Source organism: Nocardia sp. NPDC102475, assembly GCF_055584605.1.
Map to the genome: position 1 here is coordinate 55,755 of NZ_JBVJLS010000002.1, position 57,671 is coordinate 113,425.

Consider the following 57,671-nt stretch of genomic DNA (forward strand, 5'->3'; position numbering starts at 1 on the left):
GCTTCACGCGGCTCAACACCGTGTTGAGCGCCGGGGTGATAACCAGTCCACCACCGACGCTTTGCAGAATGAGAGTGGGGATCACGAGCAGCGGAGTGATTCGCGGGCCGGACACCAGCAAGAGGCCGGTCGCCAGGTAACCGCTCGCCAGGATGATCGCCCCGACCTCGAGGACACGTCGTCCATATTTCGGGATTATCCGGCTCGCTACCATGCTGAACACGAAGAATGCGGTGGCTGCCGGCGTGTAGACCAAGCCCGCGCCGAGCGCCGACATATCGAGCCCTTGCTGCAGCGTTACCGACAAGACCAGGTAATACGAGTAGATCAGCGCATACAGGGCGAGGACGAGAATGATCCCGAGCGAGAACGAGCGCTGCCTGAACAGCGTCAGCGGTACCAGCGGATCCTCGCCCCGCCGTTCCAGGCCCCGCTCGATCGCGACGAACAAACCGAATGCGACTGCGCTGCCTGCGAAGCAAGCCCAGACCCACCATGGCCAGCCAGCCTGCTGCCCCTGGATCAGCGGGAGCACCAGGAGAAAGAGTGCTGCGCTGAGCGCCAGAACGCCGGGCAGGTCCAGCTTGCGGGTGGCGGCTGAGCCTGTCTGCGGCACATATCGCACGGCGAGCAGGAACATGACAATTCCGATCGGCACGTTCACCCAGAACACCAGGCGCCAGCCGGAGTCGAACAGATTGGCGCCGATCAGCAGTCCGCCGACGACCTGTCCGCCGATGGTGGCCATACCCATGACGATGCCGACTACGCCGTATATGCTGTGCCGCTTCGCCTCCGGCACCAGCACCGTGACGTACGCGAACACCTGCGGAACCATCAGGGCGGCTCCTAGGCCCTGGATGACACGCGCGGCGATAAGGCTGCCCGCGTTCGGTGATAGCGCGCAAGCGACTGACGACAGAGTGAACAGGGCCACCCCGAGAACGAAAATCCGCTTGCGGCCGTACATGTCGGCCAGACGAGTAGCGGTAATGATGAAAACCGCGTAACTCAGCTGATAACCCGCCAGAACCCACTGGACATCGCTCGCGGAGGCATGCAGGTCCGCCACGATCGAGGGGTCGGCGACCACGACGATGAACGAGTCGAGGATCGCCATGAACATCGCGGACAAGACAATCGACATCGTCATCCACGGAATGCCGTCGGCCTCCGCGGCCACTACCGGCTGGCTAACTGCTTGCTGACTACTTGCCACGGTAAGAGCCCTCTTTGTCCGTGCGTCCCAGGGAGTTAGCCAGTTTCCTGACCACCTCGGCCGCCATGACAGCCTGACCCGAGGTCGAGAAGTGGATACGATCCGCACTGAGCAGGTTGTCGCGGTCGTTGACCGGGTGATCCCACATGTCCACCACGATGGCGTCGTATTCGGAAGCCAGCCCGCGCACGATCTCGTTGACCGCGGCGATCCGCTCCGGCCAGTCAGGGAAGACCGGGACGACGTACGCCCTGCCGAGCGTGAAAGTGGTCAGCAGGGCGCCGGTCCCCTTCGCCAGGTCGTACATCTGCCGAAGCGTTCGCTCTATCTCGCCGAAGTCCGGTTTCCGCCGCACGATGTCGTTGGCCCCGCATGGCACGTGGAGCAGGTCCGGCGAGAACTCGAGCATGCGGGCCGCCTGGTTCTCCAGCGTCTGGGCGGTTGTGGCCCCGATCTCGGAGACGTTGAGGTAGTCCAGCTCCGGCCGGACCGACCGCAAGACACCAGCAACCCGGTCTGACCAGCCCTGATCCTTGTAGCCCGGGGTGGGATCCCCGGTTCCGGCCGAAAGGCTGTCTCCCACAACGGCATACCGGCCCCACGGGGCTCCTGTCAGCAATGCCGCGGCATCCGCCTGGTCCAGGCAGAACGGGTCGGCCGCCTCGGTGAAGGTTTGTTGCTCCATGAAGGAGAGCATACGGTCGGTCGTATGTTTTTCTCAAGCGCTTTCACCGTCTACTGGCCGGCCCTGGTTCCCAACGTGGCTATTGGCGCTCCATCGGTCGCGGCACGAATCGGGTGCATTCGGCTGGTAGGCGTACGCCTGCGGTGCGGAGTTGGGCGATTCGGGTGAGATAGGCGGCGCCCAGCATCATTTGGTCGGCGATGTCGGCTGCGTGGCGGTTGTTGAGGGCGGCGAGGTAGGTTCCGGCAACCCAATTGTTGAAGCCGCCCATGGCGGGGCCGCACCAGATCTGGTAGTCGGCGGTGCGGTCGGCTTCGCCACGGATGCTCCAGCCGGAGGACAACCCGAGGTACCACCGGAATACCAAGGCCATCTTGCGTTTTGGATCTTCGTCCGCGCCGACCAACTGTCCGGGGTCACGTTCGGTGAAGTAGGTGACGCAGTCCTGCCAGACCGTCTCGAGGGGCCGCCGGAACAGGGTTGCCTCGAGATCGCGGCGTAGGTCGGCGGGGATATCGTTTAATCCGGCGTAGGCGCGGTAGGTGTCGTACAAGCGCTGGGCGCGGGCGGCGAACATGGTGCCGCGGCGCAAGACCTGGACCTGTACGCCGAGCTCGAACATGTCGGAGGACGGCGACATGGTGCAGTCGGCGAAATCCGCTTGGGCCAGTAGCTGTTTGGTTGTTTCGCATTGGGCCGCCTCACGGGTGGCCTGGTTGATCGAACCGGTCACTACATAGGCGGCACCCAGTGCGAAGGCGGCGGCCGCGGCGGCGGGTGTGCCGATACCGCCTGCCGCACCGATCCTTACTGCTGCCGCTGCGGGCACAGTGGTGGCAATCCGATCGCGCGCCGCGACCAGTTCCGGGAACAGCACGAGCAGTGGCCTGCGGTCGGTGTGGCCGCCGGAATCGGCTTCCGCGGTGATGTCGTCGGCCATCGGCACCTGCTCGGCCAGGCGGGCCTGTTCCGGTGTCAGATCACCGGATTCGACCAGTCGGCGGAGCAAAGCGACAGGTGCCGGTCGCAGGAAGGGTTCCGCGACCTCGACTCGGGACACCTTGGCGATCAGGCGATTGCGTACCTCGATCTGGCCGTGCCGGTCGATGCCGAGGCCCGCCGCCCGGTATCGCACGACCTCGGTGGTCAGGCCCATGAATGCCGAGGCCTCTACGCAGCGCACGCCGTGGCGCAGGCAGGAATCGACGATCGCGCGTTCCAGCGCCGGCTCGGACGGACTGTGAATCAGGTTGCAGGCGAAGGGCTTTCCCAGCGAACTGAGTTCGGCCAGCGCCGCATCCACGGCCGGGGGCGTCACCCCGGCCGCACCATACGAGGCCAGGTAGCCCGCACGCGCCATCGCCGCAACCAGGGCCGGAGCGGCGATGCCATTGGCCATCGCACCTGCCGCATAGGCCGCGCGCACGCCGTGCATCGCGTGGAACTGTTTGTCCCCGAGCGACTCCGGCGGCAGCGGCGCGACCGCGGTGAGCACCTGCGATCGTGCCGCGACCGCCGCATCCGAGGTCGCGCCCACCTGGCCGCCGTGCCGCACGATCCAGCACGGTTGCCGCACATCGAGTAGTACGGCCGTGATGTCGTCGGCGGTTTCCGCGACGACGATAGCTGACGATGCGGTCACGGCCGCTCCTCTCGCTCACCGAGTTCGATTGCCAGGTCGACCAATTCGTAGATGCGCAGACCCGGCTTCCACAGCGAACCGTCCGCGATGACGGTGACACCGTTTGCGCCCCTGCGGATTTCCTTGATGTGGGCCTCCAACTGCACCGTTCCGTCGGTCGGCAGGAACTGGCCGCGGTAGCGCCAGCTGAAGGCGATATCGCCGGGGATGCGGAAGACCGGATCGCCGAGGGTGTCGGCGAATCCGGCGTCGAGCATCCACTCCTGGATGGCGTGGATGACCGATTCCACTCCGAGCGATCCCGGGATCACCGGGTCCAGGTGGAAGTGGCGGGCGAAATACCAGTCCGACGGGTCGATTTCGCGCAATGAATGCAGATACCCCGCACCGTATTTTCCGCCGCCGTCGACCACGTCGATCCGGTCGATCAGTGCCAGGGTGCGGCGGGCACACAGCCGGGCATTCGGATCCGCTCGGCGAGCGGCGACATCGATGGTGCGGGTGGCTTGTGGATGCTCGTCCAGCCAGGTGGGGACGGACCGTCCGGCGTCGAGGCCGGTCTGGTTCGCCAGGGCTTCGTCGCTGAAGTACCCGAACATGGTCTCGCCGGTGTAGAAGGGTTCACCGTCAACGCTCAGCGTGTAGTCGAAATTCTGCAGTGACGAGCCGGGCAGGATCGTTGTCGACAACAGGCGCGAGGTCTGCTCGATCGTCTTGTCCCGCAGATCTACCTGGCGCAGGACGGTCGCGGTGCCGCCGAGGTTGCGCAGGCTCAGGGTGACGCCCGGCTGGGTGAGGGTGGGACCGGCGTAGTAGCCCATCAGCAGTGCCGCCTGCAGCGAGGTCTCCATGTACACGAAATGCGGCATGGATTCGTTGGCGGTATCGCCGTAGTACCAGGAATCGGCGGGTGAATCGTATTCGGACCGGTACGTCGCGCCATCCAATTTGCCACGGGCACCGTCGAATTCGATGACACGATCGACCAGGAGCAGCCCACCCGTCGGTAGGCGGGTCGCCCGGACGCCGGTGTATTCGGCGAATTCGGGTCCCATGGCGATGGCTTGATCGCCGCGGGCGAGGTGGGTCATGTGGAATTCGTTGAGCAGTAGGCCAGGTACCGCACCACCTGGGCCGACGCCCGCGCCCGCCGGTTCGGCCACTGTCACGGTGACCCGCAGCGGAGCGGTACCCGCGATGGTCGCGGTGCCGGTGACATGCGGCCGGGGTACCAGGTCGATTTCCGTGACGACGAATTCGACTGTGCCAGTTCTGCTTTCGGTTGCGCCCGGCTCGCTCACCAGCGTGCTCCGCGAGAGGCACAGCTGCATGCCGGTGAACAGTGCGAATACCTCCGCCGCCTGTACTGCGGCCGCTCGGGTATCGCCGTCGAAATGCGCGACCAAGCGGCCGTTTCCGGTGCCGCCGCGCAATTCGATGGCCACGACCTCGGTGAGCACCAGGGGGCCCGCCGCCGCGAGTCGCGCCATGGATTCGACGCCAGCGCGCCGATATCCGAATACGCCGGCGGCATCGCCCTCGGTGAGGCGCACCAGCGCTGCTCGATCGAGGCTGGCGCGGGTGGTGCGGGCCGGCGGCTTGAACGTCCACTCCGGTGCGGCGGCGATGCGTGCGCTCGAAATGGACTGGCCGCTGTGGCCGTGGTCCGTCGCCGGGACCTGCGGGTGCACCGTCCGCTGCCATATCGCCCGTTGCAGTGCGACCTGGGCGGTCAGCGCTGCGCGGTGGGCGGCGACAACGCCCGAACGGATCTCGGTGAGCGGGCCAGGGGTTTGCGGACGTGCCTGTGTTGTGGCCGTCGAGATTGCGACTTCCGGTACCGCGGGCAGTTGATGCACCCTTGGCGTTTCATGGCCCGCAGGCGCTTGGTGCGCGGCGGGGCCTTGGTGCGCGGCGGGGCCATGGTGCACCGCCAGGCTTTCGCGGACCATCGGGTTTTCGCGGACCGCAAAACCTTCGTGCACCTCCCGGCTCTCGCGGACCGCCGAGCTTTCGCGGACCGCAGAACTCTCGTGCACCTCCCGGCTCTCGTGCACCGCCGGGCTTTCGCGGACCCCAGAACTCTCGTGCACCTCCCGGCTCTCGTGCACCGCCGGGCTTTCGCGGACCCCAGAACTCTCGTGCACCTCCCGGCTCTCGTGCACCGCCGAGCTTTCGCGGACCCCAGAACTCTCGTGCACCTCCCGGCTCTCACGGACCGCCGGGCTCTCGCGGACCCCAGCCGACGTGCCCCGGACGGCAGCAGTGCCGACCGGATCGAACGGCACTCCGTCGAACTCGATAACCGTCATGCCGACCACCCCCGCACCGAAGCCTGGAATTTCGCGGTCAGATCTGGTGTCGTCACCACGGTGACATCCGAGAAGCGTTGCAGCACTGTCCCATCCGATGTTGTTGCGGTGGCGTCGATCCGGACATCGAAGCTGCCGGGCCGTGGGTTGTCCACGGTGAGCAGGAACGGCTCGTCCGTTGGCAACTGCCGGTAGTAGTCCACGCGGCCGACACCCAGTGGCAGACAGGCCGCACCGAGGAGTCGGTAGCCGAGCACCGGTGGGCCCTGCAGGATCAGGTCGGCGAGGACCGGGTCGTGCAGGCGACCGGCGTACGCGCCGTCGGCCACTCGCGCGGCGGGCAAGGCGCAATCGAATACGATCGCCTCGTCCGAGGCCGCCAGTACCGTGCGCAGGCCCTGCAGGGCGGGCGCGTGGAACTGGATGGCATCGCGGTAGATATTCGCGTCGCTGACCGATCCGGTCGGGATCGTCTTGGTCGGCGGCCGATCGGCTCCGGCAGCCAGCAGCAGCGTCGCCCGGAAGTGCAGCGCATCGTCGCTGCGGACAGTCGCCTCGACCAGCGCAAGGCCATCGACCGACTCGCCGGGGACGAGTTCGAGTTCGAGCTCATCCACCGGATGATCGAACACGATTCCCTTGAGGACCTGGAAATCCCTGGCTCCGATGACCATCCGGCCGGGCAAGCTGCGCTCGGCCAGGTTCACCATCGCACCGATGCCGAACGTGGCTGGTAGCACGATATGTTCGCCGATTCGGTGCGCTTGGATAATCGGATCGTCGGTGAGCCCGGTGATGATCCGCCGGGCCCGCATCGCGGGTGGATCGACTGTCGTATCGCCCGTGAGACTTTCGGCGGGACCGATCAGTACTACCGCGTCGTCGCGTCGGTCCGCAGTGAACTGTTCGGTGAAGGCCGCCGCACCCGTCTCGGGGTCCAGCAGGGCGATGCCGCGAGCGTGGAAATGCTCGCGCAGTTCGGGCGTCACCATGCCGCCGTCCCAGGCACCCCAGTCGATCGCGGTGACGTGGCAGTCGGGATGGCGGCGCCGATAGCTCACCGCGAATCGAGACAGTGCCTCGTTCGCGGTGGCGTAGTCGGCCTGACCCGCATTACCGAAAAGGCCGGCCACCGAGGTGAACAGCACCAGATGCCGTAGTTCGCCGAGTGCGGCAAGCACGGCGGCCAGCCCAGAGATCTTGGGATCCAGTACCCGCTCGATGGATTCGGCCGTTTTGTCGGTGAGCATGGAGTCCGCCAGCACACCCGCCCCGTGCACGACGCCGGTTATGGCGTCGCGCCACGGTGCGAGTGCGGTGCGCACGGCCGCTTCGTCGGTCGCGTCGACGGCCAGATACTCTGCCCGCGAACCCAATTCGGTCAGCGTTTGACTGATTTCGCGGGTGGCCCGTACCTGGGCGCACGCACGCTCGATATCGCGTGGCTTTGCTCCGGTACCAGCGAGTGCGCGCACCGCCGCAACCTTGAGCTCGGCATCGTAAACGCCTGCAGCCCAATCCGGTTCAGGTGTCAACTCGGAGCGACCGAGGAGCACGAAGCGTGACTCGCTCCGCTGCGCCAGCGCCCGGACGCATGTGGCGGTGACGCCACGCGCACCTCCCGTGACGAGCAGAACATCCTGTGCCGTAAGCACACTCGGCCCCTGCTCGTGACGCACGATGCTGACCGAACGGGCAGGCGCATGTGCACTGGGCACCAGCGTCCTGCGCTGCTCCGCCGCATCGATGCCGACCTCGAGCGTGTCACGCGCGGCATCGTGCAACTCTGCGGTGATCAGCTCGGCCAGTCGCGCCGGTGTGATTTCCGGGTCGAAATCAAGTGCCCGGCAGAACAGCGCGGGCTGTTCGGCCGCAAGGGTTTTCACGACACCGCCGACACCGCCGAGCAAGGCGGTGATCGGACCCGCCGTGCCGAGGAAGCCGAGGTGACCGTCGAGCCGGGTCACCGTGACGAACGCCGCCCGGCTATCGGTCTTCGCCAGGCGCGGCACCGCATGACCGGCGGTCAGCACGGCCGCGCCGAGCCACCGCTGCGTGGCCTCCCAATCGGCGAACTCACAGCTCAGCACCGCGAGGCAGACATCGACGGAATCGAGATCCGACAGGCCTGCCGAATCCGTCCGATGCACCGACCAGCCCTGCTCGGTGAGCACGGATTCGATGGCGGCGCAGTCGGCATCCGCCTGACCGGTGAGGTCGATCAATGCGACCGCACCGCCCTCGCGATACGGGGCGACGGCCCGGTCCAGCGACGGCAGGGTGATCAGTTCGACGGCATACCGCGGCGTTTCGGCCGCGGCCTCAGCTTTTGGGTGGACATCACCGCCCACCGACGTCGCGAGCTCGTCGACGATCTGATCCACTGTGCGTAGCGTGCCAAGCTGCTCCGGACCGAGGCTGGGTAAGTCCGGAAACCGTTCCTGGAGTGCGCCGATCACCTGGACTCGCTTGATCGAGTCGACGCCGAGATCGGCCTCCAGATCCATCGACGGATCCACCATTTCGACCGGATAACCGGTCTTCTCGGCGACGACCTCGCGCAACGCGATCCGCAGGTCGTCACCCGTGGGCGCGGTCGCCGAGGTGGCTCCGGCACCAGCCGTGGGTGCCGCCGCAGCAGCAGTTCCGGCAGCACCCGCAGGTCCAGCAGCTCCGGCACCAGTCGCAGTCGCCCCGGCAACCGCAGGTGCAGTCGCCCCAGCAGTTCCAGGAGCCGCGGCAGGCGCGCCCGTCCCCTCCGAGGCCGCCCCGTCACCCAGCAAACTCGCGATCTGATCGAGCGTGCGCAGCGTCCCCAACTGCTCCGGCCCGAGGTTCGGCAGCTGCGGGAACAGCTCCTGCAGCGCACCGATCACCTGAACCCGCTTTATCGAATCCACACCGAGATCGGCCTCCAGATCCATCGACGGATCAACCATCTCCACCGGATACCCGGTCTTCTCGGCCACGACCTCCCGCAACGCGCTCAGCAGCGCGTCGGTGGATGCCTGAGAACTGGATGCCTGAGAGCTGGATGCCGCGCCACCTCCGGACTCCGTAGCAGCCACGCCACCATTGGCCTGGAACTCGGGAGCAGCGGCAACGCCACCGTTGAACTGGGAAGCGGCGGAAGTGCCACCGTTGAACTCCGCAGTGACCGGTCCACCATTGGTGGAGATCCCCGAATGCGCCACATTGGTTTCGGCAGCTCCAGAGGTAGCGACGCCCCCAGAAGCCAACGGCCGACGCTCAGGCGCCGACTCGATCGCCGTCTGCCGAGTGGACTCCACCCGCCGCGTCACGGCCGTCCGCGCAACAGGCGCGAATCCACCCTCCAGCTCGGCCAACTGCGCGAGCACTTCACTTGCCCGCGAATGACTTTCACTGATCGCCACACCGTGATCCTTCACGGCTTCGATCGCCCGCACGGTCGCCTCGTCGAGCGATCCATTGCCGAGCGCCCCGGCCAGGTTGCGGGCCATATCCAGCTGCCCGTCGAGGAACTGACGGTGGGTCTGTAGGTGCTGCACGAGCGCACTGTCGAGTGCGTCCGAGCCCGAATCGTAGGGCTGATACACGGTCGTCTCCGTTGGTTCGGCGAAAGACGCTGCCACGGGCAGCGTTTCAGGCTGGGGATCGACGACGGTGTCGACAGGAGTTGGTGCGGCGACACTGACGCGATAGCCGTCGTCGAGTGCGGCCGCATACGCCGCACGCCGGCTCTCGGGCACGTACTCGGGCGCCGAGATCGTCACGGTCATCGCACGATTCGAGGTGCGCGAAGCGGGCAAGGGCGCGGCGTGCCGATTGATGCCGTGCAGGCCGAAGCCGAGCACGGCCAGCCGCACCGCCGCCCGTCCCAGCGCGAGATCGCTATTGCCGATGGGACCGGAATCGGTGGGGATGGCGATGACATCGTCGCCGAGGGTGCGCCGCACCAATGAGGTCAGCACCTGCTTCGGCCCGAATTCCACGAATACTGTGCAGCCGTCCGCACGCATCGCGGTCAGCGCGGCGACGAATTCGACCGGCTTACTGAGCTGTCCGGTGAGCAGCGCCCGATTCGCCGCGACATCATCGCCATAGCGGGCGTCGGGGGTATTCGCGTACACCGGTGCGTCGGGCGCACCGATCGTCACCGCCGCGGTCGCGTCAGCGAACGCGTCCACCGCGTGCGCCACATACGGTGTGTGGAACGCACCGGACACCGGCAGTGCCCGAGTGGCCACCCCACGCGCACCGGCCCGCTCGACCACGGCGGCGATCCCCTCCGGCCCGCCGCCGACTACGACCTGATCCGGCGCATTGTGGTTGCAGATCCATACGTCGTCGACACCGGTGAGCAGTTCCTCGGCGATCTCCCTCGACGCGCCGAGCGCCACCATGGTCCCGGCCTCGACACCGGCTGCCGGCGTCATCGCCGCACCGCGCGCCCGGGCCAGGGCGAAGAAGTCCTCGGTGCCGACCGCACCGGAGGCCCACAGCGCGGTGAGTTCACCGAAGCTGTGGCCCAGATATCCGTTCGCACGGAATCCACACTCCGCCAGCGCCCGGAACTGCCCCGACGACAGCGCGCCGATCGCGGGCTGTGCGAATTCGGTTCGGCGCAAAGACTTTTCCTGCTCCGACGATGTCTCTTCGTCGAAGGCGGGCGGCGGGAACACCACCGAAGACAGCCGCACCGGCGCTCCGGTGAATGCGATATTGGCCGCATCGAAGGCCGCGCCGACCGCCGGATTGCTCAGTGCCGCATCCGCTCCCATATCGACGTACTGACTGCCCTGCCCGGCGAAGAGCGCACCGATCTTGCGCTCCGGCAATGCCGCCGCCCGGAAGTACACGCCCTCCGGGTGATCCCACGCCACGGCTTCGGGATTGCGCACCAGTTCGTCCACCGCGAGCGCCCGCAGGTGCGCGGCATTCTCATCGTCGACCGAGACGAATCCGATGCGCGCGTGGTCCTCCGGAATATCGCCGCCGTCGACGCCATCCACGCTGCGGACCGCATCCACCAGCCCGGCCACATCGGGCGCATGCCACAGATGCGCCTGCGCGGTGCGATGCAGTACCGGCTCGGTGCGAGCCGAGTCGGCCTCCTCCAACACGACATGGAAGTTGGTGCCGCCGAACCCGAATGCCGAGGCCGCGGCCCGGCGCACCGGACGCTGCGGATCCAGGATCCACGGCCGCGTCCGGGTATTCACGTAATAGGGCGCGTCATCCGGCGCGATCTCCGCATTCGGTGCGTCCACATTGATGGTGCCCGGCAACACCTTCTGGTGCAGTGCGAGCGCCAGTTTCATGACCGAGGCGGTACCCGCCGCACCCTTGGTGTGCCCGATCTGCGACTTCACACTGCCCAGCGCCGCGAAGCGAGGCTCCGAAGTCGCGTCGGACAGCAGCGATTTCAGCGCGGTGAGCTCGGTCTTGTCGCCGACCGGCGTACCGGTCGCATGCGCCTCGATGAGCGCGACATCCGCCGGTGAGCAATCGGCGTCGGCATAGGCCCGATCGAGGGCGACCCGCTGCCCGCCCGCACGCGGCGCGTAGATGCTCTTCGCCCGGCCGTCGCTGGAGGAACCCAGGCCGCGGATGACGGCATAGATCCGATTGCCATCGCGACGTGCGTCTTCCAGCCGCCGCAGGGCGAGCATGGTGATGCCCTCACCGAGCAGCGTGCCGTTCGCTTCGGAGGAGAACGGGCTGATCTGTCCGTTCGCCGACAGCGCCCCCACCTTGCTGAAGCACATGTAGATGAAGATGGTGTTCTCGGTATCCACACCACCGGTGATCATCATGTCGGCCCGGCCGTCCTGCAGTTCGGCAATGGCGGTCCGCAGTGCGGCAAGCGATGCCGCACACGCCGCATCGACGGTGCAGTTGATCCCGCCGAGGCCGAGCCGGTTGGCGACCCGGCCCGCTGTGATGTTTGCCAGCAGGCCCGGGAACGAATTCGCTTCCCACGGCGCGAAAGCCGCGACGAACTTGTCGGCGATCGCATCGGCGTCGGTATCGGAGAGTCCGACCGAGCGCGCCGCCTCCTTCAGCACCGGTGTCGAAAGTCGTGCCGCCAGCGGATGCATCAGCGGTACGGGACCGGTGGTGCCGAGCACGACGCCGGTCTTGCCCGGGTCGTACCAGGCGGAATCGACCGCGCCCGCATCGATCAGCAGATCACGCGCCACACCGAGGCTGAGCGTCTGCATGGTGCTGGTGACTTCGAGCTGATTGGGCGGCAGCCCGAATTCCAGCGGGTCGAAGTCGATTTCGGGCAAAAACGCGCCGCGACGCGAGTAGGTCTTATCAGGCGCGTCCTGATCGGCGTCGAAGTAATCGTCGAGGCTCCAGCGCGATGTGGGCACCTCGGTGGTGCAGTCCACGCCGTCGACGATGTTCTGCCAATACTCTCGATGGTTGTGCGCGTTGGGCAGCAGCCCGGACATCCCGACAACAGCGATCGGGTTGCGCGCCAGGCGTCTGTCGTCTGTCACGAAAGTTCCTCTCGAACCGGGTGGAAAATCAGGCGGCGACGGTGGTCGCGGTACGCGACGCGATGAGTTCGGCCGCACCCGCGGCGAACATGTGATGACCGAGCGAGCTCGGGTGCAGACCATCGGCGGTCCACACCTCGGGCCGCTCCCACTCGGACTGGGCGGCGATATCCAGCAGCAGCGTGCCGGTTTCGGCGGTGACCGCGGCCAGCACCGTATTTGCGAAGTCGAACCGTTCCCGCAGCAGCGCACGGAAGCCGTCCGGCACCGGCAGGCGGGCCGGAATATCCGGGTAGCTCGCCGTGAAAACCGTTGCGCCAGTGCTACGTAACGTGCCGAACAGAGTTCCGAGGTTGCGCTCGAACCGATCCGGATCGAAATCGCTGACCAGATCGTTCACGCCGACGACGACACCGAAGAGGCCCGATCGCGCCGAAACGGCCCGGCGCAGTTGCTGTTCGAGCACAATGCTGGTCGTGGCCCCGTGCACACCGTAGTTGCGCACGGCAGCGGGTCGCAGGCCGAGCTGGCCGCCCAATCGGGGCACCCAGCCGCGGTAGCCGCCACCGGCCGCGGCGTCACCGCGGCCCTCGACGAAGCTGTCCCCCAGCGCGGTTAGGCCGGGCCCACTCATGCCGTCACCCCATCGTTGGTGACATGCCGCGCGTCGACCGGGAAGTCGACCTTCTCGTACAGCTCGGTGAGCTCCTGCTCGCCGAAGTACTTGTCCGGCGAGTAGGTTCCCGCGATCAGCCCGAAGAACTTCTTCGAGTAGTCCTCGTCATAGCTGGTCGCGCGGAATACCGAATCGTAGTACGGCGTCAGCGACAGCTCCGAAATGCTCTGTGTCAGCTCGTAAGTGCTCGCGCTCTGCGCATCGCGCTCCACCTGGTACTCGGCCAGCGCCTCGTCGAGCGGCCGGGCGCCGGACAGGCCGGCGTCGACCAGATCGGCCAGCAGCTGGGCGTACTTGAAGGCGTCGGTAATGCCCCAGCCGGTGAACGGATCCTTGTGGTAACCGGCGTCTCCCACCAGCGCCCAACCGGGTCCGTAGGAGCGGCGACGGTAGTTGTCCGGGTAGAGCATCGGCCGGAACTGCTCGACCCGCTTACCCGTATCCCGCAGGCGCGCACCGATTTCCGGGTCGATCTGGTCGACGATCTCCTGCACACCGGCGTCCGGATCGGTGCGGAAGTCGCGGAACCGGTCGCGCTTGCGCATCACCGCGACCAGCGCAAGTCCGTCATTGGTCGGCCACGACGCGAACTGCTGCTCACCGAATCCGGTGCGGTGCTGCATACCCCAGTCGACGCCCTCGTAGTAGGAGTAGTAGACGAAGCACGCCGCCGGGGAGCCCTCGTACACCTCGGTGCCGGCCGCCTTCGCCACGGTCGAGTTCGATCCGTCGGCACCGATCACCAGACCGGCACGGAACTCCTGTTCCGCACCGTCGCGGATGCGCCCGCGAATGCCGACCACCCGATCCTCGTCGAACACCAGCTCGGTGACGGAGAATCCGTGGATCACCTCGACGCCCGCGTTGCCGGCCGCGTCGACCAGGATCTTGTCCAGCACGGTGCGGCGCGGGCAGTACACGGCGTCGATGCCGTCGGCCGCGACATCGGCGAAGCCCTTGATGACGATGTCGGTGTAGGAGAAGTTCAGGTGCCGGATCGGCGGGCAGCCCGAGGCCACCACCTCGTCCAGCAGACCCCACGACTTCAGCATTCCGAGTCCGGCCTGGTGAATGTAGTGGGTCGAGGGGGTGTCGCTCGGGAAGGTGGCGCGGTCCACGGCGAGGACCCGGTAACCCTTCCTGGCGAGCAGCATGGCCAGCGGGGAACCCGCAACCCGAGTTCCGACAACGATGACGTCGTACATGTTCGCATCACTTTCCGGTAGTCGAATTCGATTTCGAGATCGGCCGCGCCTATTGCGCGGGTTGGCGTGCCGGGTAGAGGTAGTCGATATCGGCGGAATAGACCGCGGCGATCGCGGCTCTGCGCAGTTTCCGAGAGGAGGTCAGCAATCCGTCGTCAACGGTGAAGTCGCCATCCACAATTCGGAATGCGCGGATCGATTCCGCGCGGGAGACAAGGGAATTCGCGTCGTCGACCGCGGACTGCACTGCGGCTTCGACATCACCGTCGGGATGGTCGCCGCGCCAGCGCTGCACCTGCACCGGATCCAGCGTCACCAGCGCGGTGACGTAATCGCGGCCGTCACCGACCACCATGCAGTTGCTCACCAGCGGATGCAGCCGCACCCGGTCCTCCAGCGGCGCGGGCGCGACATTCTTGCCGCCGGAGGTCACCAGGATCTCCTTCTTGCGGCCGGTGATGCGCAGGTAGCCGTCGGCGTCGAGTTCACCGATATCGCCGGTGTGCAGCCAACCTTCGTCGTCCACAACGGCCTGGTCCGCCGCCGCACCCCAGTAGCCCGGCGAGACATGCGGGCCGCCGACCAGCACCTCGCCGTCGGCGTCCGCGATGGCGACCGAAGTGCCCGGAATCGGTCGCCCGACGGTGCCGAGCCGATTGGTTTCCGGGGCACTGACCGTCACGGCCGTCGCCGCCTCGGTGAGCCCGTAGCAGTTCAGCAGCACCACACCGAATCCGGCGTAGAACCCGATCGTCGACTCGTCGAGCGAGGCGCCGCCGGAGATGACCGAGCGCAGCTGCCCACCGAGCGCGGCCGCCACCGGGTGGTCGGACGGCTCCGGCGTCGCCTGGTCACCCAGCAATGCCAGGCCGCGCGCCACCGCTTCCTGCTCCTCGGTGCCGGACAGCAGGGTTCGGCAGTACTTGCGAATCTTCTCCAGGCCGTAGGGAATCAGCGCCAGGAAGGTGGGCCGCAGCGTCGGCAGCACCGGCACCAGGTCCGGGATGCCGGGCAGCAGGTGCGTACGGCTGCTGCCGAACAGGCAGGCGAACAGGATGGTCTGGCCGAAGACGTGCGACAGCGGCAGCGCGAGCACGGTCGTGCCGTCGAACAGCTCGCCGGTCTGCCGCACGGTATTGGCCGCGGACACGAACATATTGCGGTGCGTGATCAGGCATCCCTTGGAGACGCCGGTGGTGCCGCTGGTGTAGACGATCATGGCCAGGTCATCGGCGTGCACCGCGGCGATGCGGGCACCGAGATCCGCGTCGATCTCGGTGGTCGTCCACTCCGCGATCAGTGCGAAGGTCCAGACCTCGCCCGCACCCGCGGCCCGCAGGCGCGCTCCATCGGATTCGTCTTCGGCGACGAAATACGCACTGCCGCTATCGCGCAGGATGTGCTCGATCTGCGCCGCCGAGGAGGTCGGGTACACCGGCACGACCACCGCGCCGAGAGCGAGCAGTGCGCAGTCCAGCAGCGCCCACTCCAGGCTCGTGCGGCCGAGGATCGCGACCCGATCCCCGGCTTGCACGCCACGCCCGGCCAGCGCCGAGGCCAGCGCCCGTGCCCGCCGGTCCACTTCGGCGCAGGTGAGTTGGGTCCCGTCCGCGCCGCACAGCGAATGCCGTTGCGGATGTGCCGCGGCCGCACCGGAAATCACCGAGTACAAACTCGCGTCGTCCGGGAGGTCGATTCCGTTCTCGGTCACTGACACTGTATTCACAATGTCGAATTCTGGTCGGCGGCAACGAATTACGTCCCCGCCGATACAGAGGTTCCTACCGCGCGAATGTCATGGCCTATCGAAGGACTCAAGCCGATAGCGCGCGGGCAATATCTATACGTGCCGGTTCGGGGGAATCGATGCAATCCAGGAAAAACGAAACCGCCGGATTCGTCTCATCTGTACGCCACACCGCGTACAAATCCAATGTCGGCACCGGATCGAACAGTTTGACCGCCACCGAGCTACTGCCCGGCGCACCCATACCCATCGAGATCGCGCGCGGTAGCGAGGCGAATCCGACGAACGGACGCACCGAAACCATATGCGCGGTCGCACCGGGATCATCCGCGGTATGCGCTACCGCCAGGCTGATCCTGGTGTCCGCGGCCGCGCGGAAGATGGAGTCGTACATGGCCGGACACTGTTCGCGGGCGAACAGCACACATTCCTGCCCGGCCAGTTCGGCGAAGGGCACCCCCGGCCGGTCGGCCCAGCGGTGTCTGCGCCCGACCACCGCCACCAGCGGAACCCGGTGCAGCAATCGGCGATACGAGAAGTCCTGGGTGCTCGGGTGGCCGTAGACCAGCGCCACGTCGAGCGAGCCGTCGGCCAGCGCCGCCAGCTGCGGGCCGGTGCGCTTCTCCCACAGCGACACCACGATATCGGGATGTCGTTCGGTCATTCCGGTGAGCGCCTCCGGCAGCACATGTCTGCTGGCCGGAAGGTTGTAACCGATATTGAGGGTGCCCGCGCGCCCCTCGGCGGTCGCCTTGGCGACCTGGGCGGCCCGGTCCATCTGGGCCACGATGATGCGGGCTTGACTCTCGAATTCTCGGCCCGCCGGGGTCAACTTGACCTCGTGGGAGTTACGTGCGACCAGTTGCACGCCGAGTGATTTCTCCAGCTTCTGCAGCTGGGCACTGAGACTGGGCTGCGTTAGATGCAGGCGCTGCGCTGCGCGGCCGAAATGCAGCTCTTCGGCAATAGTGATGAATGAAACCAGATGTCGGAACTCCATGCCGCCGGCTCCTTATTCCGCGTACCCGAAACGTTAGCGGAGCCAGATAACCGAGGATGAACCGCGATGGGACGGATATTGCCGAGACCGTTGCGGCCGGGTGAACTGACCCTTATGCGTTTCGCATATGTGCTATCAGCCGCGACTATCCAGCATCGCCGAAACGACGGGCCGAGGCAATAGCGAATAGCTCACCTTCGGACCCGGTGCGCTATCACACCGGGTCCGAGCACAACTCACTTGGCGGTGAACCTCGTCGGCAGAGCTTCCAGGCCGCGGATGACCACGTTCGGCTTATAGGGCGGTTCGTCCGAGAGCGGTTCGATATCACGCACTTTCCGCAACAGCACGTCGAGCAGCACCTCCATCTCCAGCAGCGCCAGGGGTGCGCCGAGGCAGTAGTGGATGCCGAGACTGAAGCCGAGGTGCTTCTTGGCCGGATTCATCGGATCGGAATACCTGGCGACGTCGACCCGGTCCGGATCGGCGAAGACGGCATCGTCGCGGTTGGCCGAATTGATCAGCACCACAACCCCTTCGCCGGTTTCGAACTCATGGCCGGCGACGGTGATCGGCCGGGTGGCGGCGCGGGTGGTGATCTGCACCGACGGCTCCAGCCGCAGCAGTTCGTCGGGTGCGGATGCGGTCAGTTCGGGACGTGCGCGCAGGGCCGCAATTTCGCCCGGATTGCGCATCAGTTGCAGTATGCCGGTGCCGATCAGATTGGCGGTGGTCTCGTGCCCGGCGACGAAGGTGGTGATGCAGGTGGCCAGCAGTTCCTGTTCGGTGAGCACATCGCCACGGTCCTCGACCTGAGACAGCACGCTCAGCAGGTCGTCCTTCGGGTCGTGGCGCCGTTCGTTCAGCAACTCACGGAAGTAACCCATGAAGCCGCGCGAACCGGCGCTGCGGGCCTTCAGCGCCTCCTCGGGCAGCGTGTAGTCGTGATCGAAGCCGCGCGCCAGGTCCTGGGACCACTGGTGCACCCGCTCATAGGCCTCCGGCGGGACGCCGATCAACTCGCAGGCGATGATCAGCGGCAGCGGATAGGCGATCATCTCGACGAGATCGAATTCGCCCGCGGCCAGGGCATTGTCGACGAGCTCCTCGGTGAGCTGCTCGATGCGCGGGCGCAGCCGGGTCACCATGCGCGGGGTGAAGCCCTTGGTCACCAGATTGCGCAGCCGGGTGTGGTCCGGCGGCTCCATCCAGAGAAACGAGGTGGGCAGCTCCTCGGCCGCATCATCCGGTGACACGGTGGGATGCATCATCGCGGCCTCTTCCGCATGACTCCACGCCGTGGTCGAAAGAACGGCCGTGCAGTCCTCGTAGCGGGTCAGCAGGTGGTGGCCGAGCGGGGTCTGATGCAGCGGGCCCGCTTCACGCAGGACCCGTGCGGGGGTGTAGGGATCGGGCCTGCCTTCTGGACCGAATAAGTGGGCGATGGCGGTCTGGATGGCGGAATCCTGATCCGCCACCGCGGTATTCGCTTGCGACATGTCGGGGTGGTCCCTTCTGTGCGGTGCACCGCCGAACTGGCGGTGCGGCCGGTCGGAATGTGGCGGTGCGGGGCGCGACATTGCGGAACCCGTCACCTTGTCGGTTCGATGAGGATCGGTGTGCGTTCGGCTATTGCGGCAGGTTTTGTGTTGCCGCGCAGTAGGATTCGGCCCGCGATCAACGGGTGCAGGAGCGCCGCGGGTGGTTCGACGAGGTTGGCGACCCGCAGAAAGGTGCGCGCGACCTGCGGATCGACATGTGCGGCACGATGCGCTCGGGCGACATAGGCATTGGTGAGGCGCGTGCGCGTCGTGCGCGGACCGACGACGCCCGGATGGCTGAGGTCCGCACCGGCCGCGAGCTGCCACGCGACATCGACCACTTTGCCCGCGGCGGAGTAGAACCGGGCAGGTAGCTCGGCTTCGGATCCGGCGCGCAGACAGTCACGCAGGACCAAGGCCTGCTGTGCGGCCACGGCCATGCCTTGCGCATATAGCGGATTGAAGCTGCACAGCGCGTCGCCGAATACCAGAAAACCTTGCGGCACAGCGGAAAGCCGCTCGAATCGGCGGCGCACCGGTGAGCGGAACCGGTGCGGCACCAACTCATCGAGCGGTTCGGAGGTGGTGATGAGTTCGTGGATATCTGGTGCGGCGATGGTGGCGGCGAATTCGGCGAAGCCGTCCGGATCGGTCGGCGGATGGTCGCCGAGCATGCCGGCCAGTGTGATGTGCCAGCGGTCGCCCTCGACCCGAATCGCGCCGCCGCCACGGCCGTTCCGGCCGGTGGAGATGATCACCGAGGAGTGGCCGCCCAATTGTCCGGGCCGCCAGCGGAAGAATCCGGACGTGTAGCCGAGATCGACCTCGAGGCGTTCCTCCAGTGGAATCCGCGCGCCGAGGGCCGCCAGCCATACGCTCGCCCGGGAGCCACGGCCGGTCGCGTCGACGATGAGGTCGGTGGCATGCGCCTCCGCACCGTAGCCGCCGGAGACCGATACCGCACGCACCCGCGCCGCATCGCCGATCAGGCCGCGCGCCATCCCCTCACACAGGCGCACGCCGGGTGTGGCGAGCGTCCGCTGCCGTAGTACCTCTTCCAGTAGCGGCCTGGTCGCGATTACCGAGGTAAGTCCGGTCGGAGTCGGCGCGGCGCGCAATCCGCCTATGTACCAACGGGTTCCGACCAAAGCCTCCGCAGTGGTCGCACCCCGGTCGGCCATCTCGGAGGTGAAACCCGGATACAGCTGTTCGATGATGGTCCGGCCGCGATCCAGCAACCCGTGCAGGTGCCGTGCCTGTGGTACACCGCGTCGCATGGCGGTGCCGGCCACCATGTCGCGATCGAAAATGGTGACCTGGGCATAGTGCTCGGAGAGCACCCGGGCAGCGAGCAATCCCGCGATGCCCGCACCGAGCACCACCGCGTGCCGACGCTCGCTCATGCCTGCGCCTCGCTGGCGCTCGGCCCCGCCATGACCGAGCGGATGCCCGGCTGTGTCTTCGGTTCGCTCGCTACGCTCGCTCACAGGGACACCGGCAGCGACACAATGCCGCGATGGATCAGGCTGGGCCGGTATTCGACGGTGTCGGTGGCGAGTTCGAGTTTCGGGGCCCGGTCCAGCAGGGTGCCGAGGGCGGCCTCCGCCTCGATTCGCGCGAGCGGCGCACCGACGCAGTAGTGGATGCCGAGGCTGAAGCCGAGATGCTTGCGCGCCGGGCGCTTTCCGGAGTAGCGGGTGACATCGAACTTGTCGGCGTCCGGGTATACCCGATCATCCCGGCTGGCCGAGGCGGTGAGTACGACCACGCCGTCGCCGCGACGGAATTCGTGCTCGCCGACGGTGGTGTCGGCCAGGGCGACTCGGATGGTGAACTGGGTCGGGGCGTCATAGCGCAGCATCTCGTCCAGCGACGGACCGATCAGTTCCGGATTGTCCCGAAGCAGTTGCAGCTGAGCCGGATTGCGCAGTAGTGCGAGCATGCCGTTGCCGATCAGGTTGATCGAAGTCTCCATGCCCGCGACCAGCGTCAGCAGCGCGATCCCGATCACCTCGGGCTCGGTCAGCTGCGCACCGCTCGCGGCCACCAGCGCGCTCAACAGATCCGGTGTCGGATTCGCCTTCTTCTGCTGGATCAGCCGGGCGAAGTAACCCATGCACTCCATTGCCGCGGTGCCACGTGCGGCCACTTCGTCCGGGCCGAGCAGCGAATCCGGGTCGCTGCCCCGCGCGATCGCCAGCTGCCACTCGCGGAACAATGCGCCATCGGCCGGATCGGCGCCGAGGAGCCGCACCGGCACCATCGCGACGGCGAGGGGTACCGCGAGATCATTGAGCACATCCAGCTCACCACGCCGCACCGCCGCGTCGACCAGGTCGCTGACCACCTGACCGGCGACCGGAACCATCTCCGCCATCAACCGCGGCGTGAATGCCTTCGCCACCAGCTTGCGGTAGCGGCCGTGCTCTGGTGGGTCCATTCGGACGAAGGAGCCCGGAATCGCGGCGGTGGTGTCGCGGAACGGGCTGATTCCGGCGGCGTAGCCGTGGCCCCAGTCCGAGCCGGTCAGGATGGCGGCGCATTCCTCGTAGCGGGTGATCAAAGTGACCGGCACATCGCCGAATTCGTACGGGAACAGTGCTGCGGCATCGCGCACCCGACGGTATGCCGGATACGGGTCCGCCCGCGCACTGGGATCGAAGGCATCGAACGTAATAGGAATGGCTGTACGCCCACCCGTCACCCGGCCGCCACCCCCCATGGAATCGCTCCGCGATGCTGTATTCATTTTCCCTCCAGCCGCACATGAAGTTCGGACATGCCGCGCACGACCACATTCGGCCGATACGGCGGTTCCTCGAGCAGGGTCATGGCGCCGACCCGATCGGCGATGGCACGCAGCACCACCTGCATCTCCAGCCGGGCCAGCGGCGCGCCGAGGCAGTAGTGCAGGCCGAGGCCGAAGGACAAGTGCCGCTCGGCCTTTCGTCCCCTGGCGTATCGCGCGATATCGAACTTGTCGGCGGCCGGGAAGGCGACCGGGTCGCGGTTGGCCGAGGCCAGCAGCACGATCACCGCATCACCGGGCGCGAAAGTCCGTCCTGAAACGGTGATCACGTCGTGCGCCGTGCGAGTGGTGAGGTGCACCGGCGCGTCGTAGCGCAGCACCTCGTCGACGGCGGATTCGCACAGCTCCGGGAATTCGCGCAGCCGCTCGAACTCCTCGGGATTGCGGATCAGCGCGAGCACACCGTTGCCGATCAGGTTGACGGTCGTCTCGTGCCCGGCGACCACGAGAATCAGCAGCGTGCCCAGCAATTCGGTACGAGTCAGCCGAGCGCCCGCGTCATCGGCCTGCACCAGCGCCGTGATCAGGTCGTCGCGTGGGGATTTGCGGCGCTGCTCCACCAGATCGCCGAAGAACTCCAGGAAGGCGTGCACCGCCGCGGTGCGTGCGGCCAATTCCTCGGGCGAGAGCAGCAGATCCGGATCCAGGCCACGGGCGATGCCGGTCGAGATCTGACGCACGTGCTCATGCGCCTCGGCCGGTACGCCGAGCAGCTCACACACCATGGTGAGCGGCAGCGGATAGGCCAGCGCATCCAGCAGATCGACCTCGCCCGCGGCGAGCATTTTCGCCAGCAGATCGTCGACCAGTTGTTCGGCCCGGTCCCGCATGCCGCTGACGGTGCGCGCGGTAAATGCCTTGCTGACCAGTCCGCGCAGCCGAGTGTGCTCCGGCGGCTCCATCCAGAGGAACGAGCCGGGCAGTTCGACATCGCTGTCGCCGTGCAGCAGTTGTGGTTCCTCGGCGTGGCTCCAGCGCGGGTCCTGCATGATCGTCTGCGCCTCGTGGTGACGGGTCACCAAGTGCATATCGTGCGGTCCGGGCACAAAGGGGCCCGCGTCGCGCAGCACCGCATAACTGTCATACGGATTGTGTCGCATATGCGGTGCGACGCTCTCGACGACCGCCAGCTGCACCGGGGTCGACTCCTCGACCGCGGAATGGTCGGAACTCACCGGCAACTCCTGAATGGAATGCGAAATGGACACCGGGCGAAAACAATTCCGGTCCATCGTGGTGCCGTCGCACCCGGCGGTACGGCGACGATTGCCCGTTCCTATCGCGCCATAGCCCGAATACCTTATCGGGCAACGCGATTGAATGATCGCGGATGTTTATCGCAGACCGTAATTCACAATGCGTTCAAGGCGTTGTCACAATTCGCTGTTGTCGTGGCAGACATGAATTCTGCGGAATCGGCCGAAACGCTGCCGGGCCGGCTGGCCCGGATCGCGACCGAGCACCCCGAGGTGGCCGCCACATTTTGGTCGGTTTCGGAAACGCTGACCTACGCCGAACTCGACCGGCTCTCCCACGGAGCTGCCGCAGCGCTGGTCCGGCGCGGAATACAGCGGGGCGAGCCCATTGGCATCCTGTGCCCGAACGCGCCCGAATTCCTGATCGGGCTGTTCGGTGTCGCGGCGGCGGGCGGTGCCGCGACTCCCCTGCCCCTGCCCGCCGGTTCCGCGCAGCTGAGCGGATATCCGCAGAAGCTCGCGACCATTGTGGCGGCCGCCGGGATGCGCACGGTGCTGGTGTCGCACCGCTTCGCCGATCTGGCCGCGCTGCTCGACACCGCGGTGAACGTCGAATTGGTCGACACCGCAACGCTATTCACCGAGGACAGCACCCCGCTGCCCGCAATCAACGCCGACGATCTGGCCATCGTGCAGTTCACGTCCGGCAGCACCGCTACCCCCAAAGGCGTTCGCCTGACCCATCACAACGCCCTCAGCGGGCTGGCCGCGATCCGCACCGGAATCGCGCTCGACCTGACCGATCAGGGCGGATTCTGGCTGCCGCTGTTCCACGATATGGGCCTGTTCGGCACGTTGTCGGCGATCCTGCGCGGAATTCCGGCGCACGTCTGGTCGCCGCTGGCATTCGTCAAGGATCCGGCCCGCTGGCTCGCGGAATTCGCGGCCAGCGGCACCACGATCACCGCCATGCCGAATTTCGGCTACGAGGCGCTGCTCAACGCCATCCCGGCGGACGAGGTCACCGACTACGACCTGCGGCGCTGGCGCATTGCCTTCAACGGTTCCGAACCGATCTCCCGCGATGTGGTCGAGGCGTTCTGCGAGCGTTTCGCGCCCGCCGGTTTCGCGCCCTCGACGATGTTCGGGGTGTACGGCATGGCGGAGGCCACCCTCGCCGTGGCCTTCCCACCGCTCGGCCGGGAGCCGCTGTTCGAGTGGGTTGACCGCGCGGGACTCGCGGAAGATGCTCGGGCACAGATTGTTTCGCCCGACACACCCGGAGCGCGCGCCGTTGCCGGTGTCGGCTCCGCCGTAGCCGATCTGCGACTGCGGATCGTGGATCTCGATACCGGCGAAGAACTTCCGGACGGCGCGGTCGGCGAAATCCACATCCAAGGCCCCTCGGTCACCGACGGCTACCTGACCGCCGACCCGTCGAGCGTGGCGGAACTGCACACCGAAGGCTGGCTGCGCACAGGCGATCTCGGCTACCAGCGCGATGGTGAACTCTTCGTCACCGGCCGCTGCAAGGACATGATCACCGTGCGCGGCGTCAACTACTACGCCCAGGATGTCGAGGCCACCGTAGGCGACCTCGACGGCATCTACAAGGGCCGCTGCACCGCCGCAACCGACCCCGACGGCGCGGATGTCATCGCGCTGATCGCCGAATCCGAATGCACCGGCGCCGCGGCAGACGCGCTCGCCGATCAGATCCGCGGCCGCATCTCCACCGAACTCGGACTTGCCGCAGTCGCGGTGTATCTCGTTGCACCACGCAGCATTCCACGCACCAGCAGCGGCAAACTGCAGCGCCTCGCCGCCCGCGACCTCATCTCCCCACGGCAATGACCTTCGACCGAACTGGAGCCTCCTGTGCACAGCTATGAAGTCTTCCGTCACTACGAGCGCCTGCATTGGCGGCTGACCGATCTGGACCTCGACTCCGTCGACCGCGCACTTGTCCGCCCCGAATACGTGACCCTGGCCAAGAGCGCGACGATGGGCGAATCAAATGTCATCGCCGCGGTACACGGCTTCATGAACGAATTCGTCGACGACTACGACTTCTCCACCTTCGCCGTGGTGTGGGGCTACCAGGAAGTGCAGCACCACTACGCTTTTCGCTCCTGGCTCGGCGCCGTCGGCGAGAGCGTGGACGAGAAGGCCGTCGACTCCATGCGCGAGCCGTACGCGCCCGGTAGCACTCCCTCGGCCACCCTGGCCACCAATATCATCTCCGAACTCACGGTGAACCACATCTACCGCGCCGTCGCGAGCTGGGTGCAGGAGCCGGTGCTGAAGGGCCTGCTGCTCGATGCGAGCCGCGATGAGGCCGGACATGCCCGCGAATTCATCCATTACGCCACCAAGCGGCTGGAGCAGCGCCCCGAGGAGCTGCCATCGGTGCTGGAGACCCTCTACGTCTACAGCTCCGAGGCCAAGATCAAGCATCCGGTGAGCACCTTCAAGGCGGGCATCAGCGAACTCGGCGACCACGAGACCATCGACACCGGATTCGATCTGTTCCTCGAACAGGTCGCCGCCGAGGGTGAGCTGGAGGTGCTGCACGACAAGGTGCGTCGCACCTTCGCCAATATGACCGGCCTCGACCTGTCCTCCAATGCGAAGGTCCGCCGCGCCCTCGCCGACGCGATCGCCTAGCTCATGGAGCGACACAGCTCGGTCCAGGTGCCGTGGTCGGTGATTCCGGACTACCACTGCTTCGGCTGCTCCCCGCACAACGCGTCCGGGCTGCGCCTCGAGTTCGAACCACATCCGGACGGCCTACAGGCCCGGTTCCGGCTCGGACGAAGCTTCGAGTCCTACCCGGGGGTTGTGCACGGCGGGCTCATCGGCGTGATCTGCGATGAGGTGATGGGCAATCTCATCGTGCTGGCCCGCCACCATCCCGCATTCACGGTCTCGCAACGCACCCGATTCATTTCCCCACTGCTGATCGACCGTGAATACCACTGTGTGGCAACACTATCCGATTCGCAGCACCCGATTCAGGCGTCCGCCGAGATCCTGGACGCCGACGGCACCGTCTGCGCCACCTCCAACGCGGCCTATCAGCGGTTCGAACTCGATGCGGTCCGCCATCAACTCACCCTCCGCGACGACGAGGTCGCCCTGCTCTCGCACGCACTGACCACCGCGAATGCCCTCTCTTCGAATGGAGTTCAGCAATGACCCACACCGCCGACGACATCCTGCGCACCGTCACCGATATCGCCGCCACCGAGACCGGCATCGCCGAGGCCGAACTGCGGCCCGACGTCGACCTGCGCGGCATGGCTGGCGTCGATTCGGTGCGCGTGCTGCGCATGGTCGCCAAGATCGAACGCACCTACGACATCGAGCTGGAGGACCAGGACGTGTTCGGTCTCTCCACGCTCGCCGATGTCGTCAAGGTGGTCGATCGGGCCCTGCACGAGGCGGCGGCATGACCGTCACCGCTGATACCAACCAGCACTACGACCTGGATCCGGATATCTTCGGCCAGTTCCTCGACCCGCTGCGCAAATACAGCTCGGCGCTGTACAACTCGCCGACCGATACTCTCGAACAGGCGCAGCGGCAGAAGCTGCGCTTCGTCGCCGATCGGCTCGGACTGCGCGGCGGGGAACGACTGCTCGATGTCGGCTGCGGCTGGGGTTCGCTGATCCTGTTCATGGCCGAGGAATTCGGTTGCGACACAATGGGAGTCAGTCCGGCACCGCGCCAGCACGAGTACATCGCCGAACAGGCCGTCGCACGTGGTGTCACCGTACGGGTACACACCAAGGTCGGACACTTCGAAGAGCTCGACCTGCCGGTGCGCAGCTTCGACGCGGTGACTCTGCTCGGCTCGATCGTGCATATGCCCGACCTCGGCGCGGTTTTCCGGCGTGCACGGGCGGTGCTGCGGCGTGGTGGCGCACTCTATGTCTCGGAGAGCTGTTTTCGAAATGCTTCCGCCCGCAATGCCTTCGACACCCGCGTCGGCACCGAATTCGTCCGCGAGGACATTTTCGGCTGGGGTGATCTGCGCCCACTGTCGGAGCTGCTGACCGCCGCCGAGGACGCCGGTTTCTCGATCATCGCGGTGGACGACCTCACCGAGCACTACCGCCGCACCATCGATGACTGGATCGCCAATGTCGACGCGGCCGCCGAGCGCATCGACGCGCACGGCCCCGGGCTGGCCGCGAAGCTGCGGCACTACCTGGAGATCGCCAATGCCGGATGGGGCTATACGACCAAGCATTACGCGCTGACCTGTCGCAATGCCCGGTAGGAGACGCAGATGAATATGGAGTCAGCTCTGATTCCGGTCGACGAGGTGGCCGCCGCGGTCGACGGCTTCCTCGCCGCCTCTCCGGTCACGCGGGCCTGGGATGTGGAGACCGCCTTCGACTGGTCGCTGGCCGATGCGGGCCGGCTCACCGAGGGGCAGCGCTCGGCGGTGCAGTTCGTCACCCTCATCGAGGATCATCTGCCCGGTTATTTCGATGTGTACCACCGGCATTTCCCGGTGGACGACACCGTGGACCGGGCCACCTTCGTCCACAACCGCGAGCTCTACCACTTCACCGTGCGGTGGGCGCTGGAGGAGGATACCCACGCACGCGCGCTCACCCGATACCAGGAAGCGTCCGGTATCGCTGAACGTAGCTCTCTCCGTGAAGAATTGGCGATCGAGGGACAGAAGCCGTTCGATCTGCCCTACGACCACCCGGTGCAGTTCTTCGCCTATGCGCTGGTGCAGGAGAAGGCGACCCAGATGTACTACCAGCACCTGCGCGATGTGGTCGACGACCCGATCCTGGCGGCGGTGCTGGGCCGGTTATCCCGTGACGAGGCAAGGCATTTCAGCTTCATGGCCGATGTGGTCGGGCGCTATCTGCGGGTGCAGGGAGATGCGACCGTGGAGCCGATCCGCGATGTCATCGCCAATTTCCGCATGCCACTGGCCGATACCATGCGCGGCTACTGGCGGTGGGCGCTGAAGATCGCCGATGTGGCCTCCTACGACCACACCGAGGCCTATGAGCATCTGGTGAAGGTGATCGACCGGACGGTGGATGCCAGATCCGACCGGCTCGACGAATTGGTTCGTTTCATCGGCGAGTGCAACGCGCTGGCCTGACAAATAGCCCTGCCTCCACATGTTCGGAGGCAGGGCTATTTATTTCACTGCTCCGGATTCAGCACCAGAATCGTGGTCGAGCCATGCGCGATCAACTTGCCGTTCGCATCCACGATCCGCCCCTCCGCTGTCGCGGTGCGGCGCCCGACGTGAATCGCATTGGCCTCACATGTGAGCCGCGATCCGTCCAATGTCACCGACCGAATGAAATTCACCTTCAGCTCCAACGTCGTATATGCCACGCCGTCACCGAGTTTCGTGAATACCGCACTCCCCATCGCGGTGTCCATGAGCGTCGCGATCACCCCGCCGTGCACCGTGAACATGGCGTTGATGGTGGCCGGATTCGGATCGAGGTAGTACCGGGTGTACCCGTCCCCCGCCGTCTCCAGCCGAATCCCCAGCGACGCGCCGACCCCCAGATTCTCCTGCAGCCCCCGCTCGAATACCGCCGTCAATTCCTCGACGCGGGTGGCGACGGTCCCATTGCTGTGAGTATCGATGCTGGTCATGGCCTCTTCCTCCCTGGCGAACAATGCCAGCTCATTCGACCAGCGCCCGGTGAACTCCACCTGGCCACGACCCACTGCATACCCAGCTTCGATCGGCTGATCGAAATCAGAGGTCGGCGACCGCGTGCACCAATTCGGCGATCTGCTCGAAGTCCTCGTCCACGAACGGGCCGGGGCGGCCGAGTACGACGTGCTGGATGCCCACATCCGCAAAGCGGGCGAATGAATCTGCCTGCTCGGCAACCGATTTATCCGGGTACCAGTACGCGACCATGGTCTTTTCGATGTCCTCGTACGGACGGCCGACGGCTTCGCAATGCCCGCGCAGGACTTCGAGCTTGGCCGCGACGGTCTCGGCGGATTCACCGAACAGATTGCAGGCGTCGGCGTATTGCGCGACCAAGCGCAGTGTCTTTCGCTCACCTTGGCCGCCGATCATGATGGGCGGATGCGGCCGGGTCAGCGCGTTGGGGACGTTGAGCGGGCGTTCGAGCGTGTAATGCTGTCCGTGGAAAGGCTTTTCGGAGCCCGCCCACATCTGCTTCGCGATCCGCAGGGTTTCCTCCAGGCGCTCGTATCGCTCGGAGGTCGGCGGGAAGAACAGGCCCAGACCCGCGGCTTCATCGCCATTCCAGGCCGCGCCGATGCCGAGCCAGGCACGGCCACCGGAGAGCACATCGAGGGTCGTGACGCTCTTGACCAGCAGACCCGGATCCCGGTAGCTGACGGCGGTGACCAAAGCGCCGAACCGAATTCGCTCGGTCCGCGCCGCGATGTACCCCAGCGCGGCGTAGGCCTCGAGCATGTCGTGTTCCGCGGGACCGTTCGAGCCGATCTGGAACAGATGATCCATGACGAATACCGAGTCGAGCCCGGACTGATCGGCGGCGCGCACGATCCGGTCGACTCGCGGGCCGATCGCACCCGGTGAATCCGGCCAGGTGAAGTCGGCAAGGGAAATACTCAGTCGCATGAGCCGAGCCTGGCACGACCGGGGCGCGCCGGGGAGGCATCGTCGGTCCTAGGACAGCAGTGGCCTACGCCCGGACATCGAGTTCCACCACCGGGCCTGGTTCGCCCGGTCGGTCGCCGGCTTGCAGCCAGCGGTCGATGCACTCCAGCAGTTCGTCGGGGTCGACGGGCTTGGTGATGTAGTCACTGGCGCCGGATGCCAAGCTCTTCTCTCGATCGCCCGCCATGGCCTTCGCGGTGACCATGATGATCGGGAGCCGGTCGAAGCGGGGCATTCTCCGTATCGCCGCCGTCGTGGCGTATCCGTCCATCTCCGGCATCATCACGTCCATCACGATTACATCGACACCCGGGTTGGCCTGCAGTGTTTCGATGCCTTTTCGCCCGTTGGGCGCATGGTCCACCGACATCCCGTTCAGTTCCAGCACTCCCGCGATCGCCAGGACATTGCGGGCATCGTCATCGATGATCAGGACCTTGCGTCCGGCCAGTCTGGGCTGGTCTGCCTGCCGCGCCGGTGTTTCGAGCTCCGTGCGGTGCGGATGGGTCAGCAACAGGATGAACCGTTCGCAAAACTCATCGGGCGAAGCCACCAGTTCGACCTGCTGGTCCCGGGCATCCGCCTCGATACGCCGTTCCTGTTCGGGGCCGAGTTCATAGACCGGATGTGCAAGCAGCGGAATACTTCTCGACTCCGTGCCCTCGCGGAGCTCACGCAGGAACTCCGGCGTGCAGACGCCCGGCAGGCTCGCGTCCAGCAGGACACACCGGTATGGACAGGCCGGCAATGCCTCGATTGCCTTGTCGGAGGTACCGACGGACTCGATGCGGACCGACCCTGCGGTGTCCGCAAGTGCCCTGACGACCCCACGGACCATCCGGGTCAGCGGCCTGCTGTCCTGGTCTTCTATGACAAGTATGGAACGATCGATCGGCTTCGACCGCGTCCTGGACTCGGCCGCGACCTCCAGTTGCGGTGTCACCGGAAGATAGACCGTGAACGTACTTCCGACGCGGAGCCGGCTTTCGGCACGAATCTCACCGCCGAGCAAGTTCGCCACCTGCCTGCTGATCGACAGGCCGAGGCCGGTACCGCCGTATCGCCGGCTGGTGGTGCCGTCGGCTTGCTGAAACGCGGTGAAGATGTTCTCCAGATTTTGCTCTGCGATACCGATTCCGGTGTCGCTCACGGAGAACGCGATGCGGTCGTCCTGTCGCCACACACTGAGCCGGATCATGCCTTTGTCGGTGAACTTGACCGCGTTGGACAACAGATTGCGCAGCACCTGCCGCAGCCGCTGCTCATCGGTGTTGAGGTGAGTGGGAACGCCCGGTTCGACATCGACCTCGAACTCGAGGCCCTTCTGGCTGATGAGCGGCTGGAACGTTGTCTGCACGTATTCCAGCAGCTGCTGCAGCGGCACGAACTCCCTTTGAATGTCCATCTTCCCTGCCTCGACCTTGGACAGGTCGAGAATATCGTCGATCAGCTGCTGTAGATCCTTGCCGGCGGACTGGATCACGTTGGCGAATTCGACCTGCTTCGAGGTCAGATTCCGGGTGGTGTTCTGCGCCAATATGCCCGCAAGGATAAGCAGGCTGGTCAACGGTGTGCGCAACTCGTGCGACATGTTCGCAAGGAACTCCGACTTGTACTTCGACGCCAGCGCGAGCTGTTGGGCACGTTCCTCGATCTCTTGCCGGGCTTGTTCGATTTCGAAGTTCTTGATTTCGATATCGCGGTTCTGGCGGACCAGCAGCTCTGCCTTTTCTTCGAGTGCCGCATTGGACTGTTGCAGCTCGCCCGCAAGTCGCTGCGATTCCTGGAGCAGGGCGTCGGTGCGCGCGTTGGCCATGATCGTGTTGGCATTCACGCCGATGCTTTCCATCAGCTGTTCCAGAAAATCTTGTTGTACCAGCGTGAACCGGCTGAAGGAGGCCAGCTCGATCACACCGAGCACCTGGTCCTCGAACACGATCGGCAACACGATCAGGTTGACCGGTCGCGCGGCCCCGAGACCGGAGCTGATCTGGACGTAGTCCGGCGGTGTCCGATCGACCACGATCGCCTTTTTGGTCAGCGCCACCTGCCCGACCAGCGACTGGCCCAGCTCGAATGCGACGTTGTCCGCATTGCGCCCATAGCCCGCGATCAGCCGCAACTGCACGCGGTTGTCTTCGGATTCCATGAAGAAGAACGCACCGTACTGGGCGCCGACGAGCGGGGTGAGCTGGTTCATGATCAGATGGGCGACCGCGCTGAGATCCCGGTGTCCCTGTAGGCGTCCAGACATCCGCGCCAGGTTGGTATTGAGCCATGCCTGCTCTTCGTTGGTGCGGGTGGTTTCGCGGAGGGACTGCACCATTGTGTTGATGTTGTCCTTGAGTTGGGCGACCTCACCTTGCGCTTCGACAGAAATCGATCGGGTGAGATCTCCGGTCGCCACCGCGCTCGCGACCTCGGCGATGGCACGCACCTGACGCGTCAGGTTGCCCGCGAGTTCATTGACGTTCTCCGTCAGTCGCTTCCAGGTTCCGGATACGCCCTCGACCTCGGCTTGTCCGCCGAGCCGACCATCCTTACCTACCTCGCGTGCCACCCTGGTCACCTCGGCGGCAAACGCCGACAACGTGTCGACCATGGTGTTGATCGTGGTCTTGAGCTCCAGGATCTCGCCGCGCGCATCGACGTCGATCTTCTGCGACAGGTTGCCGCGCGCCACGGCCGTGGTGACCTGGGCGATCGAGCGAACCTGGCTGGTCAGGTTGCCCGCCATCGAGTTCACATTGTCGGTGAGACTCTTCCAGGTGCCTGCGACATTGGGCACGCGCGCTTGCCCGCCGAGGATGCCTTCGGTGCCCACTTCCGCGGCGACGCGGGTGACCTCGTCGGCGAACGAAGACAAGGTATCGACCATCGTATTGATGGTCTGCGCCAGCGCGGCGACCTCGCCCTTGGCCTCGACGGTGACTTTCTGCGACAGGTCGCCGCGCGCAACCGCGGTAGCGACCTGGGCGATCGAGCGCACCTGATCGGTCAGATTGTCCCCCATTACATTGACGGACTCGGTCAGGCCCTTCCAGGTACCGGATACGCCTTTCACATCGGCCTGGCCACCGAGCCGCCCCTCCGTACCAACCTCACGAGCGACGCGGGTGACCTCGTCAGCGAACGAAGACAAGGTATCGACCATCGTATTGATGGTGTCCTTCAGCTCCAGGATCTCGCCCCGGGCATCGACCCGGATCTTCTGCGACAAATCCCCGCGCGCAACCGCGGTAGCGACCTGGGCGATCGAGCGCACCTGATCGGTCAGATTGTCCGCCATCACATTGACGGACTCGGTCAGGTCCTTCCAGGTACCGGATACGCCTTTCACATCGGCCTGGCCACCGAGCCGCCCCTCCGTACCAACCTCACGAGCGACGCGGGTGACCTCGTCAGCGAACGAAGACAAGGTATCGACCATCGTATTGATGGTGTCCTTCAGCTCCAGGATCTCGCCCCGGGCATCGACCCGGATCTTCTGCGACAAATCCCCGCGCGCAACCGCGGTGGTTACCTGGGCGATCGAGCGCACCTGATCGGTCAGATTGTCCGCCATGAAGTTCACCGACTCCGTCAGGCCCTTCCAGGTGCCCGAGACTCCCAGCACCTGGGCTTGGCCACCGAGTTGACCTTCGGTACCAACCTCGCGAGCAACGCGGGTGACCTCGTCGGCAAACGAGGACAAGGTATCGACCATCGTATTGATGGTCGACTTCAGCTCCAGGATTTCGCCACGCGCATCCACGGTGATCTTCTGCGACAAGTCGCCCTTCGCCACCGCGGTCGTCACCTCCGCGATCGACCTGACCTGCGCGGTGAGATTGCCCGCCATGATGTTCACCGATTCGGTGAGGTCCCGCCATGTTCCCGACACGCCGGGCACCTGTGCCTGACCGCCTAGCCGTCCCTCATTGCCCACCTCTCGGGCGACACGGGTCACCTCACCGGCAAACGCCGAGAGCTGATCCACCATCGTGTTGATGGTGTTCTTCAGCTCCAGCAACTCTCCCTTGACATCCACGGTGATCTTCTGTGACAGGTCACCCCGCGCCACCGCCGTCGCTACGCCGGCGATGTCGCGGACCTGAGCGGTGAGGTTGTCCGCCATCGCATTCACCGAGTCGGTCAGATCCTTCCAGGTGCCCGAGACCCCGGGCACCGACGCCTGGCCGCCGAGCTTGCCCTCGGTGCCCACTTCTCGGGCGACACGGGTGACCTCGGTGGTGAACAGTGAGAGCTGGTCCACCATGCCGTTGAACACGGTGGCGATCTCGTCCAGCAGCGGATCACCGACCTTGGGCAGGGACCGCCGGAAGTCACCATCGCGTACCGCTTTGAGCCCGTCCAAAAGGGGCTGCAGGCGTTCTTCGTCGTTGCTGCCTACTCGATCCATGGTCACGGTGTCGTGGACCATTAGCTGTACCTACCTAACTTCGCCTGTGCGGCCGCTCAGTACCCGAGGTCGACGTCGAAGCAATCCTGGCCGGCGGCGACCCGCCGGATAGCGTCCAGTAGGTCGTCGAACATTCCGGTCTTGAGCACCAGGCCGGCGCCACCCGCCGCGATCACGCGGTCGACGATGGATTGGTTCGCATCCCCGGTGAAGACCAGCACCCTGGCCTCCGGGGCGACAATGCGCAGCCGCTCGATCGCATCGATCCCATCTCCATCGGGCAGTCGCCGGTCGAGCAGGATGACGTGCGGATGGTGACGGCTTGCAGCACCAATGGTGTCCTCGACCGAGCTCGCTATTTCGATGACCTCGATGTCGTCGACGAGCTCGAAGGCGGAGTCCAACGCCATCACCACCATAGGGTGATCTTCCGCCACCAGTAGCCGGGTTTGACCAGGGCCGACATCGGCCGACATAAATGTCAGTCTACATCGATGCCGGTTCGTTGCTGACGGATTTCTACCAGCCGTACTTTCTGATAGAAATTTCATCATCTCAATCGAATAGACACAATATTCCTACCATCCTGCGGTCGTGTCACAGGATGGTGACCGCACCTTCGGCAAGCTGTCGACGTCGGCGCAATACTGCTGCAGCCTACCGCCGATACAGCGATTGACACAGGTCCTGGCGGTGATTGATTGCGCATTATTGCATCGCCACAGATCGGGGCACACGTATATCAGCGGCAACCCTCGTCACCACACCGCGAGTGAAGCAGCATCGAGCCTGCCGTCCGCCGATGTCGCTGCGGGGATCGGGCGACATACCGTCGAGTACCTGCGGCGGGGCAGCCTTCGAGCTTCACATGATGGTTATCGGTGTCGGGGAGACACGGCTATGCGGAGAATATACGACCTATACATCTCGGAAATAGGTTGGCGGATAGGTATAGGACGGACTGGGATATTCAATAATCGCGAACCAATTGTCAGGCGATCTAGCAGCGGAGCGGTCCGCTGACCTCATTTTGCGCTAAATATAGAACAGCTCACCGCTGATTGCTTTTAGTACCACAAACCGCGCAATTCTGATGAGGCTGCCACATGAGTAGCTAGTTTATTGCGGCACTCGAACAGATTCGTAGCTAGGTCCCCGGCCGTGAAACTCGTCGACACGCGATTCCGGGCCAATTATTACGACGACTCATCCCACCGATGAATATCGAAGGACGCCACAGCGGCGGCACCGAAACAAGCCTTGTTTCAGCAGATTCCTAGGACAATAGTGGCGGGGATTCCGGGAAGGCGATCGGGAGCGCGGTGAGTGCGCGGTGGAAGGGACCCGGCCGCCAGGTCAGCTGCTCGGGCGGCACCGCGAGGCGGATCTCGGGCAGCGCGTCGAGTAGTTGGTCGATGGCGTCCTGGGCGATCATGTAGGCCATCGAATTCGCGGGGCATACGTGTGGTCCGGCGCCCCAGGCCAGATGGGAGCGATTGCCCGCGTACTGATTCGCGACGATCGCCGGATCGGTGTTGCAGGCGGCGATGCTGATGACGACCGGCTGGTGGGCGGGTAGCCAGACATCATCGATCAGGATCGGCTGGCGCGGAAATGTGATGCAGAAATTCGCCATCGGCGGATTGTTGAACAACACCTCGTCGAGCGCGTCCCTGGTCGACATGGTCCCGCCGAGCACGCTGCCGCCGAACCGCTCGTCGGTCAGGATCAGCAGCAGGGCATTGACGATCAGATTCTGCTGCGGTTCGATGCCCGCGCCGTACAGCGTGCCCAACTGGTGCACCATCTCGGTATCACTCAGCGCCGCCGGATGCCGCAGCATCCGGGTGGTGATGTCGTCGCCGGGCTCGATGCGTTTGAGCTGGGTCAATTCCAGCATCGCCCCGACGAGCAATTGGTTGCCGTGCTCGGCATCGATGCCCTCGAAGATCGCGGCCATACCGGTCGCGGCCTGCTGCGCGATATCGTCCGGGCACCCGAGCATGGCGTTGAGCACCGTGAAGGCGAGCGGAAACGCGTACTGGCGCACCAGATCGGCCGCCCCGTCGCCGCAGAACGAATTGATCAGCGGAACAGCGAGTTTCGCCACCGTATCGTGCAGGTGGTACTGATCGACCTTCTCCAGGCCCGCGACATTGGTCTGCCGATACCTGGCATGCGCTTCACCGGCATTGCGCAAGGCATTCGGTCGCCACTGCATCATCGGCAGCACCGGGCAGTCCGCGGCCACACTCTGCTGCCAGGTGCGCGGATCGGCCGGAAAATGATCCGGATCATTGAGGATCTGCAACGCCGAGTAGTAGCCGACCACCAATGTGGCGGGCACCCCCGGCGCCAGATCCACCGGGACCAGCGCACCGTACCGCTCCCGCATATCCTGATACGCCCGATGCGGATCCGCCGCGAATTCCGGCGTGTACAACGCCACCCGCGGCCCATCCGTGCCGATCGGCGAAGTGAACGGTGCACGGCTGTGCGCCGAAGACGGCATCGTCATCGAGAAAACTCCAGGCAATCGAAATACAAGCTCTGTGAGCCTATGCACCCACCCATCGCCACGCACCCCGAACGCCGATAACGCCCTCACATGCTCAGACGAATTCGACCGAATCGATGCGCCAGTCCCGACCGGAGCGCTGCAGGGTCACCTTGGCGGTGAGGTCGATGCTGTCGACAACGGTGCCGTCGGGGGCTTTGACATCCTGGGTGATCATCGCAGCTTTTCAGGGATAGACCAGGCTCCGTTGACATACCTTGGCTCTCTAAATTACCTTTGCTTACAAAGCAATCGTGTCGCACCTGACCCTCATAGTCCCACGCGAACGCGCGGGTCCCACGCTCCACAGAGGAGAACCAATGTCCGAACCAGTCGTACGGCCCAGGGCACTGACCATCGGATTGCATCCACGAGCCATGGACTACAACCGCTTCCCCGACCTGGACGAGGCACAACTGACCGCCAGGATCGGCGCCGCGAACGATGCCCTGCGGGACACCGAATTCGACATCACCCCATACCTGGTCGGCACATCGCCCGACGAAGCCGAAACCGAAATCCGAACCCTGCTCGCCAACCAGCGATTCGACCTCGTCATGATCGGCGGTGCGATACGAGCCTTCCCCGACCACACCCCGCTGTTCGAGCACATCATCAACGCCGTAGTCGAGGCGGCACCGGGAATTCGATTCTGCTTCAACACTTCCCCCGAGACCACCCTCGACGCCCTCCGCCGAGCATCCGCATCCATGTGAACTCGCGATACGCGCCACCGCCGAAACGATCGTCCAGCGGTCGCCGTGGCGAGCCATGGACGAATAGCCGACGCCCGGACGCGGCGCGCGATGGTGGTACCACCCCACCCCGAACGCCGATAGCACCACCCATGTTCGCCCACAGGCTGGTCAGACGATCATCATGCGCTGACGACATAGGTCTCTCGCGCGAGACCAATTGCGCCATTGCATGGTGATCATCAGTCCAGATCCCGAGGCTGGTCGGTGATTCTGCTTCGCATGGCGTCGACGATGGTGTCGCCGAGGGCGGTGAGTGATCCGGCGGCCGCCAACTGCGCAATACCTTCAGCGGTGAGCATGTGGACCTCGGCGAAGCGACGCTCGGCGGCCACGGCGGCGGCTCCGGTCGCGACCGTGCGCTGGACTCGCCAGAAGTCGGTGATGGCGAGGTGAGCGTAGGTGCTGTGCAGTAGGCCTTCGATCGGGCGTGGATGCGAAAAACACGGTGGACGGTAGCGCGGTTCGACATCTGCGCGGTCGTACAGTTCGAAGGCATCCATCATTGCGCCGAGCTTCACATGCTGGAATTCGTGTACCAGCAGTTCGGCGAGTGATTGCGGATCCAGGTGCCGGGCCGCGATACCCACGGCGCCGAATGCCAGTCTCGCCGAGGCGCTTCGGTTCGTCGAGCCATCCGGTCGCAGCGGCAATATCGTCCGCAGACCCGCGCGCAAGCCGGGCAGATACGCAGGCAGATGTTCTTCGAGGAATTCGAGAGCGCCTACGAAAACCTGCTGCCAGTGCTCGGCCTCGGCATCGCTCAACCGTCCGGTCGGGTGAATTTCGCTGCCGCGATAGGGCAGCGCTCGATAGGGATCGGTGTCCTCCAAGGTCACGGTCAGCTCGCCATAGGTCAGCCTGCGCACCGGCTCTGCCAGCACGAGGTCTCCCTGGCCGGTATCAATCCACGCCCGCTCCGAAGCCCGCAACGCACCGAACATCGGCAACGGCGCCACACAGTCGCGCACCGGCACCGGAAGACGCAGATCCGCGCCTGCCAGTAGCGCGGCGCTGGCAGCAATCGCCTCCAAGTGGTGCACATCGGCGGCGACGAACTCTGCGCGACTGATGTTTTCGAGCAGCGCGGTCGCCCACACCCGGGTGTAGGGATGTGCGAGCACCGCCGCCACCGCGTCCGGTGCCGATGCGTCCAAGCCCACCAGCACATCCCATGCGGCGGCGAAGCGCAGATCATTGTGCGGGCCGAATCTGCCTACCGCCGCCAACAATTCGCGTTGCACCGACGCTTGGGCCTGCACCAGCCAACGCACCGTCGCCGCGTCACCTAAACCCGCTGCCAGTTGGGCGAATTGATCCTCCGACAGACTATGTGCGGACTCAACCGACGCCACGGTTCGCCTTCATGCGCTCGTCGAATGTGGCACGGTGCGCTTCGGCGGCCCGTACGGCAGCACTTTCGGCGGTGGGCTCGACCGATTCGGCGAGCCATAGCTGCACCGTCGCACTCATGCCCGCGACGAACCGCTCCCCCAGCGGGGTCAGTGATCCTGATGCCTGGAGTTGGCGTATTGCTTCCGCGGTCATCATGCGCCACCGCACGAATTCCCGCTCCGATTCCTGCCGCTGCACCCCCTCGGCCTGAGTGCGATGCACCCGCCAGAAGTCGGTTACACCGATATGCGCGTACGTGCCCTGCAACAGGCCCTCGATCGGACGCGGGTCCGGTCGCCACGGTGCGTAATGCCGCAGCGTCGTATCGGAGCGGTCGAACAATTCGAACATGTCGAGGATGGCGCCCATCTTTACGTGCTGGAATTCGTGTATCAGCGGCAATGCCGCCGATACCAGCGCCCGTCGCAGCCCGATGCCGACAGCACCGAAAGCCAGTCGCATGGAAGCACTTCGGTCGTATTTCTCATCCGGATCCATCGGCATGACCGCGCGCAAGCCGGCGCGCAACCCGGGCGCGTAAACGGGAAGATGCGCGTCGATGAAGTCGATCCCCTCGGCGAAGGCGAGCTGCCACCGGTGTGCCTCGGCATCGCTGAGCCGATCGGCCGCGTAGCTGTGGCCGATGCGGTAGGGGTCGGTGTCCTCCAGCGGAACGGTCAGGTCGGTGGCCGTCAGCCGGCGCAATGGATACATCAGATCCAGCTCCTCGACCGAGCCGGTGTCGATCCAAACCTGTTCGCCCCCATTAGCTTTCAGCACACCGAAGGTAGGCAGTGGCGCAACGCCGCCGCGCACCGGCACCGGCAGCCGCAAATCCTTACCCGCGTGCAGCGCCGCACTCGCGGCAACCGCTTGCAGGTGATAGACGTCCTCGGCCACCGCCTCGCCCTTGCTCACCCCTTCCAGCAGGGCGATGGCCCACACCCGGGTGTACGGATGCGCCAGTACCGCGGCCACCGCGTCGGGCGACGAAACATCTAGAGAGACGAGCACATCCCATGCCGCCGTGTATCTTTCGTTATCCTGCGGACCGAATCGGCCGACTGCGGCCAATAATTCGCGCTGTAGCGAGGACTGCGTCTGCGCCAGCCAGCCCACCGTGTCCGCATCACCGAAACCGGCTGCCAGTTGATCGAATTCGTCATCGGATAGGCTGTGCGACGCAGCGACGGCGTCATGTGCGGAGGTTTGCGCGCCGCCTCTACCCGCCGCGGCTTCGGACTCGGCCACGTGATCGATCATCTCCTTCAGATCGGAGCAGTAGACGGAAGGGTTGTCGAAATCGGTGCCCGGCCGGTATCGGTGCGGGTAGAAGCCGCCACCGCAGACCTGAACCACCTCACAGGACCGGCAGGTGGCGCTGACGCCATCGATACCGTCGCGACGCACGGTGATTCCGGGGAGCACGGCAGCCTCGTCGAGGCTGTTGTCCCACACGTTCAGTCCGGTCGCCGCGGCGCCTTCGAAGGCGGTCTTGAGCGAATCGACCTGCTCGAGCGTGCCATCGGTTTCGATCACCAGCAGATCCACGGGATCGAGTCCGATGGCCTCGGCGGTGCTCGGACGGCCGTACATGGCCGCCACCACCGATTCGAAGGTGCGCAGCGGCACCGGTCGGCCGTCGGCATTCCATGCGTCGAACATGGCGATGAGCCATTGCGCGTACTCGCCGCCACCGCGCCCCGGGTTGTCCGGATCGCGTGGTATCCGCAAGCCTGGTGGCTGATGCTCCCAATTCGAATGCGGCAGTAGCAGATCCATGCGGGGCGGTTCCTGCTCCAGCAGCCCGCGATAGACGGCGATCGGGTCGTTGGCGATATCCACCGTGCACAGGAGGCCGGAATACAGCGGGCGGTACTGTGGCTTGCGCAAGAGCTCGAGGCTCGCGATCACCTGGTCATAACTGCTGCGTCCGTTGCGGTACAGCCGATGCCGGTCGTTGGCGGCGCGATCCCCGTCCAGCGAAACACCAACCCGCACATTATATTCGGTGAACAGGTCGAGGTACGCCGCGCTGAGCAGGATCGCATTGGTATGGATATGCAGGTTCAGGCGGGCCACCGGAGCGATGGCCGCGTGCAACGCGGCCAGGAATTCCCTGGTCCGGTCCACACCGAGCAGCAGTGGTTCGCCGCCGTGCAACACGATGGCGACCTCGGGCAGCGCATGAGCCGCCGCGTGTTCGGCGATGCGGAACGCAATCCGGGTGGCCGTCGTCGGGGCCAGCCCCATCGGGCGACCACGCCAGGATTGGTCGACGTGCTCATACATATAGCAGTGATTGCACGCCAAATCGCACCGGCTGTGCACCTTGATCACAAACTGACGAAAAGGAAGCGGTTTACGGTTCACGGGCCAGCCGGTATCGACGATGAATACCTGAGCGGTATTCGGATCAGATGAGAGCGGAGCTGAACGAGATGCCGGTGGTCGAGGAGTTGGCCAGATTCGCGAGCAGATCGGTCAGGCTCTGCCCCGAAAGCTGCCCGAGCGGAGTACCCCTCAGATCGGCAACGGCGGACACAACGGTGCGATTGGGTGATTTCATCAGTCATTCTCCTAACGAGCGAAAACCTTTGGCGCTCATGTCAAATGCTACTTGCTACGCGTCACACCCATTCCCAATTTTGGGAGTCCGGTCAGACGATCACCATGTGCCGGTGGCGGCATCGCCCGGTCGATATTCGACCGCTGTCGGAAATGGTCCCGCTGGAGCAGATTTCGACCATCCTCGATGGAGTGATCGATCACGTGGTCGGTCACCGGATGTGGATGCCGGCTCGGATCGGAGCTGCGACCCTCATGACACTCGTTGCGGCTCAGATGAATTCGATCGAGTCGACACGCCCGGTTGATCCGCCGGATGTTCGTCGCCCCGAGTACCGACCATGCTTGGGTCGCCAGCCGATACAGTAGGACGTACCGAGGGAGGGCAGTCATGGAGTTGGTCAAGGGGGCGAATGCGCCGATTGCTGCGGGTGAGGTCCGGGTCGCGGTGGTTGCGGCGGCAGCGGTGGATGTGGCGGCGCTGCTGCTCACGCCCGCCGGAAAAGTTCGCTCCGACAGTGATTTCGTCTTCTACAACCAGCCGACCGCGCCTGGCGTGGACGTACATCCCCCGGACGCCATCCGCATTGTCCCGGGCGCGGTGCCCGGCGATATCGACAAGATTGTCGTCACCGCCAGCCTCGACGGTTCCGGGCCCGCCGACTGGGGACAGGCTGGCCCGCTGCGGATCTCGGTGACCGATGGTGCCAGCGGGGCAGTCCTGGCCACCTTCGTGCCAACCGGTTTGGCCTCTGAGACCGCTCTGATCGCCTGTGAGCTCTATCGGCGTCAGGGTGCCTGGAAGGTGCGCGCGGTCGGCCAGGGGTACGCCAATGGATTGGCCGGTATCGCAGCGGATTTCGGGATCACTGTTGACGACGCCCTGCCGAGCACCAGCCAGCCGGCATCGGCACCCGTCGCGCCGGGCTCGGCCCTTGCCGCGCCGGCAGGCCAGCCGCACGCCGGACAGCAGCACGCCGCACCACAGCCAAAGGCCGCGCCAGAGCCGTACATCGAGCAACTGCCCGCTGCACCACAGCCCTACGCCCAGCAACCACCCGCCGCACCCGTCGTCGCACAGCACCCGGCCGCAACGCCGTATTCAGCCCCAGCGCAGCACTCCGCCGCAGCACCGCAGTTCGGGCAGCCGACGCTGAGCCTTGACAAAGGCCGAGTCTCGTTGCGCAAGAACGAAACCGTCTCGCTCACCAAACACGGCGCGCCGCCGCTGAGCCGCGTACGAATGGGATTGGGGTGGGACCCGGCAGTACACGGCCACAACGTCGACTTGGACGCGTCGGTCATCGCATACGACAACCGAGCCAAGAAGCTGGTCAATGTCTGGTTCCTGAAGCAGGAGGCGTTCAAAGGCGTCATCCGGCACTCCGGCGACAACCTGACCGGCCACGGCGAAGGCGACGACGAGGTCATCACGGTCGACCTCACCGCGCTACCACCCGAGGTCTATGCACTGGTCTTCACCGTGAACTCGTTCGCGGGCCACAAGTTCGACCAGGTCGGCCGAGCGTATTGCCGACTCGTGGACGACCACTCCGATGCCGAACTGGTGCGATTCGAACTGTCCAAGGGCGAGCCGACCACGGGCGTGTTCATGTGCATGCTCACCCGCGGCGCGCACGGCTGGAATATGACCGCCCTCGGCGAATACGCCAAGGGCATGACCGTGCGCAAGATGATCGATCCGGGCAAGCGGTTCGTGCTGACAACCCTCTGATTCAACGACGGCCGCGTACCGAAATGCGCCTTCCGCGCCCAAGCCACCGCTTCGCGAAGCAGCCGAACCCCTTGTGGGTCTTCGCTATTCACCGTAAACGCATCCCACTCGGCTTCCCACCTGCTGAGGGAGCACTCGGATCGACACGTTCGGCCACCGGCCGATTTGGATGTCGTCGACGATCTGGTAGTGCTGTTTTCGGATTGGACGGTGCCTCAGTGAGGATTGGCTTGCTGACCGTGGTAGCCACTGCTGCGATGGCCATGGTGGCCGGATGCTCCTCGTCGCCGCCCGCTGCAACACCCGTGTCGTCTCAGGCTCAACCGACGATGACGCAGGGACAGCTGTGCGATGTTCTGAAGAACTTCTTCACAACCGAGTTGCACGCCGTCGAAGTGCGAGCCATCCCAATCGTCTCGACAGACCTCGTCCTCAGGTTCAGCGGAGGGTGCTCGCTTGCCCAGGGGCAGAACCCGATTGGGAGTTACATGATGCAAAACGCACCGGACGATGCGGACCCAACATGGGGCCGCCGTGGATTCGTGAAACAGCCAGAGCTGGGCGAGGCAGTATGGGTGTACGACCTGCGAACAGATCAAGGGACCCGTTCGAACACGGTACGGTTCGCTACCCGAATCAACAAATGGAACGCAATTCTCGAGATCTGGGACACCGAAACCCGGACGGATAAGGGCGACCTCCACCTGACAGACGACGACAAACGCAAATCCGTTCAATTCCTAACCGAGCTGACCAAAAATTTGCGGTCGATTGATAGGCCTTCATGATCGGCTATGACCAGGCCGCCCGCCGCTATGGCGGGCCGGGGCTGGACGGCTGGCGTGAGTGGCTGATGGCGAATCACCAGCTCGGCAGCAACCTCGTCTGGGAAGCCCAGATCGTACAGATCGCGCTCCCGGATTGGGACGGCGGACGGGATTTCACCCCCCGAGCAGGAAGCTCGTGTCCTCGAGGTCCTGTTCGACAGATTCCATGCCGAACAAGAGACCGCCGATTCGCCGCGTTCTGGGCCACACACAGCTCCGAGCGCCGCAACCATCACCATCCAGCCGCCGTATCGTCAAAATTAGCTGATACCAACATCTTCGAGGGCGACCGGTGTCAATTTCATCGATCAATGATGTCGCAGTTCACCGGCAGTACCGACGACACTCACGACATCTCGGACACCGAAGACGGTCGCTGGCGCCCAGACCGATTCGAATGCCGCGCGGCACCGGGCAACCACCCCCGCATCCTCGATCTGCTCGTTGCCGAACCATTGGCCGTCACCAGCGAAGTGGTTGAACAGGGCCCACTCGTAGGCTATTTCACCTGCCCGTGATCACGGCTGGCCGGCGGCGAACGCCTGTACGGCGTCGAGGAACTCCGGGCCGCCCATGACGTATCCGCCGACGGTTCCACCGATCAGCACACCCGCGGGGATGCTGATCCCCCATATCAGGGGCAGAAACGCCCCGAGGATGCCGCCCACGATGGCACCTCCGACGACGCCAGGCAGGTTCTTGTTGATTTGCTCCCTGAGCCGGTCGTAGGAGCTGATGTCCTTCAGTTGCGCAATATCTTCTGCCGTCGGGGTCGGTTTCAGCGTCAGGGTGCGGCCGTCCGCACCGATGTGCTGCGCAATCGCGATCGAACGCCCGTCGACGGCGTAGCGTTGCGGCACTTCGGTCACCGCCGCTCCGTCACCGGACTCGAGCACCACCGCACCGTTCTGCGCGATCTCGAACTTGCCATTCTCGACGGTGGTGATGATGACCCTGTCGACTGGCGACACGGTGATCTGGTAGTTGATTCCATGATCCACACCGGAAGTCGTGTCCCCCGCAGTCGGCTGCTCCGTCACGGCCGGCTCTGCATGGGCGGTTGCCGCAGTGATACCCACGGCCGAGACGGCCATGAAAACGGCAGCAGTGATTTTCTCGAACTTCATTCTTCGAATCCCTCCACTCAACTACCCCTGATGGGCGGACCGAGTCAGACCTTAGGCCTCGAATTCAATGGTGTGTGGTACGCCACACACACAGCAGACGACAGATCTGACGACAGCGGCGACGACACCCCACACATCGCCGACGCCGAAGACGGGCGAAACCCGTTGGACATCGGTCGGGTTCGAGCCTGCGCATCCAACTGCACGATGGGGCAGCTTCCCCGTTCCCTATCGGCTCGCCGCGCGGGCGTACTGCGGGGACCACAGTCGTACGACGCTACAGCAATTTTCCCAGTTGACTCGCGCGAATCTACCTCCTCCATGCTGGTCAAACGATCACCATGCGTTCGTGGCGGCATCGGGCGAGAGCCACCAACACCAGCGCATGGTGGTCATCAGTCCAGTTGCGGGAGGGTGAACCGGAGGGTGACGAGTTGGAAAGGTCGCAGCCGCAAGCGGACTCCTGTGCCCTCCGCGGTCGCGGAGGTGTCTGCTGGTAGCGGGCGTTCCAGTAGATCGCAGGCTTGGAATCCGGCGTTGTCGAAGCCTGTGGTCACCAGCGCCGAGGCTCGGCCGCCGTGTCCCTCGTAGACGCGGAGCACGACGTCGCCGCTGCCGTCGTCCGCGAGTTTGACGGCGCTGGTCACGACCGCGTCGTTGTCGATAATGAACAGTGGCGCAACGGGTTCGGCGACACCGGGGCGCGAGGTGGTGAGGTTGATGCGGTAGCCCGCGCGCACGGCATCTCCGATCGAAGCGCCGGGAATCAGGGCGTGCCGGAAGTGGTGGGTACCGTGGTCGGTCTCCGGATCGGGGAACCGGGGTGCCCGCAACAGTGAAAACCGCAGTGTTGTCGTTGTTCCGCCGTCGGCTCGAACAGTACGGGTGACGTCGTGGCCGTAGGTGGAGTCGTTGACGAGCGCCACACCCCAGCCGGGCTCGGCGAAGTGGACGAACCGGTGATTGCAGGCTTCGAACTTCGCGTACTCCCAACTGGTGTTGGTGTGGGTAGGTCGGAAGACGTGCCCGAATTGGGTTTCGGACGCATAGCGGTCGGCGTGGATGTCCAGGGGGAAGGCAAGTTTGAGGAATTTCTCGGTCTCGTACCAGTCGACGGTGGTGTCGATATCCAGACTGCGCGCGCCCGGCCGTAGTGTCAGGGTCTGCTCGACCTTGGAAGACCCGAATGAGCGGCCGATCCGCACCGCCGCTGCGCCATTCGAATCTGGCTCTACCGCAACGAATCCCGCCTCGGTCAGGTCGGTGACCCGGTTTCGGTAGAAGAGATCGACATCCCAAGCGTCCCAAGAGTTCGGGAAATCCGGGTGTAGCTGTAAGAGATTCGCGACCGAACCCGGTGGCAGTGTCTCGCGCTGATGCTCGAGGTCGAACACCGATACGACGAGGCCGCGCGCGTCCACTTCTACCCGCAACAGACCGCTGTCGAGGACGAACCCGCCACCCGCACGCTCGACCACCGAGCATGAATCACCCGAATCCACCGGAGCAGCCGCACCGGCTGGAACCGTTCGCCAAGTATGCGGCGTCGGGTTGAACATATTCGGTCCCACCCGCTCGCCGCCGAGCACCCATTGTGCCCGCTCGATAATCGCCGTCAACTCTTCGGCCACCGCCGCATACGTCTGCTCCGCCTCACGGTGCACCCATGCGATCGACGAGCCGGGCAGGATGTCGTGAAACTGGTTGAGCAGCACCGTCTTCCAGATTCGGTCCAATGCCGCGTACGGGTACTCGAGGTTCTTCCGCACCGCCGCGGTGGCGGCCCACAGTTCGGCCTCCCGCAGCAGGTGCTCACCGCGGCGATTGCCCTGTTTGGTCTTCGCCTGACTCGTCAACGTGCCACGGTGCAACTCCAGATACAGCTCCCCCACCCACACCGGCGGGCTCTCGTACTCGGCCTCGGCCTTGGCGAAGAAGCCGGATGGGGAGTCCCACACCACTTTGGGCGAGCCCTCGAGATCGGCCATCCTGGCGGCCTTCGCGATCATCTCCCGCGTCGTGCCGCCGCCACCGTCACCCCAGCCGGTCGGCGCGAGCGATATCGACGCACGGCCCTTTTCCTTGAAATTGCGTGCGGCATGGGCGATCTCACGACCGTGCATCGAACAGTTGTAGGTATCGACCGGCGGAAAATGGGTGAAGATCCGGGTTCCGTCGATCCCCTCCCACAAGAAGGTATGGTGCGGAAACTGGTTGACCTGGCTCCACGAAATCTTCTGTGTCAGTAGCCATTTCGAACCGGCCGCCTTGATGATCTGCGGCAGTCCTGCGGCGAACCCGAAGGTATCGGGCAGCCACGCCTCTTCGTTCTCCACGCCGAATTCCGTCAGAAAGAACCGCTTACCGTGCACGAACTGGCGCGCCATCGCTTCCGAACCGGGCATATTCGTATCCGCTTCGACCCACATCCCGCCGGCAGGCACGAACCGTCCCTCCGATACCGCCTGCTCGACCCGCTCGTAAACCTCCGGACGATGCTGCTTGATGAAGTCGAACTGCGCGGCCTGTGACATCGCAAAGATGAACTCGGGCTCGTCGGCCAGGAGGGCGGTCATATTCGAGGTCGTACGCGCGACCTTGCGGACCGTCTCGCGCAGTGGCCACAGCCACGCCGTATCGATATGCGCGTGCCCGACCGCGGAAATCGTATGTGCGGACGGCACCGCGGGCTTGGCCAGCACATCGACCAGGCATTCGCGCGCCGCTGTAGCGGTGGCGTTCACATCCTGTAGATCGACTGCGTCGAGTGCGCGCTCGATCGCACGCACGATGTCGTAGCGGCGGGCAGGTTCCTCGGGCATCTCGTGCATCAGCTCGCCGAGGACCTCCAGATCCTGCACCAGCTGCCAGACCTCGTCATCGAAAACCGCGAGATCCATTCGGCCCAGCCGATATTGCGGCTCGTCACCAGCAGTGAGCTTGTCACCGAGAGCGTTCGGCGGGAAGAAGGGGATGATCGGGTTCGAAGCCGCCTCGACGTGCAACAGCACATGCTCACCCCCGACCGCCGGAGACCCCACCCGCACCCACTGGTTACGCGGGTGCAGCCCCTTCACCGTCGACCCGTCCGACCGATAGACCAGACCCTCGCACTGGAAGCCCGTCATATTCCGGTCGAAACCGAGATCGATGATCGCCTCGACGGTTTTGCCCGCCCACTCGGCAGGCACCGTGCCCTCGACCGTGAACCAGCTGGTGCCCCATGGCGCGCCCCACCTGGCACCGGATTCGATGGGCGTCCGGGGGGCGGCCAATCCCTCGGCAACCGGCACCGGCTCGTCCGGCGCAACCCAGATCGATGCCCGCAGCGCCACCGACTCCGGATAGATCGCCGGAACGATCCGCTCTGTAAGGACCCGCCCGAGGCGGCTTTCGATCAACCGACGGTCATCGTGCACAGCGCTGGCTCCCATCGGACCGGAGGAGTGATCACCAACCGCCCCATTGTCCGGCAGCACAGTGAATTCTGGGCGATACCAGCCCCTTTCATCATTCCGTCATTTGATGTACCGTTATTTAACGGCTCAATATATGCGGTTTATTCAATCGGCGGACCGGGCTTCGGTGACGCCGACGGACATGCAGCTGTGCGCGCTCGGGAGGCGAAATGCTCAGTCTGGAAGGTCGACTGGCCCAGCTCATCAAGGAAGCAAGAAACCTGGGCACCAGGGCGACGGTTGAGACGGTAGGTGACTTGCAATCCGCCCTCGGCTCCCTGGACCAGGAACTCGAGAGCACGGCCCCCGACGCCGGGCAGCACCGTCAACTCGGCAGACTGCGCCGAGAAGCGGGCCTGCTTCTGGCCGATGCTCGCGCCCGAGCTGTTCTTGCGCGTGATTTCGGGTGAACTCCCAGCACGGCGACCCGATCAATCCGCGACTCGTAGCACTGTGTGTCGATCACGCCCCGAGATGGGGAAGACTCGACCCCATGGCCACCATCCGCACCGAAATCGTCATCGATGCTTCCCCACAACATATTTGGGACGTCGTACGTGATGTCGGGGCTGTGCACACACGCCTGCTTCCCGGCCGAGTCGCCGACACCCGCATCCAGGGCGTCGAACGCTTCCTCACATTTCCCGACGGCCACATAATTCGGGAATTGATCATCTCCATCGACGACGAAACCCGCCGAATGGCCTACTCCGTCGCGGAAGGCGCCAGGCCATCCCTGGACTACCACCACGCATCCTTCGAGGTCCGAAGCGAAGGTGAGCGCGGTCGCCTGATCTGGATAACCGACGTCCTCCCCGACACCATCGCCCCCGAAATCCGAATCCGGACCGAGTACGGCATCAAGGAAATGAAACAGGCAATAGAAGCATCGGCGTAAGCACCTCGATGTCCTTGGCGCACAATCGATCAGCGGCGGTTTCGGCTTCCGCAGTGAAGTGCTCCGGACTCAACGATGCAGCGAGGTTTCACGTTGCATATGCGACAGCTTCTGCGGATTGCGCACCGAGTAGATGCCGCTGATGAGGCCATTGTCGATGCGTACCGCCGTGACGGTGTCGAGTTCGCCGTTGAGCCGGATGATCAACGCTGGGTAGCCGTTGACCTGTGTCGGATGCAGTGTCGCCGCAGCGCCGATCGTGTTCCAGTAGGCCGCGAACAGCCGAGCCACTCGCTCGGCCCCGACGATGGGGCGCGGGAGGGCCTGTTTGATTCCGCCGCCGTCGTTGAGGGCGACGACATCGGGCGCGAGGATTTCGAGCAGACCCTGTAGATCGCCGGTTTCGACCGCGCGTTGAAAGGCGGCGAGCGCGTCGCGGGTCTGTGCCGAGGAGATGACTCCGCGAGGTCGGCGCGCGGCGACGTGTGCTCGTGCGCGGTGGGCGATCTGGCGGACCGCGGCGGGGTTTTTGTCGACGGCTTCGGCGATCTCGTCGTATGCCAGGTCGAATACCTCGCGCAGTACGAACACCGCGCGCTCGGTCGGCGCGAGCGTCTCGAGCACGAGCAGCATCGCCATCGAGACACTGTCGGCCAGTTCGACATCGTCAGCCACGTCGGGAGCGGTGAGCAACGGCTCGGGCAGCCAAGGGCCGACGTAGGACTCTTTGCGCCGGTCGAGGGTGCGCAGCCGGTCGAGTGCCTTGCGAGTGGTGATCCGGACCAGGTAGGCACGCTGGTCCTGCACCGTGGTCAGGTCGACATCGGCCCACCGCAGCCAGGTTTCCTGCAGGACATCTTCGGCGTCGGCGGCCGAACCGAGCATCTCGTAGGCGACGGTGAACAGGAGCTTGCGGTGCGCGACGAACGCGTCGGTGGCGGGGTCCAGGCGGTCGACTTCGCCCGCATCACTCATTGCTCTCGACTGTGCCATACACACGAGACGCCGGTCCTGCCCACTTTGTGACACCCACCGTCAGTGACGCACGTCACGTAGGCGTGGACGTCACGGGACCGCAGTCACGAGCGTCTTGTGTTCGTCCAGTTACCAAGACAGGAGGCTGACATGCAGGTCGTCGTAGTCGGCAGCGGCCGACGGCGAGCGGATCGACTTCGATTACGCCTTCCTGGCCGTGGGCAGCACCGTGTCGCCCATCCCCGGAACCGTGCCGGTGGGCACATGGGAAGGCGCGCAGCGAGCTAGCGCGGCGCTGGCGGCGCTCACCTCGGGTGACCACGTCACCGTCATCGGGGGTGGTCCGACCGGCATCGAGACCGCGGCCGAAATCGCCGAGGCCAGACCCGATCTGCGAGTGCGGCTGATCGGTTCCTCGGTGGGCGGCGGCCTAAGGAAATGACCACCCACAGCGCGTTCTCGTCCGCCCGCGCGGGCGTATCCAGTTTCTGATCGACAGGAGAACCGAATATGAAGATCGGCATCATCATCGGCAGCACCCGTCCCGGCCGCATCGGCGACCGCGTGGCTCGATGGGTCCAGGAACAGGCAGCCGAACACGCAAGCGACAGTGCGGATTTCGAGCTCGTGGACCTACAGGACTATCAGCTGCCACTGCTCGACGAGCCCGTCCCGGCGGGTCAGGCGCCGGGGCAACAGCCGCACACCCGGCGATGGGCCGAGTGCATCGGCTCCTGCGATGCCCTCATCTTCGTGACGCCCGAGTACAACACCGCCCCGCCCGCCTCCCTGACCAACGCCATCAATTTCCTGCACAGGGAATGGGGTGGCAAGCCGGTCGCCTACGTCGGTTACGGCATCTACGGCGCGGTGATGGCGGTGCAGAAGCTGCGCGCGCAGGCAGGTGTGTTGCGGATGGCTGATATCGGGCCGCAAGTGGCGCTGACGCTGCGCGAGGACTTCGTGAATTTCGCCGACTTCCAGCCGCGTGAGCTGCACGTTGCGGCTGTACACAGGCTGGTCGACGAGTTGCTGGCGTGGGCGCAGGCACTCGCCCCGCTGCGCACGGCTTTTGTGTCGTAGGGGCGAATCTTCATGCGTATCACAGTCTTCGGAGCAAACGGTCCCACCGGCCGCCTGCTCACCGGCCAGGCACTCGCCGCCGGACATGAGGTTGCCGCGGTCACCCGGCAGCCGGATTCGTTTCCGCTGCACCATGATCGGCTCGAGGTAGTCGGTGCCGACGTGCTCGATCCGGCGGCCGTCGACGCCGCCGTGGCGGGGCGGGATGCGGTGCTGTCGACGCTCGGGGTGCCCGCGGGGAAGGAACCGATCAGCACCTATTCGCGTGGTGTGGCCAATATTGTCGCCGCGATGGAACGGCATCGGGTGCGTCGGCTCGCCGTGGTCAGCTCCAGCGGAGTCGACCCGCACCCGTACTCCGACGGCGGGTTCCTGTTCAACCGCCTACTACTGCCATATGTGACGCGGGTGGCGGGTAAGACCCTGTACGACGACATGCGGCGAATGGAATCCCTCATCCAGTCCACCGATCTGGACTGGACGATCGTGCGCCCGAGTGGGCTCTACCATCTGCCGTCGGTCACCGACTACACCGTCGTCCAGGGCCACGCCGACGGCAGGTTCACCGCCCGCGCGGACCTGGCCGCGAGCATGCTCGCCGTACTGGACGACGACCGCTACGTCCGCACCACCATCGGCGTCATCACCACGGCCGACAACCCCACCCTGCTCGAGTGGATTCGTCACGAAGCACTCGCCAAGACCTGAACCGACCAGGGTTCGGCGTCGACACCGTCTGCGACGCCGAACCCGCAGGGACAACGGCGGTTCCGATCGAACCTTGACGCCTACTCGGCGCTGTCTGTCGAATGTTCCCCACCGTTGTCGTCAGCTGCGGTGCAACCGTTGTTCGTGCTGCCTGGTGCAGGTTCCGGGTCGCAAATCGTCGGTCGGTACTCCTCTTGTCGACGGGTCCACGCCGCAGCGGCGGCGTGCTCGGCGACATGTTTGCTCCACTCCCACATAACCAGTCCCCCTCAGAATCGAAATCACTTGCGCACACGGGGTTTACAGACATCCCGCCCCCGCTGACGCATCATGATCACGATATGAGCGCGCCCCTTCTCGATCGAGAAGCCGCACCGGCGCGCACCCTGAACTCCCTGGTCCACTGGCCGGACAGGAATTCCGGACCGGACCCGGGGATTCCGGACCGGAACGCAAAAGATCGGCTGAACTGGGACTACGATCGCCAGGACAGTCATCACACGCGGACAACGCCCAGGCAGGAGTCCCATGTGTCGCTTGTTCGGTTTGTCGGCCGCACCGCGGCGCGTGCGTGCCACGTTCTGGTTGCTGGATGCGCCGGACAGTCTGTCGATACAGAGCAGACGTGAACCCGACGGCGTCGGCCTCGGCACCTTCACCGCCGACGAGGTTCCGCTGGTGGAGAAACAACCGATCGCCGCGTACCAGGACGTCCAATTCGCTCGGGAGGCGCGCGAACGAGAATCGATGACGTTCGTCGCGCACATCCGCTACGCCACCACAGGCGGCTTGCAACCCATCAACACCCACCCGTTCGAACAACATGGCCGCCTGTTCGCCCACAACGGTGTGCTGCACGGCCTCGACGAACTGGACTCCGAACTCGGCGACTACCTCGACCTGGTACACGGCGACACCGATTCCGAACGATTCTTCGCCCTGATCACCAAGCGCACCGATCAGCACGACGGCGACGTCACCGCCGGTATCACCGAGGCGGTCAGGTGGATCGCGGAGCGACTGCCGGTCTACGCCCTCAACCTCATACTCACCACTGCAACAAACCTGTGGGCACTCCGATACCCCGACACACACGGCCTCTTCGTCCTCGAACGCGAACCAGGCGGCCCACAGGGCGACCGGCACCTGGACCAAGCCGGACGAGCCGGAATCCGAACCCGAAGCGGCCACCTGCGCGAATTCCCCGCGGTCGTGGTGGCCAGCGAACGCACCGACGAGGATCCACGCTGGCGAGCACTCGCACCAGGCGAACTACTCCACGTCGACGACCAGCTGCGCGTCCGATCGACCACCGTCCTGGATTCCGCACCGCGCTACCCACTCTCGCTCGCACAACTCGACACCCGTGCGGCGGCAGCACAGTCGGGTCGGTGACCAACCTCCCGACCCGAGCGCGCGACCGAGGTAGATGTCCTACCCCAATGCAAGACTCGGGACGTGAGATGGGCGGTGGCGGAAACGGGCGACGGAGGTGCGGCTCTGTGTCCGCTCGATCAAGATGGTCGGCCCGCCGGACCGGTGGTGCGCGAGCCCTCGGTCGCCGAGGCGGTGCGCGCACGGCCCGAGGTAGAGCGGTGGGTTTGGCGATCTACGGCCGAGATTTACCGACCGTTGCTGGCGGCGGGTGTGCGGGTCGAGCGGTGCTACGACGTGCAGGCCGCGGAGGCACTGCTCATCGGCCATGAGGAGGGTCAGTCGGGTCAGGCCCGCTCGCTGGCGGCGGCCTGGGCGCGACTACACAATTTGCCCGTCCCGCCGGACGCGCCCGCGCGTGCCGCCGAGACCCAGCCGTCGCTGTTCGAATCCGGCCCGGTACCGCTGCCACCCGGCACGGACGAGTTCGACGCACTGCTGAAGGTCTACGCGGGCCAGCTGGCTCGCACGGCGAAGACCGAATATCCGGAACGTATGCGGCTGCTCCTTGCCGCCGAATCGGCGGGCATGCTGGTTGCCACGGAGATGTCCCGATCCGGGATCCCCTGGCACGCCGATGTCCACCGCGAACTGCTGGACAAGCTGCTGGGTGAGCGCTTTCCCGGCGGGCTGGAGCCGCGCCGGATGGCGGAACTAGCCGACGAGGTGTCGCGGGCCTTCGGGGAAGGTGTGCGGGTCCGGCCAGACCTGCCCAACGACATCATCAGAGCCTTCGGCCGCGTCGGGATCTTGTTGTCCTCCACCCGAAAATGGGAACTTCAGCAGATCGATCACCCCGCCGTAGCGCCACTACTGGCCTACAAATCGCTGTACCGCTTGTACACCGCCCACGGCTGGTCCTGGCTCGAGCAGTGGGTGCACGGCGGCCGCTTTCGTCCCGAATACTTGCCCGGCGGTACGGTTTCCGGCCGCTGGACCACCAACGGTGGCGGCGCCCTGCAAATCCCCAAGGTGATTCGTCAAGCAATACGCGCGGACCCGGGCTGGCGCCTGGTGGTCGCCGACGCCGACCAAATGGAGCCGCGAGTCCTCGCCGCGATCTCCCGCGACCCGGGATTGATGGAGGTGGCCGGTCGCGGTGAAGACCTATACGCCGGTGTCTTCAGCGGCGACCGCGCCCAGGCCAAAATCGCCCTGCTGGGCGCCATTTACGGCCAGACCTCCGGCGATGCCCTCACCCACATGGCCGAACTGCGCCGACGTTATCCGGCCGCGGTGGCGTATGTCGACGACGCGGCTCGCGCCGGTGAAGACGGCCGGTTGGTGCGCACTTGGCTCGGCCGCACCTGCCCGCCGGCCTCCGTCGCATCGCCTGAGACGGACGGGTATGGCAGCACCTCCGCGACGCGCGCTCGCGGCCGCTTCACCCGCAACTTCGTGGTGCAGGGCAGCGCCGCCGACTGGGCCCTGCTGGTGCTGGCGGGCGTGCGTCATGCGATGACGCACGCCGGGCTCCGAGCCGAGCTTGTCTTCTTCCAGCACGACGAGGTAATCGTGCACTGCCCGGCCGAGGAGGCCACGACTGTCGCCGAAATGATCGCGGCCGCGGCCGAAACCGCAGGCCGGATCGCCTTCGGGCCGACACCGGTGCGGTTCCCGTTCACGACCGCGGTGGTGGAATGCTACTGGGACGCCAAGTGAGGTTCCCACGCGAACCCGTCCGGATCGGTGAAGGCTCCGGCACTGCCCCCGATGACGATCCGATGCGACCCGGTTCCCTCCTGCGGCACGCCAGCATCCTTGGCGGCGGCACGGCGCCCGTAGAGCGCCAGCTTGATCGAGGACGCCGGGGTTTCGAACTCGACGTACTTGCTACCGAAGCTCTTCGCAACGGCCAGGCCGTGATCGACGTAGAACTGCTTGGTCGCCTTGACGTCGTCGACCCCCAGGAGAACCACGAAATCGTCGATCTCGCGGGTGGCCGGACCGGTGTCCTTCTTCGACGACGTCGCGATCTTCCAGATCGCCCCGTCCGGCGCCTGGACGACGCCGCCGTAGCCCCAGAAGCTCTTCTTGGCGGGCTTCAGCGTCGTCGCGCCCGCCTCGACAGCGGTGCCGATGAGGCTGTCGACGGTACTCGGCTGCGACACCACGAGCGACAGGATGAAGCCACGGAAGCCGGTCGTCGGCGCCTGTGAGGTGCGGACGCGCACCTTGTCGCCGAGACCGAACGCGGCGGTGTAGAAGGCCTCTGCGGCCGCAGCGTCGGGCACCTCGAGGATGACGGATTCGATAGCGGCTTGGTTAATGGTGATGTTCATGGCACTAACGCTATTTTCTACCCGGCAACCAGCGCTTCTCGATTCCTGATCGCTTCGGTCGTGGTTGGAATCGGCCCGTCGAGTCGAGCCACCGGCGGCCTCAGTCGATATCGAAGACGAACGAATACCAATCTCCGGACACCTTTTCGAACCGTCGCGCGCCACTCCCCACCGGCTCGGTGCCGGGCGAGTAGACCCAGCCGCGGACAGTGGAACCCACGAAGCCGTCGGCGTCATAGAAGTAGACGCGCCCGTCGGACTCGCGTTGAACCGAACTGATATCGAGCCCACCGAGACTCAGGCCTTGACGGGTATTCGGCCCATCCTCGCGCAGCATCCCGGCCGCGACTTCTTCCATTTCCGGACGTGCGGCACCGAAGCTCGCGGGCCGAAAGATCAACCCGGCCAACAGCCCCGCGACCACAACCACCGGCACCGCGGCGACTTTCCAGGACCACCGGTGCTCTCGACCGAGCAGATACAGCATCTTGATCGCCCACCCCAGCAGGGAAACGCCCAGCAGAATTCCGCCGATCACCAGGACGACAAGCCGATCGGGACCGGTCAGGTCCGTGACGAACGGAGCCCGGTCGAGGTGGACACACAGGAGAAACGCAACACCAAGAACTGCCCCCGTCAGGATCATGGACCCCGGTGCCGTAGCGGTGTCCTGTCCGCCCCCGGCCGGAGCGCGCGATGTTTTGATCGGAGCCTCCCCATCTCGACTTCTGACCCGACGCCTGATCCGCGCTCGGCGATGCCCTCGACCGAACTCTACGCGGAATCACTTCCTCGAACTGCCTACCGGAATCGACGCGCTGCCGCTGGCGGCGCTACGTGACCGGTGAAAAGTCGTCTGGAACTTGGTTGGTGGCAAGCAGTGGTGCGGCCAGCCGGTCCACGTAAGCGCCGAGGGCGGCGCGGTCGACGCTCGACAGCGCGGTGGTGCCGATCTTGTCGCGCAGGAAACTGACGCCGACGATAATCGCGGCGAGCAACTCCGCGCGCAGGGCGGCGTCAGCGCCGTCGAGGCGGTCAGCGAGCAGGTCTCCGAAGGCGGAGTTGATGCGTTCGCGGAGTATCGCGCGAACGGTGTCGTCGTTGGCCGCGCCGACGAAACGCGAGATTGCGGCAGCGCCGCCCGCACCGGCCGCGGTGAGATCGAGCGCATGACCGAGCAAAGTGTGCGGCAACTCGGCCAGCGGCGTGTCCCTGATGATGTTGTCCGAGTCGCCGCCGGACGCCGCTTCCGCGAACAGCTTCTCCTTCGACCCGAAATAGCGGTAGACCAGGGCTTGGTTGACGCCCGCTGCTGTCGCGACATCACGCGTACTGGTGCCTTCGACGCCGCGTTCGGCCATCAGCACGCGCGCCGCGTCCAGCAGCGATTGGCGGGTAGCGGCCGCGTCACGCCTCCGGGGACGACCCACCTGCTCGGTGTCCATCGGCGGTCTCCGTTTCACATAAATCGTCAAGTGATGACTGCAGTGTAAGCCACCCGACCTGCGGTGACGGCAATCACAACACGTTATGTAGTCAATCGTTGACTTACCGATCGCGCGACCCCTACCGTGGTAAGTAATCAATTGACTACATAAGTGAGGTTGGCATGTCCGAAGCCCTCGCAGCACCGCCGCGGACGACCATTCCGCCGGATCCCGCCGTCGAATCGAACCGGCGGACCGAATCGCATCCGACCGCGGTCCTGCTCGTGCTGGCCCTGTCGACGTTCGCCATCGTGGTCATGCAGAGCATGGTCATGCCGATCCTCCATAACCTCGCGACTTCGCTGAACGTCTCGATGGCGGACGCGTCCTGGCTGATCACGGTCAATCTGCTCTCCGCCGCAGTGTTCACGCCGTTCATCGGCTCACTCGGGGACACACTTGGCCGCAAGCGGGTCCTGATGATCACGCTCGCCATGACCACACTCGGCTCGGTACTGGTCGCGGTATCCCACGTGATGGCGATCGTTTTGGTAGGCCGCGTTCTTCAGGGCATGGGGTTCGCGGCCATGCCACTGGCCATCGGCATCGTGCGGTCGATCTTCCCGCCGGATCGGGTGCCCGCCAGCCTCGCCGTGCTCAGCGCGCTGACCGGTATCGGCGCGGGCGCCGGATTGCTGATCTCCGGTCTCCTGGTGAAGACCGGGCTCAGCCCCCAGGGCATGTTCTGGATCTCCGCGGCCGCCACCACGATCGGTCTGCTGGGAGTCGCGGTCCTGATCCGACTTCCCGAGCGCGCCAAGGCATTCCACATCGACATCTGGGGTCCGCTCACCCT

At 65.2% G+C, this 57,671-nt stretch carries 45 protein-coding genes and 1 pseudogene (2 of these 46 cut by a window edge); 18 read left to right on the forward strand and 28 right to left on the reverse strand.

Annotated elements, in window-relative coordinates; all coding sequences use genetic code 11:
• From ACZ60G_RS03275 to ACZ60G_RS03335, 13 genes are all read right to left on the reverse strand, one after another.
• Positions 1–1,183 carry the 5' portion of an MFS transporter gene (locus ACZ60G_RS03275; RefSeq protein ID WP_465806865.1) on the reverse strand. Its footprint begins 236 nt before the window's first position, so 1,183 of the gene's 1,419 nt are visible here — the first part of the coding sequence; it begins with the start codon at positions 1,181–1,183; its stop codon lies beyond the left edge, outside the window.
• 25 nt (positions 1,184–1,208) lie between these two features.
• A complete protein-coding gene (locus tag ACZ60G_RS03280; RefSeq protein WP_465806867.1) occupies positions 1,209–1,904 on the reverse strand; it encodes an SGNH/GDSL hydrolase family protein in 696 nt (231 codons plus the stop codon).
• A 79-nt stretch (positions 1,905–1,983) separates the two neighbouring features.
• On the reverse strand, positions 1,984–3,546 hold the full coding sequence (locus ACZ60G_RS03285; RefSeq protein ID WP_465806868.1) for a PfaD family polyunsaturated fatty acid/polyketide biosynthesis protein: 1,563 nt from the start codon (positions 3,544–3,546) through the stop codon (positions 1,984–1,986).
• Positions 3,543–5,858, reverse strand: a complete 2,316-nt coding sequence (locus ACZ60G_RS03290; RefSeq protein ID WP_465806870.1) for a beta-ketoacyl synthase — start codon at positions 5,856–5,858, stop codon at positions 3,543–3,545. Before ACZ60G_RS03290 ends, ACZ60G_RS03285 begins: the two co-directional genes overlap by 4 nt.
• A complete protein-coding gene (locus ACZ60G_RS03295; RefSeq protein WP_465806871.1) occupies positions 5,855–12,349 on the reverse strand; it encodes an SDR family NAD(P)-dependent oxidoreductase in 6,495 nt (2,164 codons plus the stop codon). The genes ACZ60G_RS03290 and ACZ60G_RS03295 overlap by 4 nt, the downstream gene beginning before the upstream one ends.
• A gap of 28 nt (positions 12,350–12,377) precedes the next feature.
• On the reverse strand, positions 12,378–12,983 hold the full coding sequence (locus tag ACZ60G_RS03300; RefSeq protein WP_465806873.1) for an SGNH/GDSL hydrolase family protein: 606 nt from the start codon (positions 12,981–12,983) through the stop codon (positions 12,378–12,380).
• Entirely contained in the window at positions 12,980–14,230 is a 1,251-nt protein-coding gene (locus ACZ60G_RS03305; RefSeq protein ID WP_465806875.1) for an NAD(P)/FAD-dependent oxidoreductase, read from the reverse strand. Before ACZ60G_RS03305 ends, ACZ60G_RS03300 begins: the two co-directional genes overlap by 4 nt.
• Positions 14,231–14,279: 49 nt before the next feature.
• Positions 14,280–15,941: an AMP-dependent synthetase/ligase gene (locus ACZ60G_RS03310; protein WP_465806877.1), complete on the reverse strand. Its 1,662-nt coding sequence runs from the start codon at positions 15,939–15,941 to the stop codon at positions 14,280–14,282.
• 103 nt (positions 15,942–16,044) lie between these two features.
• Positions 16,045–16,977, reverse strand: coding sequence for a LysR family transcriptional regulator (locus tag ACZ60G_RS03315; RefSeq protein ID WP_465806879.1), 933 nt, complete (start codon positions 16,975–16,977; stop codon positions 16,045–16,047).
• Between the two features lie 236 nt (positions 16,978–17,213).
• Positions 17,214–18,476, reverse strand: a complete 1,263-nt coding sequence (locus tag ACZ60G_RS03320; RefSeq protein ID WP_465806881.1) for a cytochrome P450 — start codon at positions 18,474–18,476, stop codon at positions 17,214–17,216.
• A 92-nt stretch (positions 18,477–18,568) separates the two neighbouring features.
• Positions 18,569–19,921 carry an FAD-dependent oxidoreductase gene (locus tag ACZ60G_RS03325; protein ID WP_465806883.1) on the reverse strand — a complete coding sequence of 451 codons (1,353 nt, stop codon included), beginning with the start codon at positions 19,919–19,921 and terminating at the stop codon, positions 18,569–18,571.
• An 80-nt stretch (positions 19,922–20,001) separates the two neighbouring features.
• The gene (locus ACZ60G_RS03330) at positions 20,002–21,267 is read right to left on the reverse strand and encodes a cytochrome P450 (RefSeq protein WP_465806885.1); all 1,266 of its coding nucleotides are present in this window, start codon (positions 21,265–21,267) and stop codon (positions 20,002–20,004) included.
• Positions 21,264–22,502, reverse strand: coding sequence for a cytochrome P450 (locus ACZ60G_RS03335; RefSeq protein WP_465806887.1), 1,239 nt, complete (start codon positions 22,500–22,502; stop codon positions 21,264–21,266). The genes ACZ60G_RS03330 and ACZ60G_RS03335 overlap by 4 nt, the downstream gene beginning before the upstream one ends.
• Before the next feature lie 225 nt (positions 22,503–22,727).
• Here ACZ60G_RS03335 and ACZ60G_RS03340 point away from each other — a divergent pair, with 225 nt between their 5' ends.
• Genes ACZ60G_RS03340 through ACZ60G_RS03365 form a run of 6 tightly spaced genes read left to right on the forward strand, consistent with a single transcriptional unit; the run spans position 22,728 to position 27,660 of the window.
• Positions 22,728–24,377 carry a fatty acyl-AMP ligase gene (locus ACZ60G_RS03340; protein WP_465806888.1) on the forward strand — a complete coding sequence of 550 codons (1,650 nt, stop codon included), beginning with the start codon at positions 22,728–22,730 and terminating at the stop codon, positions 24,375–24,377.
• A gap of 24 nt (positions 24,378–24,401) precedes the next feature.
• On the forward strand, positions 24,402–25,190 hold the full coding sequence (locus ACZ60G_RS03345) for a ferritin-like domain-containing protein (RefSeq protein ID WP_465806890.1): 789 nt from the start codon (positions 24,402–24,404) through the stop codon (positions 25,188–25,190).
• Positions 25,191–25,193: 3 nt separating this feature from the next.
• Positions 25,194–25,721, forward strand: a complete 528-nt coding sequence (locus ACZ60G_RS03350; protein WP_465806892.1) for a PaaI family thioesterase — start codon at positions 25,194–25,196, stop codon at positions 25,719–25,721.
• Entirely contained in the window at positions 25,718–25,978 is a 261-nt protein-coding gene (locus ACZ60G_RS03355) for an acyl carrier protein (protein WP_465806894.1), read from the forward strand. Before ACZ60G_RS03350 ends, ACZ60G_RS03355 begins: the two co-directional genes overlap by 4 nt.
• Positions 25,975–26,808, forward strand: coding sequence for an SAM-dependent methyltransferase (locus ACZ60G_RS03360; protein WP_465806896.1), 834 nt, complete (start codon positions 25,975–25,977; stop codon positions 26,806–26,808). The genes ACZ60G_RS03355 and ACZ60G_RS03360 overlap by 4 nt, the downstream gene beginning before the upstream one ends.
• Before the next feature lie 9 nt (positions 26,809–26,817).
• Positions 26,818–27,660 carry an acyl-ACP desaturase gene (locus ACZ60G_RS03365; protein ID WP_465806898.1) on the forward strand — a complete coding sequence of 281 codons (843 nt, stop codon included), beginning with the start codon at positions 26,818–26,820 and terminating at the stop codon, positions 27,658–27,660.
• A 44-nt stretch (positions 27,661–27,704) separates the two neighbouring features.
• Here ACZ60G_RS03365 and ACZ60G_RS03370 read toward each other — a convergent pair whose 3' ends face one another.
• The 6 genes from ACZ60G_RS03370 to ACZ60G_RS03395 all read right to left on the reverse strand — a co-directional run bounded on the left by ACZ60G_RS03370 (position 27,705) and on the right by ACZ60G_RS03395 (position 36,321).
• The gene (locus tag ACZ60G_RS03370; protein WP_040699891.1) at positions 27,705–28,172 is read right to left on the reverse strand and encodes a PaaI family thioesterase; all 468 of its coding nucleotides are present in this window, start codon (positions 28,170–28,172) and stop codon (positions 27,705–27,707) included.
• A gap of 106 nt (positions 28,173–28,278) precedes the next feature.
• Positions 28,279–29,145 (reverse strand): LLM class F420-dependent oxidoreductase, encoded by an 867-nt coding sequence (locus ACZ60G_RS03375; RefSeq protein ID WP_465806900.1) that lies wholly within the window; start codon positions 29,143–29,145, stop codon positions 28,279–28,281.
• A gap of 64 nt (positions 29,146–29,209) precedes the next feature.
• Complete coding sequence (locus ACZ60G_RS03380; RefSeq protein ID WP_465806902.1) at positions 29,210–33,607, reverse strand: HAMP domain-containing protein; 4,398 nt, start codon at positions 33,605–33,607, stop codon at positions 29,210–29,212.
• A 35-nt stretch (positions 33,608–33,642) separates the two neighbouring features.
• Positions 33,643–34,062 (reverse strand): response regulator, encoded by a 420-nt coding sequence (locus tag ACZ60G_RS03385; protein ID WP_465806904.1) that lies wholly within the window; start codon positions 34,060–34,062, stop codon positions 33,643–33,645.
• Positions 34,063–34,862: 800 nt separating this feature from the next.
• Positions 34,863–36,104, reverse strand: coding sequence for a cytochrome P450 (locus ACZ60G_RS03390; RefSeq protein ID WP_465806906.1), 1,242 nt, complete (start codon positions 36,102–36,104; stop codon positions 34,863–34,865).
• A gap of 94 nt (positions 36,105–36,198) precedes the next feature.
• Positions 36,199–36,321 (reverse strand): hypothetical protein, encoded by a 123-nt coding sequence (locus ACZ60G_RS03395; protein ID WP_387290652.1) that lies wholly within the window; start codon positions 36,319–36,321, stop codon positions 36,199–36,201.
• A 142-nt stretch (positions 36,322–36,463) separates the two neighbouring features.
• On the opposite strand from ACZ60G_RS03395, the gene ACZ60G_RS03400 reads away from it, so the two are divergent.
• Positions 36,464–36,859, forward strand: coding sequence for a hypothetical protein (locus ACZ60G_RS03400; RefSeq protein WP_465806909.1), 396 nt, complete (start codon positions 36,464–36,466; stop codon positions 36,857–36,859).
• 221 nt (positions 36,860–37,080) lie between these two features.
• Here the strand turns inward: ACZ60G_RS03400 and ACZ60G_RS03405 are convergent, their stop codons facing one another.
• Genes ACZ60G_RS03405 through ACZ60G_RS03415 form a run of 3 tightly spaced genes read right to left on the reverse strand, consistent with a single transcriptional unit; the run spans position 37,081 to position 40,862 of the window.
• Positions 37,081–38,253 carry an aKG-HExxH-type peptide beta-hydroxylase gene (locus tag ACZ60G_RS03405; RefSeq protein WP_465806911.1) on the reverse strand — a complete coding sequence of 391 codons (1,173 nt, stop codon included), beginning with the start codon at positions 38,251–38,253 and terminating at the stop codon, positions 37,081–37,083.
• Positions 38,240–40,666: an FxsB family cyclophane-forming radical SAM/SPASM peptide maturase gene (locus ACZ60G_RS03410; RefSeq protein ID WP_465806913.1), complete on the reverse strand. Its 2,427-nt coding sequence runs from the start codon at positions 40,664–40,666 to the stop codon at positions 38,240–38,242. Before ACZ60G_RS03410 ends, ACZ60G_RS03405 begins: the two co-directional genes overlap by 14 nt.
• A gap of 43 nt (positions 40,667–40,709) precedes the next feature.
• Entirely contained in the window at positions 40,710–40,862 is a 153-nt protein-coding gene (locus tag ACZ60G_RS03415; RefSeq protein WP_465806915.1) for a hypothetical protein, read from the reverse strand.
• A gap of 390 nt (positions 40,863–41,252) precedes the next feature.
• Between ACZ60G_RS03415 and ACZ60G_RS03420 the strand changes: the two genes are divergently transcribed.
• From ACZ60G_RS03420 to ACZ60G_RS03430, 3 genes are all read left to right on the forward strand, one after another.
• On the forward strand, positions 41,253–42,596 hold the full coding sequence (locus ACZ60G_RS03420) for a TerD family protein (protein WP_465806917.1): 1,344 nt from the start codon (positions 41,253–41,255) through the stop codon (positions 42,594–42,596).
• Between the two features lie 230 nt (positions 42,597–42,826).
• Positions 42,827–43,384, forward strand: a complete 558-nt coding sequence (locus ACZ60G_RS03425; protein ID WP_465806918.1) for a hypothetical protein — start codon at positions 42,827–42,829, stop codon at positions 43,382–43,384.
• Positions 43,381–43,941, forward strand: coding sequence for a hypothetical protein (locus tag ACZ60G_RS03430; RefSeq protein ID WP_465806920.1), 561 nt, complete (start codon positions 43,381–43,383; stop codon positions 43,939–43,941). Before ACZ60G_RS03425 ends, ACZ60G_RS03430 begins: the two co-directional genes overlap by 4 nt.
• Here the strand turns inward: ACZ60G_RS03430 and ACZ60G_RS03435 are convergent, their stop codons facing one another.
• Both ACZ60G_RS03435 and ACZ60G_RS03440 read right to left on the reverse strand, forming a co-directional pair.
• A complete protein-coding gene (locus ACZ60G_RS03435) occupies positions 43,942–44,550 on the reverse strand; it encodes a DUF8020 domain-containing protein (protein WP_465806922.1) in 609 nt (202 codons plus the stop codon).
• Positions 44,551–44,945: 395 nt separating this feature from the next.
• On the reverse strand, positions 44,946–47,969 hold the full coding sequence (locus ACZ60G_RS03440) for an alpha-mannosidase (RefSeq protein WP_465806923.1): 3,024 nt from the start codon (positions 47,967–47,969) through the stop codon (positions 44,946–44,948).
• A gap of 209 nt (positions 47,970–48,178) precedes the next feature.
• Here ACZ60G_RS03440 and ACZ60G_RS03445 point away from each other — a divergent pair, with 209 nt between their 5' ends.
• A complete protein-coding gene (locus tag ACZ60G_RS03445) occupies positions 48,179–48,418 on the forward strand; it encodes a hypothetical protein (protein WP_465806925.1) in 240 nt (79 codons plus the stop codon).
• Positions 48,419–48,501: 83 nt separating this feature from the next.
• On the forward strand, positions 48,502–48,906 hold the full coding sequence (locus tag ACZ60G_RS03450; protein WP_465806926.1) for an SRPBCC family protein: 405 nt from the start codon (positions 48,502–48,504) through the stop codon (positions 48,904–48,906).
• Between the two features lie 69 nt (positions 48,907–48,975).
• Here ACZ60G_RS03450 and ACZ60G_RS03455 read toward each other — a convergent pair whose 3' ends face one another.
• Positions 48,976–49,881, reverse strand: a complete 906-nt coding sequence (locus ACZ60G_RS03455) for an RNA polymerase sigma-70 factor (RefSeq protein ID WP_465806927.1) — start codon at positions 49,879–49,881, stop codon at positions 48,976–48,978.
• Positions 49,882–50,068: 187 nt separating this feature from the next.
• On the opposite strand from ACZ60G_RS03455, the pseudogene ACZ60G_RS03460 reads away from it, so the two are divergent.
• The 5 genes and pseudogenes from ACZ60G_RS03460 to ACZ60G_RS03480 all read left to right on the forward strand — a co-directional run.
• Positions 50,069–50,323 (forward strand): annotated as a pseudogene (locus ACZ60G_RS03460) (FAD-dependent oxidoreductase); the annotation flags it as partial.
• A gap of 68 nt (positions 50,324–50,391) precedes the next feature.
• On the forward strand, positions 50,392–50,964 hold the full coding sequence (locus ACZ60G_RS03465; protein ID WP_465806928.1) for an NADPH-dependent FMN reductase: 573 nt from the start codon (positions 50,392–50,394) through the stop codon (positions 50,962–50,964).
• Between the two features lie 12 nt (positions 50,965–50,976).
• Complete coding sequence (locus ACZ60G_RS03470) at positions 50,977–51,672, forward strand: NAD(P)-dependent oxidoreductase (RefSeq protein ID WP_465806929.1); 696 nt, start codon at positions 50,977–50,979, stop codon at positions 51,670–51,672.
• A 528-nt stretch (positions 51,673–52,200) separates the two neighbouring features.
• Positions 52,201–53,067 (forward strand): class II glutamine amidotransferase, encoded by an 867-nt coding sequence (locus ACZ60G_RS03475; RefSeq protein WP_465806930.1) that lies wholly within the window; start codon positions 52,201–52,203, stop codon positions 53,065–53,067.
• Between the two features lie 63 nt (positions 53,068–53,130).
• Entirely contained in the window at positions 53,131–54,768 is a 1,638-nt protein-coding gene (locus tag ACZ60G_RS03480; protein ID WP_465806931.1) for a bifunctional 3'-5' exonuclease/DNA polymerase, read from the forward strand.
• Here ACZ60G_RS03480 and ACZ60G_RS03485 read toward each other — a convergent pair.
• From ACZ60G_RS03485 to ACZ60G_RS03495, 3 genes are all read right to left on the reverse strand, one after another.
• Positions 54,750–55,388 carry a VOC family protein gene (locus tag ACZ60G_RS03485; protein WP_465806932.1) on the reverse strand — a complete coding sequence of 213 codons (639 nt, stop codon included), beginning with the start codon at positions 55,386–55,388 and terminating at the stop codon, positions 54,750–54,752. The two genes, ACZ60G_RS03480 and ACZ60G_RS03485, sit on opposite strands and share 19 nt — an antisense overlap.
• Before the next feature lie 100 nt (positions 55,389–55,488).
• Positions 55,489–56,034 carry a hypothetical protein gene (locus ACZ60G_RS03490; protein WP_465806933.1) on the reverse strand — a complete coding sequence of 182 codons (546 nt, stop codon included), beginning with the start codon at positions 56,032–56,034 and terminating at the stop codon, positions 55,489–55,491.
• A 187-nt stretch (positions 56,035–56,221) separates the two neighbouring features.
• Entirely contained in the window at positions 56,222–56,833 is a 612-nt protein-coding gene (locus ACZ60G_RS03495; RefSeq protein ID WP_465806934.1) for a helix-turn-helix domain-containing protein, read from the reverse strand.
• A gap of 164 nt (positions 56,834–56,997) precedes the next feature.
• Between ACZ60G_RS03495 and ACZ60G_RS03500 the strand changes: the two genes are divergently transcribed.
• Positions 56,998–57,671: the 5' end (the start) of an MFS transporter gene (locus tag ACZ60G_RS03500; RefSeq protein WP_465806935.1), read on the forward strand. The gene runs 781 nt beyond the window's last position; 674 of the gene's 1,455 nt are visible here — the first part of the coding sequence; it begins with the start codon at positions 56,998–57,000; its stop codon lies off the right edge, out of view.

What these genes read in the sequence shown, in the direction of transcription:
- ACZ60G_RS03380 (WP_465806902.1), bottom strand. Translation starts at nt 33,607, where the DNA reads ATGGTCCACGACACCGTGACCATGGATCGAGTAGGCAGCAACGACGAA.
- ACZ60G_RS03290 (WP_465806870.1), bottom strand. Translation starts at nt 5,858, where the DNA reads ATGACGGTTATCGAGTTCGACGGAGTGCCGTTCGATCCGGTCGGCACT.
- ACZ60G_RS03340 (WP_465806888.1), top strand. Translation starts at nt 22,728, where the DNA reads ATGAATTCTGCGGAATCGGCCGAAACGCTGCCGGGCCGGCTGGCCCGG.
- ACZ60G_RS03305 (WP_465806875.1), bottom strand. Translation starts at nt 14,230, where the DNA reads ATGTACGACGTCATCGTTGTCGGAACTCGGGTTGCGGGTTCCCCGCTG.
- ACZ60G_RS03475 (WP_465806930.1), top strand. Translation starts at nt 52,201, where the DNA reads ATGTGTCGCTTGTTCGGTTTGTCGGCCGCACCGCGGCGCGTGCGTGCC.
- ACZ60G_RS03360 (WP_465806896.1), top strand. Translation starts at nt 25,975, where the DNA reads ATGACCGTCACCGCTGATACCAACCAGCACTACGACCTGGATCCGGAT.
- ACZ60G_RS03280 (WP_465806867.1), bottom strand. Translation starts at nt 1,904, where the DNA reads ATGGAGCAACAAACCTTCACCGAGGCGGCCGACCCGTTCTGCCTGGAC.
- ACZ60G_RS03350 (WP_465806892.1), top strand. Translation starts at nt 25,194, where the DNA reads ATGGAGCGACACAGCTCGGTCCAGGTGCCGTGGTCGGTGATTCCGGAC.
- ACZ60G_RS03370 (WP_040699891.1), bottom strand. Translation starts at nt 28,172, where the DNA reads ATGACCAGCATCGATACTCACAGCAATGGGACCGTCGCCACCCGCGTC.
- ACZ60G_RS03395 (WP_387290652.1), bottom strand. Translation starts at nt 36,321, where the DNA reads ATGATCACCCAGGATGTCAAAGCCCCCGACGGCACCGTTGTCGACAGC.
- ACZ60G_RS03430 (WP_465806920.1), top strand. Translation starts at nt 43,381, where the DNA reads ATGATCGGCTATGACCAGGCCGCCCGCCGCTATGGCGGGCCGGGGCTG.
- ACZ60G_RS03400 (WP_465806909.1), top strand. Translation starts at nt 36,464, where the DNA reads ATGTCCGAACCAGTCGTACGGCCCAGGGCACTGACCATCGGATTGCAT.
- ACZ60G_RS03315 (WP_465806879.1), bottom strand. Translation starts at nt 16,977, where the DNA reads ATGGAGTTCCGACATCTGGTTTCATTCATCACTATTGCCGAAGAGCTG.
- ACZ60G_RS03300 (WP_465806873.1), bottom strand. Translation starts at nt 12,983, where the DNA reads ATGAGTGGGCCCGGCCTAACCGCGCTGGGGGACAGCTTCGTCGAGGGC.
- ACZ60G_RS03470 (WP_465806929.1), top strand. Translation starts at nt 50,977, where the DNA reads ATGCGTATCACAGTCTTCGGAGCAAACGGTCCCACCGGCCGCCTGCTC.
- ACZ60G_RS03455 (WP_465806927.1), bottom strand. Translation starts at nt 49,881, where the DNA reads ATGAGTGATGCGGGCGAAGTCGACCGCCTGGACCCCGCCACCGACGCG.
- ACZ60G_RS03390 (WP_465806906.1), bottom strand. Translation starts at nt 36,104, where the DNA reads ATGACGATGCCGTCTTCGGCGCACAGCCGTGCACCGTTCACTTCGCCG.
- ACZ60G_RS03320 (WP_465806881.1), bottom strand. Translation starts at nt 18,476, where the DNA reads ATGTCGCAAGCGAATACCGCGGTGGCGGATCAGGATTCCGCCATCCAG.
- ACZ60G_RS03445 (WP_465806925.1), top strand. Translation starts at nt 48,179, where the DNA reads ATGCTCAGTCTGGAAGGTCGACTGGCCCAGCTCATCAAGGAAGCAAGA.
- ACZ60G_RS03490 (WP_465806933.1), bottom strand. Translation starts at nt 56,034, where the DNA reads ATGATCCTGACGGGGGCAGTTCTTGGTGTTGCGTTTCTCCTGTGTGTC.
- ACZ60G_RS03485 (WP_465806932.1), bottom strand. Translation starts at nt 55,388, where the DNA reads ATGAACATCACCATTAACCAAGCCGCTATCGAATCCGTCATCCTCGAG.
- ACZ60G_RS03495 (WP_465806934.1), bottom strand. Translation starts at nt 56,833, where the DNA reads ATGGACACCGAGCAGGTGGGTCGTCCCCGGAGGCGTGACGCGGCCGCT.
- ACZ60G_RS03325 (WP_465806883.1), bottom strand. Translation starts at nt 19,921, where the DNA reads ATGAGCGAGCGTCGGCACGCGGTGGTGCTCGGTGCGGGCATCGCGGGA.
- ACZ60G_RS03420 (WP_465806917.1), top strand. Translation starts at nt 41,253, where the DNA reads ATGGAGTTGGTCAAGGGGGCGAATGCGCCGATTGCTGCGGGTGAGGTC.
- ACZ60G_RS03355 (WP_465806894.1), top strand. Translation starts at nt 25,718, where the DNA reads ATGACCCACACCGCCGACGACATCCTGCGCACCGTCACCGATATCGCC.
- ACZ60G_RS03385 (WP_465806904.1), bottom strand. Translation starts at nt 34,062, where the DNA reads ATGTCGGCCGATGTCGGCCCTGGTCAAACCCGGCTACTGGTGGCGGAA.
- ACZ60G_RS03375 (WP_465806900.1), bottom strand. Translation starts at nt 29,145, where the DNA reads ATGCGACTGAGTATTTCCCTTGCCGACTTCACCTGGCCGGATTCACCG.
- ACZ60G_RS03450 (WP_465806926.1), top strand. Translation starts at nt 48,502, where the DNA reads ATGGCCACCATCCGCACCGAAATCGTCATCGATGCTTCCCCACAACAT.
- ACZ60G_RS03435 (WP_465806922.1), bottom strand. Translation starts at nt 44,550, where the DNA reads ATGAAGTTCGAGAAAATCACTGCTGCCGTTTTCATGGCCGTCTCGGCC.
- ACZ60G_RS03330 (WP_465806885.1), bottom strand. Translation starts at nt 21,267, where the DNA reads ATGAATACAGCATCGCGGAGCGATTCCATGGGGGGTGGCGGCCGGGTG.
- ACZ60G_RS03415 (WP_465806915.1), bottom strand. Translation starts at nt 40,862, where the DNA reads ATGAAATCACCCAATCGCACCGTTGTGTCCGCCGTTGCCGATCTGAGG.
- ACZ60G_RS03365 (WP_465806898.1), top strand. Translation starts at nt 26,818, where the DNA reads ATGAATATGGAGTCAGCTCTGATTCCGGTCGACGAGGTGGCCGCCGCG.
- ACZ60G_RS03465 (WP_465806928.1), top strand. Translation starts at nt 50,392, where the DNA reads ATGAAGATCGGCATCATCATCGGCAGCACCCGTCCCGGCCGCATCGGC.